At 65.1% G+C, this 55,034-nt stretch carries 56 protein-coding genes, 1 tRNA gene and 1 riboswitch (2 of these 58 running past the window's edge); of the genes, 30 read left to right on the top strand and 27 right to left on the bottom strand.

Features of this window, described 5'->3' with window-relative positions:
* Positions 1-1,119, bottom strand: partial view of a leucyl aminopeptidase family protein gene (locus ACODTW_RS01210; RefSeq protein WP_488944040.1) — the 5' portion only. 276 nt of this gene lie to the left of the window's left edge; 1,119 of the gene's 1,395 nt are visible here — the first part of the coding sequence; its start codon is at positions 1,117-1,119; its stop codon lies beyond the left edge, outside the window.
* Positions 1,120-1,242: 123 nt separating this feature from the next.
* On the opposite strand from ACODTW_RS01210, the gene ACODTW_RS01205 reads away from it, so the two are divergent.
* A complete protein-coding gene (locus ACODTW_RS01205) occupies positions 1,243-1,911 on the top strand; it encodes a glutathione S-transferase family protein (protein WP_488944039.1) in 669 nt (222 codons plus the stop codon).
* Between the two features lie 7 nt (positions 1,912-1,918).
* Here the strand turns inward: ACODTW_RS01205 and ACODTW_RS01200 are convergent, their stop codons facing one another.
* The 3 genes from ACODTW_RS01200 to rplM all read right to left on the bottom strand — a co-directional run bounded on the left by ACODTW_RS01200 (position 1,919) and on the right by rplM (position 4,385).
* Positions 1,919-3,259, bottom strand: a complete 1,341-nt coding sequence (locus ACODTW_RS01200; protein WP_488944038.1) for a tetratricopeptide repeat protein — start codon at positions 3,257-3,259, stop codon at positions 1,919-1,921.
* A 172-nt stretch (positions 3,260-3,431) separates the two neighbouring features.
* On the bottom strand, positions 3,432-3,917 hold the full coding sequence (gene rpsI / locus ACODTW_RS01195) for a 30S ribosomal protein S9 (RefSeq protein WP_488944037.1): 486 nt from the start codon (positions 3,915-3,917) through the stop codon (positions 3,432-3,434).
* 3 nt (positions 3,918-3,920) lie between these two features.
* Positions 3,921-4,385: a 50S ribosomal protein L13 gene (gene rplM, locus ACODTW_RS01190; protein ID WP_488944036.1), complete on the bottom strand. Its 465-nt coding sequence runs from the start codon at positions 4,383-4,385 to the stop codon at positions 3,921-3,923.
* Between the two features lie 306 nt (positions 4,386-4,691).
* Between rplM and ACODTW_RS01185 the strand changes: the two genes are divergently transcribed.
* The gene (locus ACODTW_RS01185; RefSeq protein WP_488944035.1) at positions 4,692-4,931 is read left to right on the top strand and encodes a YMGG-like glycine zipper-containing protein; all 240 of its coding nucleotides are present in this window, start codon (positions 4,692-4,694) and stop codon (positions 4,929-4,931) included.
* On the opposite strand, the gene ACODTW_RS01180 is transcribed toward ACODTW_RS01185, so the two are convergent.
* The gene (locus tag ACODTW_RS01180) at positions 4,928-5,371 is read right to left on the bottom strand and encodes a PaaI family thioesterase (protein WP_488944034.1); all 444 of its coding nucleotides are present in this window, start codon (positions 5,369-5,371) and stop codon (positions 4,928-4,930) included. The two genes, ACODTW_RS01185 and ACODTW_RS01180, sit on opposite strands and share 4 nt — an antisense overlap.
* Before the next feature lie 192 nt (positions 5,372-5,563).
* On the opposite strand from ACODTW_RS01180, the gene ACODTW_RS01175 reads away from it, so the two are divergent.
* Together ACODTW_RS01175 and ACODTW_RS01170 are read left to right on the top strand one after the other, a co-directional pair.
* Complete coding sequence (locus tag ACODTW_RS01175) at positions 5,564-5,989, top strand: CoA-binding protein (protein ID WP_488944033.1); 426 nt, start codon at positions 5,564-5,566, stop codon at positions 5,987-5,989.
* 31 nt (positions 5,990-6,020) lie between these two features.
* Complete coding sequence (locus ACODTW_RS01170) at positions 6,021-7,322, top strand: O-acetylhomoserine aminocarboxypropyltransferase (protein WP_488944032.1); 1,302 nt, start codon at positions 6,021-6,023, stop codon at positions 7,320-7,322.
* 71 nt (positions 7,323-7,393) lie between these two features.
* Here the strand turns inward: ACODTW_RS01170 and ACODTW_RS01165 are convergent, their stop codons facing one another.
* Positions 7,394-7,966 (bottom strand): manganese efflux pump MntP, encoded by a 573-nt coding sequence (locus ACODTW_RS01165; protein WP_488944031.1) that lies wholly within the window; start codon positions 7,964-7,966, stop codon positions 7,394-7,396.
* A gap of 88 nt (positions 7,967-8,054) precedes the next feature.
* Positions 8,055-8,172: riboswitch (yybP-ykoY riboswitch) on the bottom strand.
* Positions 8,173-8,417: 245 nt separating this feature from the next.
* On the opposite strand from ACODTW_RS01165, the gene ACODTW_RS01160 reads away from it, so the two are divergent.
* A tRNA-Pro gene (locus tag ACODTW_RS01160) sits at positions 8,418-8,494 on the top strand.
* A 373-nt stretch (positions 8,495-8,867) separates the two neighbouring features.
* Here ACODTW_RS01160 and ACODTW_RS01155 read toward each other — a convergent pair.
* From ACODTW_RS01155 to ACODTW_RS01145, 3 genes are all read right to left on the bottom strand, one after another.
* Positions 8,868-12,146 carry a Calx-beta domain-containing protein gene (locus ACODTW_RS01155; RefSeq protein ID WP_488944030.1) on the bottom strand — a complete coding sequence of 1,093 codons (3,279 nt, stop codon included), beginning with the start codon at positions 12,144-12,146 and terminating at the stop codon, positions 8,868-8,870.
* A 351-nt stretch (positions 12,147-12,497) separates the two neighbouring features.
* The gene (locus ACODTW_RS01150; RefSeq protein WP_488944029.1) at positions 12,498-13,625 is read right to left on the bottom strand and encodes an acyl-CoA dehydrogenase family protein; all 1,128 of its coding nucleotides are present in this window, start codon (positions 13,623-13,625) and stop codon (positions 12,498-12,500) included.
* Positions 13,626-13,819: 194 nt separating this feature from the next.
* On the bottom strand, positions 13,820-15,007 hold the full coding sequence (locus ACODTW_RS01145) for an acetyl-CoA C-acyltransferase (RefSeq protein ID WP_488944028.1): 1,188 nt from the start codon (positions 15,005-15,007) through the stop codon (positions 13,820-13,822).
* A gap of 131 nt (positions 15,008-15,138) precedes the next feature.
* Here ACODTW_RS01145 and ACODTW_RS01140 point away from each other — a divergent pair, with 131 nt between their 5' ends.
* Positions 15,139-16,167 carry an AraC family transcriptional regulator gene (locus tag ACODTW_RS01140; RefSeq protein WP_488944027.1) on the top strand — a complete coding sequence of 343 codons (1,029 nt, stop codon included), beginning with the start codon at positions 15,139-15,141 and terminating at the stop codon, positions 16,165-16,167.
* Here the strand turns inward: ACODTW_RS01140 and ACODTW_RS01135 are convergent.
* Positions 16,152-18,050: a potassium transporter Kup gene (locus tag ACODTW_RS01135; protein ID WP_488944026.1), complete on the bottom strand. Its 1,899-nt coding sequence runs from the start codon at positions 18,048-18,050 to the stop codon at positions 16,152-16,154. The genes ACODTW_RS01140 and ACODTW_RS01135 overlap by 16 nt on opposite strands.
* Before the next feature lie 330 nt (positions 18,051-18,380).
* Positions 18,381-18,860, bottom strand: coding sequence for a VOC family protein (locus ACODTW_RS01130; protein WP_488944025.1), 480 nt, complete (start codon positions 18,858-18,860; stop codon positions 18,381-18,383).
* Positions 18,861-19,028: 168 nt separating this feature from the next.
* On the opposite strand from ACODTW_RS01130, the gene ACODTW_RS01125 reads away from it, so the two are divergent.
* Entirely contained in the window at positions 19,029-19,352 is a 324-nt protein-coding gene (locus ACODTW_RS01125; protein WP_488944024.1) for an MmcQ/YjbR family DNA-binding protein, read from the top strand.
* A 49-nt stretch (positions 19,353-19,401) separates the two neighbouring features.
* Positions 19,402-19,962 carry a transglycosylase SLT domain-containing protein gene (locus tag ACODTW_RS01120; protein ID WP_488944023.1) on the top strand — a complete coding sequence of 187 codons (561 nt, stop codon included), beginning with the start codon at positions 19,402-19,404 and terminating at the stop codon, positions 19,960-19,962.
* A 96-nt stretch (positions 19,963-20,058) separates the two neighbouring features.
* On the opposite strand, the gene ACODTW_RS01115 is transcribed toward ACODTW_RS01120, so the two are convergent.
* A complete protein-coding gene (locus tag ACODTW_RS01115; protein WP_488944022.1) occupies positions 20,059-20,526 on the bottom strand; it encodes an outer membrane protein assembly factor BamE in 468 nt (155 codons plus the stop codon).
* Between the two features lie 224 nt (positions 20,527-20,750).
* On the opposite strand from ACODTW_RS01115, the gene ACODTW_RS01110 reads away from it, so the two are divergent.
* From ACODTW_RS01110 to ACODTW_RS01080, 7 genes are all read left to right on the top strand, one after another.
* Entirely contained in the window at positions 20,751-21,296 is a 546-nt protein-coding gene (locus tag ACODTW_RS01110) for a ubiquinol-cytochrome C chaperone family protein (RefSeq protein ID WP_488944021.1), read from the top strand.
* Between the two features lie 49 nt (positions 21,297-21,345).
* Positions 21,346-21,933: a YceD family protein gene (locus tag ACODTW_RS01105; protein WP_488944020.1), complete on the top strand. Its 588-nt coding sequence runs from the start codon at positions 21,346-21,348 to the stop codon at positions 21,931-21,933.
* A 101-nt stretch (positions 21,934-22,034) separates the two neighbouring features.
* Positions 22,035-22,223: a 50S ribosomal protein L32 gene (gene rpmF / locus ACODTW_RS01100; RefSeq protein ID WP_054166525.1), complete on the top strand. Its 189-nt coding sequence runs from the start codon at positions 22,035-22,037 to the stop codon at positions 22,221-22,223.
* A 51-nt stretch (positions 22,224-22,274) separates the two neighbouring features.
* Positions 22,275-23,354: a phosphate acyltransferase PlsX gene (gene plsX / locus ACODTW_RS01095; protein ID WP_488944019.1), complete on the top strand. Its 1,080-nt coding sequence runs from the start codon at positions 22,275-22,277 to the stop codon at positions 23,352-23,354.
* Positions 23,354-24,328 (top strand): beta-ketoacyl-ACP synthase III, encoded by a 975-nt coding sequence (locus tag ACODTW_RS01090; protein WP_488944018.1) that lies wholly within the window; start codon positions 23,354-23,356, stop codon positions 24,326-24,328. The genes plsX and ACODTW_RS01090 overlap by 1 nt, the downstream gene beginning before the upstream one ends.
* A gap of 111 nt (positions 24,329-24,439) precedes the next feature.
* On the top strand, positions 24,440-24,757 hold the full coding sequence (locus ACODTW_RS01085) for an integration host factor subunit alpha (protein ID WP_488944017.1): 318 nt from the start codon (positions 24,440-24,442) through the stop codon (positions 24,755-24,757).
* Positions 24,757-25,308, top strand: a complete 552-nt coding sequence (locus ACODTW_RS01080; protein WP_488944016.1) for a MerR family transcriptional regulator — start codon at positions 24,757-24,759, stop codon at positions 25,306-25,308. Before ACODTW_RS01085 ends, ACODTW_RS01080 begins: the two co-directional genes overlap by 1 nt.
* A 186-nt stretch (positions 25,309-25,494) precedes the next feature.
* On the opposite strand, the gene msrQ is transcribed toward ACODTW_RS01080, so the two are convergent.
* A complete protein-coding gene (msrQ, locus tag ACODTW_RS01075; RefSeq protein WP_488944015.1) occupies positions 25,495-26,085 on the bottom strand; it encodes a protein-methionine-sulfoxide reductase heme-binding subunit MsrQ in 591 nt (196 codons plus the stop codon).
* Complete coding sequence (msrP, locus tag ACODTW_RS01070; protein WP_488944014.1) at positions 26,085-27,026, bottom strand: protein-methionine-sulfoxide reductase catalytic subunit MsrP; 942 nt, start codon at positions 27,024-27,026, stop codon at positions 26,085-26,087. The genes msrQ and msrP overlap by 1 nt, the downstream gene beginning before the upstream one ends.
* 156 nt (positions 27,027-27,182) lie before the next feature.
* On the opposite strand from msrP, the gene ACODTW_RS01065 reads away from it, so the two are divergent.
* The 6 genes from ACODTW_RS01065 (at position 27,183) to ACODTW_RS01040 (ending at position 32,013) form a co-directional block, all read left to right on the top strand.
* Positions 27,183-27,965, top strand: a complete 783-nt coding sequence (locus ACODTW_RS01065) for a hypothetical protein (protein ID WP_488944013.1) — start codon at positions 27,183-27,185, stop codon at positions 27,963-27,965.
* Between the two features lie 34 nt (positions 27,966-27,999).
* Positions 28,000-29,319 (top strand): cytochrome c peroxidase, encoded by a 1,320-nt coding sequence (locus tag ACODTW_RS01060; RefSeq protein WP_488944012.1) that lies wholly within the window; start codon positions 28,000-28,002, stop codon positions 29,317-29,319.
* Positions 29,320-29,526: 207 nt separating this feature from the next.
* Positions 29,527-29,874 (top strand): ArsR/SmtB family transcription factor, encoded by a 348-nt coding sequence (locus ACODTW_RS01055; protein WP_488944011.1) that lies wholly within the window; start codon positions 29,527-29,529, stop codon positions 29,872-29,874.
* A 10-nt stretch (positions 29,875-29,884) separates the two neighbouring features.
* A complete protein-coding gene (locus tag ACODTW_RS01050; protein ID WP_488944010.1) occupies positions 29,885-30,142 on the top strand; it encodes a hypothetical protein in 258 nt (85 codons plus the stop codon).
* Positions 30,142-30,546 (top strand): hypothetical protein, encoded by a 405-nt coding sequence (locus ACODTW_RS01045; protein WP_488944009.1) that lies wholly within the window; start codon positions 30,142-30,144, stop codon positions 30,544-30,546. Before ACODTW_RS01050 ends, ACODTW_RS01045 begins: the two co-directional genes overlap by 1 nt.
* Positions 30,547-30,672: 126 nt before the next feature.
* Positions 30,673-32,013, top strand: a complete 1,341-nt coding sequence (locus ACODTW_RS01040) for a ferredoxin reductase family protein (RefSeq protein WP_488944008.1) — start codon at positions 30,673-30,675, stop codon at positions 32,011-32,013.
* A gap of 11 nt (positions 32,014-32,024) precedes the next feature.
* On the opposite strand, the gene ACODTW_RS01035 is transcribed toward ACODTW_RS01040, so the two are convergent.
* Together ACODTW_RS01035 and ACODTW_RS01030 are read right to left on the bottom strand one after the other, a co-directional pair.
* Positions 32,025-32,642, bottom strand: coding sequence for a nucleotide-binding protein (locus ACODTW_RS01035; protein ID WP_488944007.1), 618 nt, complete (start codon positions 32,640-32,642; stop codon positions 32,025-32,027).
* 45 nt (positions 32,643-32,687) lie between these two features.
* A complete protein-coding gene (locus tag ACODTW_RS01030; RefSeq protein WP_488944006.1) occupies positions 32,688-34,271 on the bottom strand; it encodes a CYTH and CHAD domain-containing protein in 1,584 nt (527 codons plus the stop codon).
* 230 nt (positions 34,272-34,501) lie between these two features.
* Here ACODTW_RS01030 and ACODTW_RS01025 point away from each other — a divergent pair, with 230 nt between their 5' ends.
* The gene (locus ACODTW_RS01025) at positions 34,502-35,698 is read left to right on the top strand and encodes a phosphoglycerate kinase (protein ID WP_488944005.1); all 1,197 of its coding nucleotides are present in this window, start codon (positions 34,502-34,504) and stop codon (positions 35,696-35,698) included.
* A gap of 70 nt (positions 35,699-35,768) precedes the next feature.
* Here ACODTW_RS01025 and ubiV read toward each other — a convergent pair whose 3' ends face one another.
* From ubiV to ubiT, 3 genes are read right to left on the bottom strand one after another with little or no spacing between them, the layout of a single operon-like run.
* Positions 35,769-36,686, bottom strand: a complete 918-nt coding sequence (gene ubiV, locus ACODTW_RS01020; RefSeq protein WP_488944004.1) for a ubiquinone anaerobic biosynthesis protein UbiV — start codon at positions 36,684-36,686, stop codon at positions 35,769-35,771.
* Between the two features lie 11 nt (positions 36,687-36,697).
* Positions 36,698-37,699 carry a ubiquinone anaerobic biosynthesis protein UbiU gene (gene ubiU / locus ACODTW_RS01015; protein ID WP_488944003.1) on the bottom strand — a complete coding sequence of 334 codons (1,002 nt, stop codon included), beginning with the start codon at positions 37,697-37,699 and terminating at the stop codon, positions 36,698-36,700.
* Positions 37,696-38,352 (bottom strand): ubiquinone anaerobic biosynthesis accessory factor UbiT, encoded by a 657-nt coding sequence (gene ubiT / locus ACODTW_RS01010; RefSeq protein WP_488944002.1) that lies wholly within the window; start codon positions 38,350-38,352, stop codon positions 37,696-37,698. The genes ubiU and ubiT overlap by 4 nt, the downstream gene beginning before the upstream one ends.
* A 237-nt stretch (positions 38,353-38,589) precedes the next feature.
* Between ubiT and ACODTW_RS01005 the strand changes: the two genes are divergently transcribed.
* Positions 38,590-38,910 (top strand): hypothetical protein, encoded by a 321-nt coding sequence (locus tag ACODTW_RS01005; protein WP_488944001.1) that lies wholly within the window; start codon positions 38,590-38,592, stop codon positions 38,908-38,910.
* A 125-nt stretch (positions 38,911-39,035) separates the two neighbouring features.
* Here the strand turns inward: ACODTW_RS01005 and ACODTW_RS01000 are convergent, their stop codons facing one another.
* Together ACODTW_RS01000 and ACODTW_RS00995 are read right to left on the bottom strand one after the other, a co-directional pair.
* Positions 39,036-41,042 (bottom strand): multicopper oxidase family protein, encoded by a 2,007-nt coding sequence (locus ACODTW_RS01000; protein ID WP_488944000.1) that lies wholly within the window; start codon positions 41,040-41,042, stop codon positions 39,036-39,038.
* A gap of 126 nt (positions 41,043-41,168) precedes the next feature.
* Entirely contained in the window at positions 41,169-41,867 is a 699-nt protein-coding gene (locus ACODTW_RS00995) for a DUF502 domain-containing protein (RefSeq protein WP_488943999.1), read from the bottom strand.
* Positions 41,868-41,970: 103 nt separating this feature from the next.
* Here ACODTW_RS00995 and ACODTW_RS00990 point away from each other — a divergent pair, with 103 nt between their 5' ends.
* Entirely contained in the window at positions 41,971-42,669 is a 699-nt protein-coding gene (locus ACODTW_RS00990) for a Crp/Fnr family transcriptional regulator (RefSeq protein WP_488943998.1), read from the top strand.
* Between the two features lie 261 nt (positions 42,670-42,930).
* Here ACODTW_RS00990 and fliN read toward each other — a convergent pair whose 3' ends face one another.
* Positions 42,931-43,251, bottom strand: coding sequence for a flagellar motor switch protein FliN (gene fliN / locus ACODTW_RS00985; protein WP_488943997.1), 321 nt, complete (start codon positions 43,249-43,251; stop codon positions 42,931-42,933).
* A gap of 39 nt (positions 43,252-43,290) precedes the next feature.
* Positions 43,291-43,800, bottom strand: a complete 510-nt coding sequence (locus ACODTW_RS00980) for a mismatch-specific DNA-glycosylase (RefSeq protein WP_488943996.1) — start codon at positions 43,798-43,800, stop codon at positions 43,291-43,293.
* Between the two features lie 146 nt (positions 43,801-43,946).
* On the opposite strand from ACODTW_RS00980, the gene flgF reads away from it, so the two are divergent.
* From flgF to ACODTW_RS00955, 5 genes are all read left to right on the top strand, one after another.
* Entirely contained in the window at positions 43,947-44,669 is a 723-nt protein-coding gene (gene flgF, locus ACODTW_RS00975; protein WP_488943995.1) for a flagellar basal-body rod protein FlgF, read from the top strand.
* Between the two features lie 25 nt (positions 44,670-44,694).
* Positions 44,695-45,480 carry a flagellar basal-body rod protein FlgG gene (gene flgG / locus ACODTW_RS00970; RefSeq protein WP_488943994.1) on the top strand — a complete coding sequence of 262 codons (786 nt, stop codon included), beginning with the start codon at positions 44,695-44,697 and terminating at the stop codon, positions 45,478-45,480.
* Positions 45,481-45,526: 46 nt separating this feature from the next.
* The gene (flgA, locus tag ACODTW_RS00965; RefSeq protein WP_488943993.1) at positions 45,527-46,510 is read left to right on the top strand and encodes a flagellar basal body P-ring formation chaperone FlgA; all 984 of its coding nucleotides are present in this window, start codon (positions 45,527-45,529) and stop codon (positions 46,508-46,510) included.
* Positions 46,511-46,521: 11 nt separating this feature from the next.
* Positions 46,522-47,286, top strand: a complete 765-nt coding sequence (gene flgH, locus ACODTW_RS00960) for a flagellar basal body L-ring protein FlgH (protein WP_488943992.1) — start codon at positions 46,522-46,524, stop codon at positions 47,284-47,286.
* Between the two features lie 82 nt (positions 47,287-47,368).
* Positions 47,369-48,157, top strand: coding sequence for a Crp/Fnr family transcriptional regulator (locus tag ACODTW_RS00955; RefSeq protein ID WP_488943991.1), 789 nt, complete (start codon positions 47,369-47,371; stop codon positions 48,155-48,157).
* Between the two features lie 6 nt (positions 48,158-48,163).
* Here the strand turns inward: ACODTW_RS00955 and ACODTW_RS00950 are convergent, their stop codons facing one another.
* Positions 48,164-49,822, bottom strand: coding sequence for a protoglobin domain-containing protein (locus tag ACODTW_RS00950; RefSeq protein WP_488943990.1), 1,659 nt, complete (start codon positions 49,820-49,822; stop codon positions 48,164-48,166).
* 313 nt (positions 49,823-50,135) lie between these two features.
* Between ACODTW_RS00950 and ACODTW_RS00945 the strand changes: the two genes are divergently transcribed.
* Positions 50,136-51,179, top strand: a complete 1,044-nt coding sequence (locus ACODTW_RS00945) for a LacI family DNA-binding transcriptional regulator (protein ID WP_488943989.1) — start codon at positions 50,136-50,138, stop codon at positions 51,177-51,179.
* 161 nt (positions 51,180-51,340) lie between these two features.
* On the opposite strand, the gene ACODTW_RS00940 is transcribed toward ACODTW_RS00945, so the two are convergent.
* The 3 genes from ACODTW_RS00940 to ACODTW_RS00930 form a co-directional block, all read right to left on the bottom strand.
* On the bottom strand, positions 51,341-52,858 hold the full coding sequence (locus ACODTW_RS00940) for a tryptophan halogenase family protein (RefSeq protein ID WP_488943988.1): 1,518 nt from the start codon (positions 52,856-52,858) through the stop codon (positions 51,341-51,343).
* Between the two features lie 16 nt (positions 52,859-52,874).
* Positions 52,875-54,416: a tryptophan halogenase family protein gene (locus ACODTW_RS00935; RefSeq protein WP_488943987.1), complete on the bottom strand. Its 1,542-nt coding sequence runs from the start codon at positions 54,414-54,416 to the stop codon at positions 52,875-52,877.
* A 250-nt stretch (positions 54,417-54,666) separates the two neighbouring features.
* A protein-coding gene (locus tag ACODTW_RS00930) for a TonB-dependent receptor (RefSeq protein WP_488943986.1) crosses the window boundary here: on the bottom strand, positions 54,667-55,034 show its 3' end. Its footprint extends 2,698 nt past the window's final position; 368 of the gene's 3,066 nt are visible here — the last part of the coding sequence; the start codon falls outside the window, past its right edge; it ends in the stop codon at positions 54,667-54,669.

The following is a 55,034-nucleotide window of genomic DNA, read 5'->3' as shown; positions in this document are numbered from 1 at the left end:
GTCGGTGGCCGTGCCGGCGGCCAGGATGTCCCCGGCCAGCGTGTCGTCATTGCTGAACAGCGCCGGCAGTTCCGGCCCCAGGGCCACGCGCGCCGCGCCCGTCAGGGTGGCGAAGTCCAGCAGCAGCACCGGCTTCTCGTCATCGGCCTCGGCCAGCGCGTCGCACAGGATCAGGCGGCCTTCGGCATCGGTATTGCCGATCTCCACCGTCAGGCCCTTGCGGGTGGTGATGATGTCCATGGGCCGGAAGGCATTGCCGGCGATGGCATTTTCCACGGCCGGGATCAGCACGCGCAGGCGCACGGGCAGTTTCGCCGCCATGATCAGCCGGGCCAAACCCAGCGCATGCGCCGCCCCGCCCATGTCCTTTTTCATCATCAGCATGCCGCTGGACGGCTTGATGTCCAGCCCGCCGCTGTCGAAGCACACGCCCTTGCCGACCAGCGTGACCAGCGGATGGGCGGCGTCGCCCCAGCGCAGGTCGATCAGGCGGGGTGCGCGCGTGGCGGCGCGGCCGACGGCATGGATGGTGGGATAATTCTGCGTCAGCAGGTCGTCACCGACGATGACACGGACCGCGCCGCCGAATTCGGCGGCCAGGGCCTTGGCGGCGTCGGCCAGCTGTTCCGGCCCCATATCCTCGGCCGGGGTATTCACCAGATCGCGCACCAGGAAGGCGGACTTGGCGAAACGTTCCACGGCGGCGGCATCGGCATTGGCCGGCAGGACCAGGCGGGCGAATTCCTTGCTCGACTTCTTGTAGCGGGTGAACTGATAGGTGGCCAGCACCCAGCCCGAGGCCACCGCCGTGGCCGTGCCGGAATCCAGCGTGCCGTCGAGTGCATAGGCGCCGGCGGGCAGGCTGCCGGGCAGGCCGGCCAGCGTCCAGATGTCGATCTTGTCCGCCACGCCGACCAGCACGCGCGCCAGACCACCCGTCGCATCAGCCACCAGCGCCGTGGCGCCGGGGGCTGCCGTAAAGCCCAGACGCTTCACCCAGGCGGCCATGGCGGCGGGGGCGGCGGCCAGCCACTTGTCCAGATCCGCCTTGCGCAGCAGCGTCACGGGCACGGCGTCGGGCACGGGGGCGTTCAGCAGATAGGCGGTCACGGGCGGCATTCCTCTATCAACGAAGCAGTGTATGGATGGCATTGTCGCCCGGACGAAAACGGGCTTTGGCTCTTCGGCCAACAGCCCTACTCTTCCCGTCCCCTCTCCGCAACGGTGAAGCAGAGCCCATCCATGTCCGGCCCTCATTCCCCTGTATTCAGCCTGGTGATCGGCAACAAGAACTATTCTTCCTGGTCGCTGCGTCCCTGGCTGGCCCTGCGCCATGCCGGCGTCGCCTTCGAGGAGGTGCTTGTGCGGCTGCGCCAGCCCGACACCAAAGCCGCATTGTTGTCGCACAATCCGGCGGGCAAGGCGCCGGCCCTGCGCCATGGCGACCTGACGGTCTGGGACAGCCTTTCCATCTGTGAATATGTGAACGAGCTGTTCCCCACGGCTCATCTCTGGCCGGCCGATGCCGCGGCCCGCGCCGTAGCGCGGTCGGTGTCGGCGGAGATGCATTCGGGTTTTCCCGATCTGCGCCGGAACCTGTTCATGGATCTGCGCAGCCGTTACGACCGGCCCGACCGGGTTGCGGCGGCCCAGGCCGATATCGACCGTGTGCTGGCCATCTTCAATGATTGCCGTGCCCGATTCGGTCAGGGCGGCCCGTTCCTGTTCGGCGCCTTCAGCATCGCTGACGCCATGTTCGCCCCCGTCTGCACGCGCCTGCGCACCTGGAACGTGGCGCTGGACCCCGTGTCGGCCGCCTATATCGATGCCATCTACGCCCTGCCCGCCTTCCGCGACTGGGCCGAAGCGGCGGAGAAGGAGCCCTGGACCCTGGAATTCGAGGGGATGTGATCGCCCGTCAGGCGCGCGCCTCCAACAGGGCACGCAACCGCGCCGCCGCCTTCTCCAGCGGCCCGGACCAGTCGCCGGGTCGTTCCTGGCGGATCAGGCGCATGGCATCATACCAGCCGGTCATTTCCCCCTCGCCCAGCCCCCAGCGCCAGTCGCAACGCCAGGGCAGCAGCGTCCAGACCGGCATTCCGATGGCACCGGCCAGATGGGCGGCGGCACTGTCGACGGCAATCACCAGATCCATTTCGGCGATCAGCGCCGCCGACCGCTCAAACCCTTCACTGTCGGCCAGCGACCGGTGAAGGTTGGGCGGCATGCCGGTGGCGGGAACCTGCGACGTCGGCGCCACGGCGTGAAAATCGACCTCAGGAAAGCGCGCCATGAATGAAGCGGCCAGATCGGATGGCAGGGACCGCAATTCATTGTCGGGATGCAGCGGCGATCCCAGCCATGAAAAGCCCACCGCCATCCGTGCCGGCTTTCGCCGGGCCCCGCCCGTGCCTGCGCCCACTGAAAGGTAGGGCGCGCCGCGCACCCCGTCCGCCGCCACCTGCAGGACGCCGGGGATGGACATGGACATCAGATGATGGCTGTGATCCCCCACCCGCATCTCCGCCGGCGTCTGGAAGTGCAGATTGCCGATGGCGGCAAAGCTGGCGGACAGCAGGGAACGCAGCCGGTCCGGCACGATGACGGTCACCGTTCGTGCCATGCGGGCCAGATCGGGCAGATAACGGGCGACCATGATCATGTCACCGCTGCCCTGCTCGGCCCCCACCAGCAGATCGGCCCCGGCATGCAGCGCCGGTTGCCACCGGGGCAGGACCGACAGGGCTTCCCGCAGGTGCTGCGACGTGGCATCGGCAAACCGCCACCGGGCCTCGTAGAACGCCCAGCCTTCCCGCCAGCGGCCCAGCGTCAGCAGGGCAATGGCCTGATTATAGCGGTTGGGTACGAAACAGGGGGCATCCGGGCTGGCCAGGGCTTCGCAGCGCTGAAGAACGCTCAGCGCCTCCTCCACCCGGCGGGCGGACAGCAGCGCCATGCCCAGCAGCGCCAGATTTTCCGGATCGTCCGGCGCCTGGGCCACGAGATCGTTCGCTCTATCCAGCGCCTGATCGGTCCGGCGTGCCATCAGCAGGCTGCGGATCAGGTTGCGCAGGATGACCGGCTGGTCGCCCGCCACCTGCCGGACGTGCGTCAGGCAGTCGATCGCCAGATCCCATTGCCCCAGATTGTGGGCGGCAACCCCGCGGGCGAACAGCGCCTCCGGGTCCTGTGGGTTCCGCAGCAGCCGGATGCCGGTGCGACGCAACTCCGCCTGCCAGTCATTCACGTCAAGGCTCATGTCACATTCGGCACCAGGTTGGCCGCCCCCCTGGTGAAGGCTGGCACGAACGGTGGACACCGGGCAAAGGAATATGGCCGTCCGCCGCCTGCCTGGAAAAGAAAAAGGGCGCTCCCACGATGGGGAACGCCCTTTCTCCGTACCAAACCCGGCGAACCGGGACCAAACGCGATTAGCGCTTGGAGAACTGGAAGCTGCGGCGGGCCTTGGCCTTACCGTACTTCTTACGCTCGACCACGCGGCTATCGCGGGTCAGCAGGCCGGCGGCCTTCAGCGGCGGACGCAGGCCCGGCTCGAAGTAGGTCAGGGCCTTGGAGATGCCGTGGCGCAGCGCACCGGCCTGGCCCGACAGACCACCACCGGACACGGTGGCGACGATGTCGAACTGCTCAAGGCGGCTGGTGACCTGGAACGGCTGGTTGATCATCATGCGCAGCACGGGGCGGGCGAAATAAACCGCCAGCTCACGACCGTTCACGGTGATCTTGCCGGTGCCGGGCTTCACCCAGACGCGGGCGACGGCGTTCTTGCGCTTGCCGGTGGCATAGGCGCGGCCGAAAGCGTCGACCTTCGGCTCAACCGGAGCGGCCGGGGCGGCGGCGACGACGGCGGCGGCAGCGCCGGCCTTCAGGTCAGCGAGGCTGTTGATCGTGGCCATTTATCAGGCGCTCCGCTTGTTCTTGGCGTTCTTGCCGGCGATATCCAGGACCATCGGCTCCTGGGCGGCATGCGGGTGCTCGGACCCGGCATAGACGCGCAGGTTGCCCATCTGGCGACGACCCAGCGGGCCGCGCTTGATCATGCGCTCGACGGCCTTGATGATGACGCGCTCGGGGAAGCGGCCATCCAGGATCTGACCGGCGGAACGGCCCTTGATGCCGCCCGGGAAGCCGGTGTGCCAGTAGAACATGGCGTCGTTCCGCTTGTTGCCGGTCAGGGCGACCTTCTCGGCATTGATGACGATGACATTGTCACCGCAATCCAGGAACGGGGTATAGGTGGGCTTGGTCTTGCCGCGCAGAATCATGGCGATCTGGCTGGCGAGACGACCCAGGACAACGCCCTCCGCGTCGATCAGAATCCACTTCTTCTCGATCTCGGACGGCTTCAGGTTAAAGGTCTTCATCGGAGCACTCGGGCTTGAACGGATGAAGGCGCCAGCCGGGGGGCTGGCACCGAAGCGGTGTGTGATGTACGGCGATCCGCCTTTCACCGCAAGCGAAAAATGCAGCATCACCAATGGCCTGCGAAACGGTATTATAATACCATACTCAGAAACCCCTTGATTCCATTGAATAAATTCTCACCTCCAAATGCGCTTTCGTCCCACCGTACCGGCGACATGCATCTGTGACATCCGGCATATGCACAGGAACGCGCGGGGCATCCCCGCCGTTCAGCGGACAGGGATCAACCCGGAGAAGAGGATCAGATGTCCACCCATCCCAGCCATCGACATATCGCCCCCGCCCTGCTGGTCATGGCGGGCCTTCTGGCCGGCTGCGGCAGCAGCATGGAGGAACGGGTCGCCAGCGGTGCCCTGATCGGGGCCACGGGCGGGGCCGTGCTGGGTGGCACCCTTGGCAAGGCCGCCCTGGGCGCCGTGGTCGGTGCCGGTGCCGGCGCCGTGGTAAACGAGGTCGACAAGGACAAGAAGAAGCGCAAACCCTAACCGTTGCGATCGGCCGGAATGGCATAGGTGCCGGTGGCATGGGCCACGGGGTCCGGGTCTCCCTCGGAATGGATCAGCACCTCGCCATAGGCCAGCCGCTTGCCCGGCTTCAGGATGCGCGCTTCCCCCAGCAGGGGGCGCAGGGGCGGCTTTTTCAGGAAATGGATGGACATGTTGCTGGTCACGGCCAGCGGCACATTGCCGATCTGGCTCAGCACGGCGCCATAGAGCGCCAGATCGGCCAACGCGAACATGGTGGGCCCGGAAATGGTGCCGCCCGCCCGGATCGTGTGCGGTGTGGGCGCCACCTCCATGACACAGCGCCCCCAGGACATTTCCCGCAGGCCAAAGCCGCCGGCCCGCACCTGCGGCATATGCTCGTCCAGCAGATCCCAGAATTCAGCGATGCTCAGGGCCGCAACCCGTGTCGCCTGTGTCATCGGTCGATACCTCCCCAGCGTTTTATTCATGCGCGCAAGTTTAGCCGCGGCCGCCATCCCAAGGCATCCGCGACTTTCGCGCAGGATATTTCACGCAGTTAACTTGTTGTTCCAAACAATCTGCTGTTCATGGCTGTTGAAATCGGCCGGGTTTTGTCGTTCCCTATGCATCCATTGCCGGGAGCAAGGCCGATGCGACATGATCATTACCCGGACGACCTGATCCGTCGGGTGCTGGACAATGCCCGCACCATCGCCGTTGTGGGCGCCACCATCGATCCGGCGAAGCCCAGCTTCTATGTCATGAAATATCTGCACGATCGCGGCCACCGCACCATCGCCGTCAATCCGGCCCTGGCGGGTCAGACCGTGCTGGGTGAACCCGCCTATGCCAGTCTGGCCGACCTGCCGGAACGGCCGGACATGGTGGACATCTTCCGCCGCCCTGATGCCGCCGGCAAGGTGGCGGAGGAAGCGGCTGCCCTGGGCATCCCCTATATCTGGATGCAGTTGGGCATCCGCAACGACGAAGCCGCCGCCAGGGCGGAAGCCTTGGGCAGCATCGTCATCATGGACCGCTGTCCCCTGATCGAAATCCCCCGCCTCTACGGCGTTTAGATCCCCAAGCCATAATATATAAGGAATCGCCATGACCGAACAGACGCCCCGTCCCCTGGGCTTTGAGACCCGCGCCATCCATGCCGGTGCCGCGCCCGACCCCGCCACCGGCGCCCGCGCCACGCCCATCTATCAGACCAGCAGCTTCGTCTTCGACGATGTGGAGGATGCGGCGGCGCTGTTCAATCTGCAGAAGGTCGGCTTCATCTATTCGCGCCTGACCAACCCGACCGTCTCGGTGCTGGAAGGCCGCATTGCCGACCTGGAAGGCGGCGTCGGCGCCACGGCCACGGCATCGGGCCATTCGGCCCAGATGCTGGCTTTGTTCCCGCTGCTGCAGCCCGGCGACAATATCGTGGCGGCCAGGAAGCTCTATGGCGGCACCCTGAACCAGTTCGCCAACAGCTTCCCGCGCGCCTTTGGCTGGAAGACCAGCTTTGTCGACAGCGACGATGTGGAGAATTTCCGCCGCGCCATTAATGAGAAGACCAAGGCCATCTTCATCGAAAGCCTGGCCAATCCCGGCGGCGTGGTCACCGATATCGAAGCCATCGCCAAGGTGGCGGACGAAGCCGGCATCCCGCTGATCGTCGACAATACGCTGGCCACCCCCTATCTGACCCGGCCCATCGAATATGGCGCCACCCTGGTCGTGCATTCCACGACCAAGTTCCTGACGGGCAACGGTACCTCCGTCGGTGGCGTCGTGGTCGACAGCGGCAAGTTCGACTGGGCCAGGAACGGCAAGTTCCCGTCCTTGAGCGAGCCGGAGCCGGGCTATCACGGCATCCGCTTCACCGAATCCTTCGGTCCGCTGGCCTTCACCATCCATGGCCATGCCATCGGCCTGCGCGATCTGGGGCCGTCCATGGCACCCATGAACGCCTTCATCGGCATCCTGGGCACGGAGACCCTGCCGCTGCGCATGGAACGGCACTGCGCCAACGCCCTGAAGGTGGCGGAATATCTCGCCACCCATCCCGCCGTGGCCTGGGTGAACTATGCCGGCCTGCCCGACAGCCTCTATCGTGCCCTGGCCGCGAAATACCTGCCCAAGGGTGCGGGCTCCGTCTTCACCTTCGGCGTGAAGGGCGGGTATGAGGCTGGCGTGCGCGTGGTAGAGGCAGTCAAGCTGTTGAGCCACCTGGCCAATATCGGCGATGTCCGTTCGCTGATCATCCACCCGGCCAGCACCACCCACCGGCAGTTGACGCCCGAAGGTCTGGCCGCTGCCGGGGCCGGCCCCGACGTGGTGCGCCTGTCCATCGGTCTGGAATCGGTGGAAGACATCATCGCCGACCTGGACCAGGCGCTCGCCAAGTCGCAGGGGTGATCGCGGCGGTCATCGCATTCAAAGGGCCGGGGGTGGCAGCACCCCCGGCCCTTTTCCTTTCCGGCGAAGGGTCACGCAGCCCCCAGATGCTGCACCAATATCTTGGTGCCCAGCAGCACCAGCCCGCCCCCGCCGATGCCCACGGCCCAGCGCCCCAGCAGCGGCCCGACGGCACGCCCCAGCAGCACGCCCGCCGTGGACAGGCCAAAGGTCACCAGCCCGATGACAAGAGCGGAGGCCAGGATGGGCTCGTCGAAAAAGGCCAGCGGCACGCCGATGGCCAGCGCATCGACCGAGGTGGCGAATCCCGCCATGAACAGGGCCGACGCCGTCAGGGTCATGGTCGGCCCCTCCCCGTCCGCATCATGCTCGCCCCTCCAGGCTTCCCAGCCCATGCGGCCGCCGATGACGGCCAGCAGGGTGAAGGCGATCCAATGGTCGACGGCGGCCACGATATCGGCAAAGGCCATGCCCAGGGCGAAACCGATCAGCGGCATCACCATCTGGAACCCGCCGAACACCGCGCCGACAGTCAGGGCATGGCCCCAGGAAGGCCGGCGCAGCGCCGCCCCCTTGCCCAATGCTGCAGCAAAAGCGTCCATGGCCAGGCTCAGCGCCAGGGCGAAGGTCGTGGTGGCGATCAAGATGAAAGTCTCCGGGGGTCGCGACGTGACGATGGACGCAAATCCACCCCACGGACCCGACCGGGGCGGCTGCGCCATCGGTCTCGTCGAACAGGCATCATGCCTGTCGTCCGCGCCATGGGGTTGCCCCCAAGTCTGTTGACGCGGACACCGCCCCGGCCTGTCGGCACCTGGGCGGCGGACTACTCCCCAATTGACGAGGGCGGTATAGGGTCCGGCACCCCGCCCGGTCAAGCGGACAAAAGCGCACGCCTGCCCGCCTTTCGGATAATCACGGGGGCGATGACTGGCAGGCGATGGCGGCCCCATTCAGACCTCAGCCCCGCGTCACAGGCAGAGCAGACAGGAAACGAAAATTTTTGTGATAGAGACGTTGCATCCCCGGAACGTCGTGGATATAGTCCGCGCCCGAACGACGGCGGGGTCACCCGGTGCCGTTCGCTCGAGAGGTCGGAGCGTGGCGCAGCCTGGTAGCGCACTAGACTGGGGGTCTAGGGGTCGCAGGTTCGAATCCTGTCGCTCCGACCATTCTCTCGTGAGGCCGATCAAAGGCTTACAGCGAAAAGCCGCCGTCCCCTGGACGGCGGCTTTCGTGTTTTCCGGACCTGGGCGCGCACCCCGCGCGCAAGAAAAACGGCACCCGGACCTTTCGATCCGGATGCCGCATTCCCGATGCCATTACGGATCGGCTCATGCCCATCTGCGGTGAGTGAAACTCATCGTAGCTTGGTTGGCGCGGTACGAGCGCCCGCGCGCCCATGCGCGCGTGAGCCAAGCCGCCGGATGGCGGCGCCCGGCGCGTGAGGGCTGCATGGATCAGGGCCGTAGGTTCTGATCCATGCAAATACGTATGAGGGCTGCATGGATCAGGGCCGCAGGTTCTGATCCATGCAGATCAGTATCAGGCCACCATCAGCAGCCCGTCGCTGATCTGGTTCAGATGGCCCAGCACGGGGGCCACATCCTCCACGCCGGCATCCGCATAAAGCGCCGCACTGTCATCATCCGCCACCGTCACCGCCGGTGCTGCCGCCGCACTGCCCCCGTCATTGTCAGCGATGGTGCCGACGGCGCGGGCCGTGCCGATGATGGCGCCATTGGCGTCGGTGATTTCCAGGATGACGCTTTCCTGGCCTTCCAGCACAGTGTCGGACAGCACCTCCACCTGCACCAGCTTCGACATCTCCCCCCATTTGAAGGTCAGCGTGCCGGACGTGCCCACATAATCGGACCCCTCCGTCGCCGTGCCGTCGATCGTGTGATAGCCGATGGTGATCGGGTGCTCCAGGTCGCTGACCTTCTGCGACAGGCTGATGGCGAAGGTCAGCATGGTCTTGCCGTCGGCGCGCGGCAGATCGATCATGCCTTCCTTGATGATGTTCATCTTGTTCCAGTTCACACTCTGCCAGTCGTCGGCCAGGATGCCGCCCGTATCGGCCGATGACGGGCTGAAATCCCAGAAGGTGAAACTGACGCCCTGCTGGCCCGGCGCCAGGTCGGAGACGCCGTCGCCATTGAAATCGCCGTTCATGTAACGGACCAGCGCCTTCATCCATTCGACCTGCGCCTCGTTGGTCAGGCGCGACCCGAACTCGCCCACCATGATCGGCGCGCGGTTCTGTTCGAACAGATAGCCCCAGTATTTCTGGAAATCCTGATACTGCGTGTTCGGCAGGTAATAGGAGGGGTCGCGGAAATAGACATGCGGGGAATAGACCAGCTTGGACGGGTCCTCCAGGCGCACGGGATACTGGTCCGCCCCCATCAGGTTGCCGCCCCAGATATACCAATTGTCGTTATAGGTGCTGTTGCCCTCGACAAAGATCAGCCAGTCCGGGTTGGCCTGCTGGATGGCATTGCCGGCGCGTTCGGCGGCCAGACGCCAGTCGGTGGGCCCGCCATTGCCCCATCCGGCCAGACCCAGGTCCGGCTGGTGCGGGGCATAGCCATAGGGCTCGTTGTAAAGATCGGCGCCGATGACGGTGGGATTGTCGGCATAGCGCTGGGCCAGCGTCACCCAATCCTGGATCCAGCGTTCCTCGGTATAGTCGCCATAATACCACAGGCCGTTGCCATTGGTGTCGGCGGCGCCGCCGGCTTCACCACGATGGCGGTCCAGGATGATGCGCATGCCGATCTCGCCGGCATAATCGACAATGTCATCCATGATCTCCAGCGGCGTCTTGCCGGCCCAGTCGGGGTTCAGCCAGGCATGCGGCTGGGCCTGCGCGCCGTCGGCCAGCGTGTCGGTGGAAAAGGGCAGGCGGATGGTGTTGAAGCCCAGTTCCTTCATCTGGTTCATGATGTCCTGCCACGGACGCGTCCAGATGCCGAACGGCGCGTTCACCGTCTCCTGCATGCCGCCCCAGTTCACACCGTTCAGGCGCACCGTGGCCCCGCTTTCATCGACGAACTGGTTGCCTTCCACATGCAGGAAGCCGCCGATGGTGGCGCCGGGGTCGCTTTCCGTGACCGTGGCATGGGCGATGGAAACGCTGATCGTGGGCAGGTCATCATTGGTCAACGTGACCTTGCCCGTGGATTTCAGGATCTCCGCCCCGCTGGCGCCGGACAGGTCGATATTGAAATCCTCCGCCCCCTCGCCCGCCGTATCGCCCAGGATCGGCACCTCGATCACCTTCGACGTCTCGCCCGCGGCGAAGGTCAGGGTGCCGGTGACGGCGGTATAGTCGCTGCCGGCCGTGGCCGAATTGTTGCTGCTGGCATAGTTGACCGTGACCGGATGGTCGGTGGCAGCCGTCAGGGTGACGGTCACCCGCGCCACGCCCGGCCCGTCGCCCTCCGCCATGGTCAGGTCGGCGATGGACAGGCCCAGCGGCTGGGCATCGTCATTGTCCAGCCGGATCACGCCCTGGCCATCCTCGATGGTGGCGTTGGTCGGCTGCGACAGGTTCAGGAAGAAATATTCCTGATCCTCGAACTGGGTGTCACCCAGGATGGTGATGGGCACCAGCTTGCTGGTTTCGCCGGGGGCGAAGGTCAGGGTGCCGCTGATCTGGGTGTAATCCTGGCCCGGCAGGGCGGTGCCGACAGAGGTGGCATAATCCACCGTCACCGGCCGGTCGGTGGCGCCCGACAGCCGCACCTCCACCAGGGCCGTGCCGGCGCCATTACCTTCCGGCAGGGTCACATCGGCCACGCTGATCCTGGGCGGGGCATCGTCGCTGAGGATGGTGCCCGTCCCCTCGCCGTCGGTGATGGTGCCATTGACGGGTTGCGACAGCAGCAGCTTGAAGGCCTCGTCCGCCTCCACCTGGCTGTCGCCATTGACCAGGACCGTGACGGTCTTGCTGGTCTCGCCCGCCGCGAAGCTCAAGGTGCCGGAGGTGGCATTGTAATCACCATCGGCTGCCGAGGCGCTGCCATCGGCCGTGGCGTATTGGACGCTGACCGGCTTGTCATAGATGTTGGACAGGCTGACGGTGAAACTGGCCAGCGTCTGGCCACCCGGCCCGCCCTCCGTCACCGTCACGTCGGAAACCTGGATGCTGGGCGCGACCATGGCATCGTCATTCTGGATGGTGACCTTGGCCACCCCGTCCATGACGCGGATGCCGCGGGCATTGCTCAGATTGACATTGAAGAACTCGTCCTGTTCCACGGCCAGGTCGCCATTGACCGGGATGCGGATCACCTTCTCCTGCTCCCCGGCGGCGAAGCTGACGGTCTGGGCCACGCCCTGGAAATCGCTGCCGGCCCAGGCGGTATAGCCAGAGGTCGCCAGATCGACCGACACGGCCTCCGTCGCCGGCTTGGACAGGCGCAGGGTGATCAGCGCGTCGGTCGTGCCGCCATTGCCCTCGACAATGGCGCTGTCCGCCACCGACAGCCAGGGCAGCGCATCGGCCCAGGTCGCGGCCTGGCCATTCACGGTCCAGGTGGGTGACGGTTCGATGGCGCCATTGGGCGTGCCGTAGAAGCCGAAACTGACGCTGCCGCCCGGCGGGATGCTGGCGTTCCACCCGGCATCCTTGATCGAATAGCCGCCATCGGCATGGGACAGGATCGTGCCGTTCCACAGGCCGTCGATGCTGTGCGGGAACTTGAAATCCAGGGTCCAGCCATTGACCGGCTCCGTCCCCTCGTTGCGGATGGTGATTGTTCCCACAAACCCGGATCCCCAGTTGGAATCCACGCTCATCTTCACAGCTGTCGTCATCTTTATCGGCTTTCCACTTATCCACCCATGCCGGCCGGGCCGGCAGCAGTGCCCTTTATAGCCGGCACACCCACTACCGAAAAGACGAACCTTGTTGGTATTGACACTATATGCCGCCTATACGGAGTATATAGGCCAGTATCCATAAATTCTGTACTTGGCACCATCCCTTATGTTTCAGTTGTTTCTTCGTTACAGACCGGCCATTATCACTAGACGAATCGATCTACCGACAATTTAGTTTCATTGTTGCAATCTTTTCAAGACAAGGCCCAGACCCTAGAAACAAAAAGGGCCAGCGGATGCGATCGGCATCCGCTGGCCCTTCCCTTTTGGCAGGGGGAGGTCGCGTCACAGATTGCGGGCGATGACCAGCCGCTGGATGTCGCTGGTGCCCTCATAGATCTGGCAGACGCGCACATCGCGATAGATGCGCTCCACCGGGAAATCATCGACATAGCCATAGCCGCCAAAGGTCTGGATGGCATCCGAACAGACGCGTTCGGCCATCTCCGATGCGAACAGCTTGGCCATGGACGCTTCCTTCAGGCAGGGCTGACCCGCCCCGCGCAAGGATGCCGCATGCAGCACCAACTGGCGGGCCGCCTCGATCCGGGTCGCCATATCGGCCAGCCGGAAGGCGACGGCCTGATGTTCGATGATAGGCACCCCCATCGACACCCGGTCGCGGGCATAATCGCGCGCCGCCTCGAACGCGGCCTGGGCCATGCCCACAGACTGCGACGCGATGCCGATGCGCCCGCCTTCCAGATTGGCCAGCGCGATGCGATACCCCTCGCCGGGCTTGCCCAGCATGGCGCTGGCCGGCACGCGCGCATCCTCCAGCAGGATCTGCGCCGTGTCGGAACAGCGCTGGCCCATCTTCTGTTCCAGCCGCGCCACCTTGTATCCCGGATTGTCGGTGGGGACCAGAAAGGCAGAGATGCCTTTCTTGCCCGCCGCCGGGTCAGTGACGGCAAAGACCAGGGCCACGCCGGCATGCTGGCCGTTGGTGATGAACTGCTTGGCACCGTTCAGCACATAATGGTCGCCATCGGCCACGGCCCGCGTGCGCAGGGCCGACGCGTCCGACCCCGCCTGCGGTTCGGTCAGGCAGAAGGCGCCCAGCACGCGGCCCGCCGCCATGGGCCGCAGATATTGTTCCTTCTGGGCGTCGGTACCGAATTTCAGGATGGGCGCGCAGCCCACCGAATTATGCACGCTCATGATGGTGGAAATGGCGCCGTCGCCGGCCGCGATCTCCTCGATCGCCAGGGCATAGGCGACGGCATCGGCCCCCGCCCCGCCCCATTCCTCGGGCACCACCATGCCCAGCAGCCCCAATTCCCCCATCTCCCGCAGCTCTTCGGCCGGAAAACGATGGGTCCGGTCACGCTCCGCCGCACCGGGCGCCAGCCGTTCACGCGCAAACTGCCGCGCCATGTCGCGGATCATCGCCTGTTCTTCGCTGAGGATCATGGGGGGTGTCCTTCGTGGGCTTCGAGAAAGATCGCAGCTTATCCCCTGGCACTCCCTGCCTCCCCCTTGATGAGCGGGGGTCCAGGGGCCACAAGATCAAACGGTCGGGCAGCTTGGATCAAAGCAGCGGAATGGTCGGGCTATTGGCCCCTGGCCCCCCGCTCATCAAGGGGGAGGCAGCGTGGTTGTGCTTCTCAAACCAGTTCCACCGCCATCGCCGTCGCCTCGCCCCCGCCAATGCAGAGCGAGCCGACGCCGCGCTTCAGCCCATACTTCTTCAGCGCGTGCAGCAGCGTGACCAGGATACGGGCACCCGAGGCACCGATCGGGTGGCCCAGCGCGCAGGCGCCGCCATGCACATTCACCTTCTCATGCGGCAGCCCCATTTCCTTCATCGCCGCCATGGCGACGACGGCAAAGGCCTCGTTGATCTCGAACAGATCGACATCCTTAGCGGTCCAGCCCGTCTTGGCGAACAGGGCCTCCATGGCACCGATGGGGGCGGTGGTGAACCAGGCCGGCGCGCGGGCGTGACCGGCATGGCCGACAATGCGGGCCAGCGGCGACAGGCCGCGCTTTTCCGCTTCCGATGCGCGCATCAGCACCAGGGCGGCGGCCCCGTCGCTGATGGAGCTGCTGTTGGCGGCCGTCACCGTGCCATCCTTGCGGAAAGCGGGCTTCAGGGTCGGGATCTTCTCCGGCCGGCCCTTGCCGGGCTGTTCATCCCGGGACACAACCACATCGCCGCCGCGGCCCTTCACCGTGACCGGCACCACTTCCGTATCGAAAGTGCCGTCATCGACCGCCTGCTTGGCGCGGCGCAGGCTTTCCAGGGCGTAGGCGTCCTGCGCCTCGCGCGTGAAACCGAAATGGCTGGCCGTATCCTCGGCATAGGTGCCCATGGCCCGGCCGCGCTCATAGGCATCTTCCAGCCCGTCCAGCGCCATATGATCGTAAATGGTGGCATGGCCATAGCGATAGCCGCCGCGCGCCCGGTCCAGCAGATAGGGCGCGTTGGACATGCTCTCCATGCCGGCGGCGACCACGATATCGGCACTGCCGGCCAGGATCAGGTCATGGGCCAGCATGGTGGTCTTCATGCCGCTGCCGCACATCTTGTTCAGGGTGGAACAGGTGACGGACAAAGGCAGCCCCGCCCCCAGCGCCGCCTGCCGGCCCGGCGCCTGACCCTGGCCCGCCTGCAGCACATTGCCCATCAGCAGTTCCTGCACGCTGTCGCCGGAAATGCCCGCCCGCTCCACGGCGGCCTTGACGGCGGCGGCGCCCAGCTGCGCAGCCGTCAGGCCTGACAGGTCGCCCATCATGCCGCCCATGGCAGTGCGGGCGGCAGACACGATGACGATGGGGTCGGCATGGCTCATGGCATTTCCTTCCTTGGGACCAGTTGTTGGGGGACCAGTTGTTGGCGGCAGCGTAGACTTACCCCTTCCGATCATCCATAACCGTTCTGATCAAATTCCATGATCGGTTTTGTCAATTTCTCAAGGCGGCGATGATCCCGGAAAAGGGTTCTGTCTCGGTGCTGTTCGTGCTGTCGGCCCTGTCGGGCCTGCGCCACCGGAACATGGATACATCACCTGTGCTGAACAAGGCAGGCATCGTCCCCGCGCTGCTGGATGATGCCGGGGCCCGGGTGTCGGTTGCCGCCTATGCGGCCCTGCTGCGTCAGGTGGCGCAGGTGCTGGATGACGAATTCTTCGGCATGGACAGCCGGTCCATGCGCGTGGGCAGCTTCGCGCTGGCCTGCCTTCTGGCCTTGGGGGCGACGGATCTGGGCGGGGCCTTGACCCGGCAATGCCGCTTCTACGGCACCCTGTTCCAGGATCTGTCGATCGGGCTGCGTCGGCAGGGACGGCGCGCGGCGCTGGAAATCCGGGCCACCGATCCCGCCCGCCCGCCACCCGTCTTCGCGGTGGAGACGCTCTATGTCTATGTGCATGGGGTGGCCTGCTGGCTGGTGCGCCGCCGCATCCCTATCCTGTCGGCCGACTTCGCCTATCCGCGCCCGCCGCAGGCTGGCGAATATGCCACCCTGTTCAGCGCGGAAACGGCGTTCGATCAGCCGGTCAGCCGGCTCTGGTTCGATGCCGACCATCTTTCCCTGCCTTTGGTGCAGAATGCCGACAGCGCACGTTCCTTCCTGAACCAGGCGCCCGAATCCTTCCTGGTGAAATATCGCAATCCCGATGGCCTGTCCCGGCGCGTCACCAGCCTGCTGCGCCGTCGTCCCCCCGCCGACTGGCCGGATTTCGACACGCTGGCGGCCAGCCTGCGCTGTTCGCCCGCCACCTTGCGCCGGGCCCTGCGGCAGGAAGGCACCTCTTTCCAGGCGATCAAGGATCGGCTGCGGCTGGAACTGGCGCGCGAGGCGCTGCATTCAGATCGGCCGCTGGCGGAGATCGCAGCCCAGCTGGGCTTTGCCGAACCCTCGGCCTTCACCCGCGCCTTCCGGGCCTGGACAGGGACGGCCCCCGCCCGCTTCCGCCAGACGCACAGGTGCGCGCCTCAAATCTCGACGTGACCGCCCAATTCCACAACGCGATTCAGTGGCAGATGGAAGAAGTCGGCCGTCGTCGTGGCGCTGCGCATCATGAAGGCGAACAGTTCTTCCCGCCAAGCGGCCATGCCGGGCTCGGCCGACGGCACGATGGTCTCCCGCGTCAGGAAATAGGAAATGCGCAGCGGTTCATAATCAAAGCCCAGATCGGCCCGCTTGGCATTGGCCAGGGTCTTGGGAATGTCCGGATCGTCCATGAAGCCACAGCGCAGCGTGATTCGGAAAACATCGTCGCGCAGCTTCTGCGACACGATGCGTTCCGCCATGGGCACGCGCGGGCGTTCCGTCACTTTCACCGTCATCACCACGACCCGGTCATGCAGGACATGGTTGTGCTTCAGATTATGCAGCATGGCCAGCGGCACGCCATCGGGGTCCGTCGTCAGAAACACCGACGTGCCGGGCACGCGCGTGACGCGCTGCGACAGGGTGCCCAGGAAGTCCCCCAGCGGCATGGCGCTGTCGCGCAGCTTGGCATGCAGCAGCTTGCGTCCCGTCTTCCAGGTCGTCATCAGGGTGAAGGCGAACAGGCCGGCCGCCAGCGGGAACCAGCCGCCATGGGTGATCTTGGTTGCCGTCGCCAGGAAATAGGCGGCATCGACCGACAGCAGCAGAACGAAGAAGCCAATGGCGAACTTGCCGTTCCAGCCCCAGCGGTTGAAGGCCAGCAGCGCCACCAGGGTGGTGGTGATGAACATCGTGCCCGTCACCGCCACGCCATAGGCAGAGGCCAGATTGGTCGATGACCCGAAGCCCAGGACCAGCGCCACCACGGCCAGCATCAGCGCCCAGTTGATGAAGGGCATGTAGATCTGGCCGATCTCCTTTTCGGAGGTATGGATGATGTTCATGCGCGGCAGATAGCCCAGCTGGATGGCCTGCCGCGTCACGGAAAAGGCACCGGAAATGACGGCCTGGCTGGCGATGATGGTGGCCAGCGTGGCCAGTACGACCAGCGGCAGGGCGGCCCAGGCGGGTCCCATGAAAAAGAATGGATTCTCCGCGGTTCCCGGATTGCTCAGCAGCAAGGCGCCCTGGCCGAAATAATTCAGCATCAGCGCTGGCCAGACCAGCATGTACCAGGCCAGCCGGATGGGGCCGCGGCCGAAATGGCCCATATCGGCATAAAGCGCTTCCGCACCCGTGACCGACAACACCACCGACCCCAGCGCCAGGAAACCCATCCAGCCGTCATGGGCCAGGAAGGCAATGGCATGATGCGGGGACAGGGCCGCCAGCACGCCGGGCGCCCGGCCGATATTGGCAACCCCCAGCACGGCCAGGACCACGAACCAGACGAGCATCAACCCGCCGAACGCCCCGCCCACGGCGGCCGTGCCCTTCGACTGCACGGCGAACAGGCCGACCAGGATGGCGATGGAGATGGGTACGGTCCAGGGGGCCAGATCGGGGGCCGCGACCTGCAACCCCTCCACCGCGCTCAGCACCGAAATGGCCGGCGTGATAGCGCTGTCGCCATAGAACAGGGCCGCGGCGAACACACCCAGGATGCCGACCAGGGATGTCAGCCCCGGTTTTTCCGCCAGCGCCTTCTGCAACAGGGCCAGCAGGGCAAACGAACTGCCCTCGCCTTCATTGTCGGCGCGCATGATGATGGCAACATATTTGACCGACACGACCAGCAGAACGGTCCAGAAGACCAGCGACAGCACACCCAGCACATGCATGCGGTCGACGGGCAGCGGGTGCGGACCGGCAAAGGCTTCCTTCAGCGCGTAAAGCGGGCTGGTGCCGATATCGCCGAAAACCACACCGATGGCGGATATGAACAGGGCGCCAAAGGACGAACGCGGCGCATCATGCGCCGGATTGGTTGTTTGCCCCACCGCCTAGCACCCCTGTTCCCCAAATGCTGCACCGCGAACGCTACCCGTTTCACGCGCAGCGCGCAAGAAAGCGGCGCATGTGGGGTTTGTAATACCAAGGGGCATGGACAATGACCCTTGCAGGCCAGCGACCGCTGGCCCGCCGCCCGTGCGGCGCAAGCCAAGCCCGCGGACGCGGGCGCCCGGCGCCTGAGGGAACATGAACAAGGCCAGCGACCGCTGGCCCGCCGCACATGCGGCGCAAGCCAAGCCCGCGGATGCGGGCGCCCGGCACTTAAGGGAACATGCAACTATCAAGAGCCGTGCTCCATGGCTCTTGATAGTTGCAGCTCAGCCGCGCCGTGCGGCCTCAATGGCGGCGACGTCGATCTTGCCCATATGCATCATGGCATCGAAGGCGCGTCTTGCCTCCTCACCACCGGCCGCCAGTGCCTCCATCAGGACGCGCGGCGTGATCTGCCAGGAAATGCCCCAGCGGTCCTTGCACCAGCCACAGGCACTTTCCTGGCCACCATTGCCGACAATGGCGTTCCAGTAGCGGTCCGTCTCCTCCTGGTCGTCCGTGGCGATCTGAAAGGAGAAGGCCTCGGTATGGCGGAAGGCCGGACCACCGTTCAGGCCCAGGCAGGGAATGCCAGCCACGGTGAATTCCACGGTCAGCACGTCGCCCGCCTTGCCGGAGGGATAGTCGCTGGGTGCCCGGTGGACAGCCCCGACCGCACTGTCGGGGAAGATCTGCGCATAGAATCGGGCGGCGGCCTCGGCCTCCTTGTCGTACCAGATGCAGATGGTGTTCTTGGCGATGACCATGATCTGTCCTCCCTTTTCATGCTAGGCCCGACCCGGCCGGACGGCTGGCCGATGCCGGCACTCTACCCGTGACCAGTCCGCCTTCACACCCTGTTTGCACGCAGCGGCTTGGCAATGTCACGGTCCTGTGTCCACAATCACCCGAACGCGCGATGATCGGGGGCGGGAATGGCGACAGGGGATGATCTGCGCCGGCTGGCGCTGGGGCTGGCGGGGACGCTGGAACAGGCGCATTTCGACCGGGCCGCGTTCAAGGTGGCGCGCATCTATGTCACCCTGTCCCCGGACGGACGGACCGCCAATCTCAAATTCACGCCGGACGAGCAGGCCCTGAAATGTACCGTGGCGCCCGACGCATTTGCGCCCGTGGATAATGCCTGGGGCCGGCAGGGCTGGACCATGGCGATCCTGGCCGCCTTGACGGAACCGGAATTGGACGCAGCCCTGCGCATGGCCTGGGCGCATGCCCAGCCGGTGGCGCGCAAACGCTGAGCCCTTCTGGACCGAAGGCAGTCGCTGCGCTATCTATCCGGCCATGGATATGCCTGCCGCCCCCGCCAACCCCACACGCCGCGCCTTCCTGGCCGCCGGCGCTGCGGGCCTTTGCGCGCTGGCGGTGCCGCCGGCTGGCGCCTTCACCCTGGCCGGCAGTGTGTGGGAGCGCACAGGCGCCCTGGCCCGGTTGGACCCCTATCTGCTGTACGCCGTGTCCTATGTGGAAAGCCGGCTGGACCGCAAGGGACGGACGGGCCCCTGGCCCTATGCCGTGCGCACGGTGACCGACTCCTATTATCCAGACGATTTTACGGCCGCCATGGACCTGATTCTCAGCCTGCCGGCGGACCAGGTGAAAGACGCCGATCTGGGCTGGATGCAGGTGAATGTACGCTGGCACGGGCACCGCGTGCCCGACATCAGCCATCTGCTGCATCCGGAGATCAATCTGCGCGTCGGCGCCGGCATCCTGCGCGAGGCGCTGGACAGCCTGCCGGGCGACCCCGAACTGGCCGTGGGCCGCTATCACACCTGGATGGACGAACCGCGCGCCCGCGACTATGGCCAGCGCGTCCTGGCCCTGCGCCGACAATTACGGGCAGGTTAGGGTAGGGCCCCTTTTCCGTCATGCCGGCTTGTCGCCCGTGGGCGTTAGGATAGGAGGTCCATTACCCCTGTTCAGCCCCCTCTTCTACGGTCAGCCTTACTTCTTCTTTTTCTTGTCGTCCTTCTTCTTGCGCGACGGCTTGGACAGGTTGCCCAGCAACTGCTCGAAGAAGCCCAGGTCGCGGCCGACCGTGGGGGTGACGCGAGCCACGGGCTCCACATAGGGCGCGTTGCTGCCGTCCAGTTCCTTGACCTCCTGCACGGTGCCCTGGTCATCGAACCGGATGCGGATGATGCGCTGGGCCGTCACTTCCGGGTCCAGGAAGGCCGTCTGCTCGGTCCGGCGACCGATATAATACCAGGTCCCCCCGTCCACCGTGCCGGTGCTGGTCGGCGTGCCCAGCACATATTGCACCTGCTCACGCGTGGTCTGGCCGGTCTGGATCTGCGCCAGCCGCGTATCCTCCGCCATATTGCCACGGGTGGCGACGATGGGGGTGCAGCCCGTGACGGCGAGGCCCAACAGGCCGATGGTCAGCAGGGCGGTTGCGTGGGTCTTGCGCATCAACAGGACGTCTCTCAAACCTAAAAGGTGACCAACGGCGGAACCGGGCGGGGGATTTGCCGCCTAGCCATGCACGGGGCAGCCCCCCGAACACAAGCGGCCTTTCGACATCAAGATCAGGGCAGAAAGCCCGCCATGGCTTGACGTCGGGGCCGCCGCCCCCTATCTGGCCGGTGACATTGGCACCGGCCCTGTTGCAATGTCAATGTCCGCAGCCTGCCCGCATGGAGAAGCCCCCCTTGTTCGCCCGCCTGTTCCAACGCCATCGGCGTGAGCGCACCATCGCCGCCCTCTATGGCGCCATTGTGGCCCAGGCCCGCCAGCCGGTGTTTTTCACCGACCTGGCCGTGCCCGACACGCTGGAGGGGCGGTTCGAAATGGTGGCCCTGCATGCCTGGCTGGTCATGCGCCGGCTGGCCATGGGCGGGCGCCGGACGGCGGATTTCAACCAGGCCCTGTTCGACTATATGTTTGTCGACATGGATTTCAGCCTGCGCGAACTGGGCGCCAGCGACATGAAGATCGGCGACAAGGTCAAGGATCTGGCCAGCCATTATTATGGCCGGGTGGAAGCCTACGACGCCGGCATCAAGGCGGCTGATGACCCGTCCGTGCTGGAATCGGCCGTGGACCGCAATCTCTACGGCTCCACCCTGCCCGACAGCGACCAGGTCCGGGCCATGGCCGCCTATATCCGCCGCCAATGGGCGCATCTGGAAAGCTTCCCCTTCGACCGGCTGCTGGCCGGCACGGTCGATTTCGCGGCATGATGGCGGACAGCCGCCATCGGTCCCGCGCCCTAATACTAAGGATGTTGTCATGAACGCCGTCGCCGCACCCGAACTGTCCCGCATCGTCATCGCCGACAAGGTGACGACGGGCGGCGGGCACGAGGTGGTGACCGCCAGCGAGGCGGAATGCGCTGCCCTGGCGGATCGATTCGACCTGATCTCGGTTGCCAATCTGAAGGCAAAGCTGCGCCTGCGCCGCGTCCGTTCCGAATTCATCAAGGTCACGGGCGAGCTGGAGGCCGATGTGGTGCAGCGCTGCGTCGTCACGCTGGAGCCCGTCCCCGCCCATGTGAAGGAGGAATTCTCCGCCCTTTACGCCCCCGACCACCTGATTCCCAAGGAGGAGGAGGACGAGGGCACCGACCAGTTGCAATATCTGGGCGGGGAGGAGGACTTTCCCGAGCCTATGCCGGGCGGACGTATCGACATCGGGGAGCTGGTCGCCCAAAATCTGTCACTGGCGCTCGATCCCTATCCGCGCAAGGATGGGGCGGAATTCACCCCGATTCTGGAAGATGTCGGGCCCGATACGCTGTCTTTGACCGAGGATGCGCCGCCCGAGCCGCCCCGTCAGAACCCTTTTGCGGCCCTGTCCCGCTTAAAGAAGCCGTCTTGACCGGGTTTGGCTCTTGCCCTGCGGGACCATATCCAGTATTCAAGCGCCTCTGTCCGGGCGGCCCCTTTGCGGCCGCCTTAAAAACTTTGTGAGTCACGATCATGGCCGTTCCTAAGAAGAAGACCTCCAAGTCGAAGCGCAACATGCGCCGCTCGCACGATGGTTTGACCGCCGCTGCCTACAACGAATGCGGCAATTGCGGCGAGCTGAAGCGCCCGCACCATGTCTGCGGTTCCTGCGGCCATTATGACAGCCGCGAAGTGACCGCGACCGCCCCGGCCGCCGCCTGATTTGCGCCGCTTGCGGCCCGAATTGACGCGGTATAAGGACCTCGTACGGAAGTGACAACGCGCCTGCGGATCGCCTTGGACGCCATGGGTGGCGACCATGCCCCTGACATGGTCGTCGCCGGCGCCGACCTGGCCCGGGAACGTTGCCCAAACGTCGATTTCCTGTTCGTGGGTGACGAAGCGCGCATCCATGCGTTGCTTGAGCGCCATCCGGCTTTGAAGCCCATCTCCACGGTCCGGCACACGCCGGACTTCGTGGCGATGGACGCAAAGCCGTCGGTGGCGCTTCGTGCTGGGCGCAATTCCAGCATGCGTCTGGCCATCGACGCCGTCGCCGCCGGAGAGGCGGCCTGCGTCGTGTCCGCCGGCAATACCGGCGCATTGATGGCCATCGCCAAATTCGTGCTGAAGACCCTGCCGGGCATCGACCGGCCGGCCATCGCCTCCATTCTCCCCACCTTGCGTGGTGAGAGCGTCATGCTGGACATGGGCGCCAACCTGGAATGCGATGCCGACAATCTGGTGCAGTTCGCGGTGATGGGCACCGTGTTCAGCCGGACTGTGCTGGGTCTGCTGAACCCGACCATCGGCCTGCTGAATGTCGGTTCGGAAGAACAAAAAGGGCATGAGTCGATCCGCGAGGCTGCTACGGCCCTGCGCGCGACCCCGCTCGCCCCTTTTTTCCACGGCTTCATCGAAGGCACCGATCTGGCGTCCGGCACGGTGGACGTGATCGTCACCGACGGTTTCACGGGCAATGTGGCGCTGAAGACGGCCGAGGGCACCGCCAAACTCTATGGCGAGTTCCTGAAGCGGACCTTCACCTCCTCCATCCTGGCCAAGCTGGGTTATCTGCTGGCCAAGGGGGCTTTCACCAAGCTGCGCACCCGCCTGGACCCGCGCCGGTATAATGGCGCCATGTTCCTGGGCCTGCGCGGCATCTGCGTGAAAAGCCATGGCGGCACCGATGCCGTGGGTTTTTCCAACGCCATCGCCGTGGCCGCCAACATGGCCAACCATGGCTTCAACGAAAAAATCCGCGACCAGCTGGCGGCATTGCAGGCAGCCCTTGCCGCTGCCGCCGGGGCCAAGGACGACAGTGCAACGGGTAGCGAAACGGCGGTGCGTTAATGGCCATCCGGTCTGTGATCCTAGGCTGCGGCTCCTATCTGCCCGCAAAGGTGATGACGAATGCCGATATGGCGCAAATCGTCGACACCTCTGATGAATGGATCACGGAACGCACGGGCATCAAGTCGCGCCACATCGCCGCCGATGGCGAGCTGACCTCCGATCTGGCCTATAACGCCGCCGTCGCCGCCATGGCCGATGCCGGCGTGACGGCGAACGAGCTGGACCTGATCGTGCTGGCGACCGCCACGCCCGATAACACCTTTCCCGCCACCGCCGTGAAGGTGCAGGCCCGCCTGGGCATGACCCGCGGGGCGGCGTTCGACCTGCAGGCCGTCTGCTCCGGCTTCATCTATGCCCTGTCGGTGGCCGATAATTTCATCAAGGCCGGTCAGGCGAAGACCGTGCTGGTCATCGGGGCGGAAACCTTCTCCCGCATCCTGGACTGGAATGACCGCACCACCTGCGTGCTGTTCGGCGACGGGGCCGGCGCCGTGGTGCTGCGCGCCACGGAAGGTGCGGGCACGGCCGAAGACCGCGGCATTCTCTCCACGCATCTGCATTCCGACGGCAACCACCACGATTTGCTCTATGTCGATGGCGGCCCGTCCAGCACGCAGACCGTGGGCCATGTCCGCATGCGCGGGCAGGAAGTGTTCAAGCATGCGGTTGTCAATCTGGCCGATGTGGTCAAGGAAGCGCTGGCCGCCAACGGCCTGACGGCCGACGCCATCGACTGGCTGGTCCCGCACCAGGCCAACCGCCGCATCATCGAAGGCACGGGCCGCAAGCTGAAATTGCCGGCGGAGCGGGTGGTGCTGACGGTCGACCATCACGGCAACACCTCGGCCGCCAGCATCCCGCTGGCGTTGGTCGAGGCGGTGACCGATGGCCGGATCAAGCGCGGCGACCTGCTGCTGCTGGAAGCCATGGGCGGCGGCTTCACCTGGGGCGGCGCACTGGTCCGGTTTTAACCATCTCTGCATTTCTGCGGGACGGGGTCAGCAATTACCGCCAACCATCTGAATTGACGGATATCTCCGGTCAAAGTACCGTCGTCTCTCGATAATTCGGGGAGGACGAAGATGACCAACACTGTCACCCGCGCGCAGTTGAGCGAAGCCGTCTATCAGGAAGTCGGGCTGTCCCGGAACGAGTCTGCCGATCTGGTGGAAAGCGTGCTGGACGAGATCGCGGATGCGCTGGCCGATGGCGACATGGTCAAGATCTCCTCCTTCGGCAGCTTCGCCGTCCGCTCCAAGGGGCAACGCATCGGCCGCAACCCCAAGACGGGCGAGGAAGTGCCGATCCTGCCGCGCAAAGTCCTGGTTTTCCGCGCCTCCCATGTGTTGAAGAGCCGCATCAATGAACGGTTCGACGCCATCGAAGCCGCGAAGGGCTGATGGCGTTGACGACCGACGAATCCACCGATGGGGTACGGGTCAAGGCGGGGGGGACCAAATCCGCTTCCGCCTTCCGCACCATCAGCGAGGTTTCGGTCGAACTGGAAGTGCCGCAGCATGTGCTGCGATTCTGGGAAACCAAGTTTCCGCAGATCAAACCGCTGAAGCGCGGGGGCGGACGGCGCTATTACCGTCCCGACGATGTGGAGCTGCTGCGCCGCATCCAGGTCCTGCTTTATCAGGACGGTTATACCATCAAGGGTGTTCAGAAACTTTTGCGCGAGTCGCGGGGTCTGGCCGGCCTGCCCCCCCCCGGCACCCGCATGCCCAGCCTGTTCGACGCCGATGAAGGCGGGGAGGATGGCGACCATCCTGACCCCGAAGACGGTGCGGACACCGGCCCGGACGCCGATGATCCGACAGATGATCCCGCCCCGGAAGCGCCGGTGACCGCTGCGCCCACGGCCCGCCCCGCCCTGTCACCGGAACTGCGTCAGCTCCTGTCCGAAACCCTGATGGACCTGCTGGCCGCGCGGCGGCTGCTGGATTAGGGGCTGCCCAGGGTGCGTTGAAGCGCCATCTCCCGTCATTCCGGCGAAGGCCGGAATCCAGCGTAAGGCGCGGTCAGCGCCGATATGGGTCTTGTCGCGGCGGACGCCGCTCTGCCCTGGCCCCCGGCCGCAGCATGGGTGACAGTGGGGCGAACCGTTCCGATTCTACTCAAAACCGGACAAACCCTACGCCCGCCGCCACACCCGCCAGCCCAGCAGCGCCAACACGATCGCCGCATAGACCAGCGGTTCCAGCGGCCAGGATTTCACCAGCAGCACATAATGCGCCGCCGCGGCCAGCGCCGCCGGATAGACCAGCCGGTGCAGCCGGTTCCAGTTGCGTCCGCCCAGCCAGCGGATGGCGGCATTGAAGGACGTGGCCGCCAATGGCAGCAGCATCAGGAACCCCGCCATGCCGATGGTGATATAGGGCCGCTTGACGATGTCGGCCCAGATGGCGCGCCAGTCCAGCCCCTGGTCGGGCCAGACATAGACGGTCAAATGCAGCAGCACATAGAAAAACGCCAGCAGCCCCAGCGCGCGCCGGTACTTCAACAGCCCGATGCCGAATTCCCGGCGCAGCGGCGTCACCGCCAGCCCGGCAATGATGAAGCGCAGCGCCCATTCCCCCAGGCCGCGCTCCAGGGTCTTCAGCGGGTCGGCCCCCAGATCGCCATAAAGCCCCTGCCAGACATAGGCCAGGATGGGCACCAGCCCCAGCAGATAGACGGGCCAGGTGGGCAGGCGCGGCTGGATACGCAGATTGGCGATGGGCATCAATAAAACTTCCGCAGATCCATGCCCGCATAAAGCCCCGCCACCTGCTCCCCATAGCCGTTGAACGGCAGGGTGGGCCGGCGTTTGGCGAACAGGCCGCCGCCATCACCGATGCGCCGTTCGGTGGCCTGGCTCCAGCGCGGATGGTCCACCGCCGGATTGACGTTGGAATAGAAGCCATATTCCTGCGGCGCCTGGATGTTCCAGCTGGTGGGCGGCTGCTTGTCGGTCAGCGTGATGCGCACGATCGACTTGATGCCCTTGAACCCATATTTCCAGGGCACGACCAGGCGCAGCGGCGCGCCATTCTGGTTGGGCAGGCTTTCGCCATAAAGGCCGGTGGCCAGGATGGTCAGCGGATGCATCGCCTCATCCAGGCGCAACCCCTCGACATAGGGCCAGTCCAGCACCTTCAGGAACGTGTCCTGGCCCACCATCTCCTTGGGCCGCACCAGCGTCTCGAACGCCACATATTTGGCCGATCCCAACGGCTCCACCTGCTTCAGCAGCGAAGCCAGGGTGAAACCCACCCAGGGGATGACCATCGACCAGCCTTCGACACAGCGCATGCGATAGATGCGCTCCTCCAGCGTCACCGTTTTCAGCAGGGCATCCAGGTCGAATTCCATGGGCTTGGCCACCATGCCATCCACCTTCACCGTCCAGGGGCGCGTGGTCAGGCGGTGGGCATTGCGGGCCGGGTCGGCCTTGTCGGTGCCGAATTCATAGAAATTATTGTAGCTGGTAATGTCCTTCAGGCTGGTCGGCGGCTCTTCCAGCGTCGACAGGGGGCTTTTCATGCCCGTCATGGGGGCTGCCTGCGCGGCGGTCCCCGCCAGCATGGCCCCGGCCATGCCGGCCAGCAGCGATCGACGGTCCAGATAAAGGGAACGCGGCGTTACGTCGCGTTCGTTCAGGTCCGGTGCATGGCGCAGCAGCATGGGGGCATCCCTTCGGCGGCAAATGGGGATTTCTGTCTATACAGCAGATAGACCGCGACCGGTATCACGCCAGTGTCGGCCATCACGCCCTACAAGAATGGCTCTTTCCGAATTGAGAGTTATTTGCAATATAGCTTGCATCCGGAGGAGAGCATCATGCAGATCAAGACGAAGCTGTGGGTTGGGGTTGGGTTGTGCGTGGCGCTGGGCGCCGGCCAGGTCGCCGCGGCACAATCGGCCCATGGGCAGCACGACCATGCGCCGCCGGCCGCCGCCGAAGGCGGAGAGGGCGGGGAACTGGGCGCCTTCAGCGACCTGTCGACCGATCAGCAGCTGCAAGGCTCCCTGGGTCTGATCCGCGGGCATCTGACCGTGGGCCGGGAACTCTACGCCGCCGGCCGTGGCAGCGATGCCGTCCCGCATTTCCTGCACCCGGCCGAGGAGATTTATGAGGAGGCGCGCCCGACCTTGGAGGCGCGCAAGGTCGGGTTCGACAAGGACCTGAACCATCTGGTCGATCTTGCCCGCAACAAGGCGCCCGCCGCGGACGTCGCCAAAGCGCTGGACGCCGTGGAAAAGGCCATCGCCAAGGCGGAAGCCACCATCCCCGCCGCCGACCGCGCCAAGGCCAGCTTCCTGACGCCCGTCGTCGCCACGCTGCTGCGCACGGCCGCGTCCGAATATGCCGCCGCCGTGGAAGACGGAAAGATCGTCAGCCCCATTGAATATCAGGATGGGCGCGGTTTCTATGCCATTGCCCGGCAATATCTGGGCCGCCTGCCGGCCGCCGCCGATCCCAAGGGGCCGGTTGCCGCCGCCATGGACAGGCTGGCGCCCGTCTGGGCCACCTTGCAGCCGCCCAAGGGCCAGGTGACCCTGCCCGGTGAAGTGTCGGCCCTGGTCTCCAACGTCGAACTGGCCGCCAGCCGCCTGCGCTGATCCCCTGCGGAACCGGGGAAGGGGAACATTGCTCATGAAGACGCTGCGCACGCTGCTGTTGCTGGCTGGCACCGCCCTGCTGTTCGGCGCCGGTCCCGCCGCGACGACCGCCGGCACGCCTGGCCCGCGCGCCGCCTGGCAACGGCCCGACAGCGTCCCCTTCCCCGCCGCCAATCCCGCCAGCCCGGCCCGCATCGACCTGGGCCGGTCCCTGTTCCATGACACCCGCCTGTCGGGCGGCAACAGCATGTCGTGTGCCTCCTGCCATGATCCGGCCAAGGGCTTCTCCGACGCCCGCCCGCGCGCCGTGGGCGAAGGCGGGCAGGCGGGGCCCATGAACACACCCACCTTGTGGAACCTGGCCTGGACCGACTTCCTGTTCTGGGATGGGCGGGCATCCAGCCTGGAACAGCAGGCCTTGGGCCCCATCGCCAATCCCATCGAAATGGCGCAGGATCTGGACAGGCTGCCGGCCGAACTGTCGGCCGACCCCGCCACGGTCGCTTCCTTCGCCCGCGCCTTCCCCGACGATCCGCGCATCAGCAAGGACAATATCGCCAAGGCCATCGCCAGCTTCGAACGCACCCTGGTTTCCCCCGTCACCCCCTTCGACCGCTGGGTCGCAGGCGATGAAGGCGCCATTTCCGATGCCGCCAAGCGCGGCTTCAACCTGTTCGACGGCAAGGCCGGCTGTTCCAACTGTCACAAGGGCTGGGCCTTCACCGACGGCGCCTTCCACGATATCGGCCTGCAGGCCGCGGGGCCGGGCCGCGGCGGCGTGGTCGCCCATGCCGAACTGTCCAACAGCTGGAAGACCCCCAGCTTGCGCGAAAATGCCCGCACCGCGCCCTATATGCATGACGGCTCCATCGCCGATCTGAAGGGCGTGCTGGCCCATTATATTGACGGCGTCGTGCAGCGCCCCACCCTCTCGGCCGACATCCCCGCGAAGCTGGACATAAATCCGGCGGAACAGGCGGACCTGCTGGCCTTCCTGGCCACCTTGAACAGCACGCAAGCCCCCGTCCCCGCCCCGCTGGTCGCCGTGACGGTCCCGATGGATGCCGGCAGCACCACCCCACCCGCCGCCGTGCCGGCGCGGGTGGAGGTGACGCAGCGCGACACCGCCTTCTCCGTCGCCTCGGTCCAGATCCGCAAGGGCGGCACCCTGGTCATCCATAATGACGACAAGCGCGTCCACAATATCCGCGTCTTCTCCGATGACATGGATTATGACAGCGGCGTGCAGGACCCCGGTCAGTCCGTGGAGGTTCTGTTCGACCATGAAGGCCGCTTCCGCGCCGTCTGCAACATCCATCCCAGGATGAAGCTGGGGGTGGAGGTCGTGCGCTGAATTGTACCAACGGGCATAAAATATGCCCGATGGTAGGGCGGCGGCCGGCGCCTGAGGGGCATGAAAGCTTGACCATCGGGCAAGATTTCATGCTTGCCAAATTGTACGGTCCATACAATTCGGATTGTCCGGGTATTTTTTGATCCATACACTCCCGTTTCACACGGTGCTTGACATACGCTTTCATATGTAAGAAATTCCTTACACATGAAAGACAACATCAACCCAACGCCCCCCACGGGGGATGCCTTGCTGCTGACCCTGGCGGCGTTGGCCAATCCGCATCGGCTGCGCATCGTGGCACTGCTGGCGGCCGGCGGACGCAACTATGTCAGCCAGTTGGCCCGTGACCTGGGGATCAGCCGCCCGCTGCTGCACCTGCATCTGGCCAAGTTGCAGGAAGCGGGTCTGGTGACCAGCCGCCTGGAGCTGTCGGACGACGGCAAAGCACTGAATTACTTCGAGATTCTGCCCTTCCACCTCGATATCTCGGCCGACAGCATCCGTCTGGCGGCCGCCACCCTTTCCGTCCCCGGCGACACGCCCAAGGAGTGACAGGACCACCATGTCAGAGCCGATCTATCTTGTGACCATCTTTGCGTTCCTGGGCACCGTCGTGGTCCTGGGCGCCCTGAGATACCTGTCGAACCTGGCCCGGTCCCGGGCGCAGGTGGCGGAAACCGACGCCTATCGCATCCTGGCCGAGCGGGCCGTGGCCGCCAACCAGCAGCAGGCCGACGCCATCACCGCCCTGCAGGCCGATCTGGCCGCCGTCCGATCCAGTCTTTCCGGTATCGAAAAGATCCTTAAGGAGGTTGGCTGATGGACATCGCCCCCTGGCGCCTGAACCTGCTGCGCGCCGTCTATCTGCTGATGGCTGTCGGGTCCGGCTGGCTGAACTGGTCTCAGATCCTGGATTCCGGCCGGGAATGGGAACTGATGCAGGGCGTAGTCACCTGCATGCTGGGCGCCATGGCGCTGCTGGCCGTGCTGGGGCTGTTCCAGCCGCTGCGCATGCTGCCGCTGCTGTTCTGGGAAATGACCTGGAAACTGATCTGGCTGGCCCGTGTCGCCCTGCCCCAGGCCCTGTCCGGAAACATGGACCCCGGTGTGGAAGCCAACCTGTTCCCTGTCGGGCTGGTGGTGATCATCCTGCTGGCCATGCCCTGGGACCATGTCTGGCGCCGCTATCTGCGTGGTGCTGCCGAACCGTGGCGCAGGGCTTGATACGCCTCAATGACTGAAACCCTGCCGGATGTCAGGATTGACTGAAACCGCCTTGTGACCAGTGCGAATAAAGGTGGAGCATCAATCCGGAACCCGATCGATCGGGATGGCAGTGGCGAGGTCATCATGCGCAGGATCACTTTGACTTTATGGGGTTTTCTGGCCCTACTGGTGCTGCTGTGGCTGGTGGCGGAGCCGACTGCGCTGACCACATCCGGCATCTTCCCCCTGCGCACCAACATGATGCAGCTGACCGGTGTCATTGCCTTTGGGGCGATGAGCATGGCCATGATCCTGGCCATGCGCCCGCGCCTGCCGGAGGGCTGGTTCGGCGGGCTGGACAAGATGTACCGGCTGCATAAATGGCTGGGCATCACGGCCCTGACCCTGTCGGTCATCCATTTCCTGTGGGCCAAGGGGCCTCGCTGGGCCGTGGGCTGGGGCCTGTTGGAACGGCCGCAGCGCGGCCCTCGCCCCGCCATCGAGAACCCCATCGAACAGACCCTGTCCGGCCTGCGCGGCCTGGCGGAGGAGGTGGGGGAATGGGCCTTCTACGCCGCCGCGGCCCTGATGGTGCTGGCCCTGGTCAAGTGGTTTCCCTATCGCTGGTTCCAGAAGACCCACCGGCTGATCGCCCTGGCCTATCTGGTACTGGCCTTCCACACCATTGTGCTGGTCAAATTCGCCTATTGGACGACGCCGCTGGGACTGGTCACGGCCCTGATGCTGGTGCCGGGCGTCGCGGCGGCCGTGATCGTGCTGTTCCGCAGTGTTGCCGCTGATCGCAAGGTGGAAGGCACGCTGACGGCGCTGGACTATTTCCCGGGCGTCAAGGTTCTGGTGGCCGAGGTCACGGTGCCGGCCGAAGGCTGGCCGGGCCACCGGGCCGGGCAATTCGCCTTTGCCATGTCCAACCCGGCCGAGGGGCCGCATCCCTACACGATCGCATCGGCCTGGAACCCGGCCCAGCCCGTCATCCGCTTCGTCATCAAGGAACTGGGCGACCATACCAGCCGCCTGCGCGATCGGCTGCGCATCGGACAGATGGTGATGCTGGAAGGGCCCTATGGCCGCTTCACCTTCGATGATGGCCGCCCGCGCCAGATCTGGATCGGGGCCGGCATCGGCGTCACCCCCTTCATCGCCCGCATGCAGCAACTGGCGGCCGAAGGCGGGGCGACGATCCCTATCGATTTCTTCCATCCGACCACCGACCTGGACGAGAACGCCATCGCCCGCCTGACAGCGGATGCGACGGCAGCAGGCGTGCGGCTGCACGTCATCCACAGCCCCAGGGATGGGCGGTTGACGGCCCCCGGTATCCGCGCCGCAGTGCCGGATTGGAAGGATGCCAGCTTCTGGTTCTGCGGCCCGTCGGCTTTTGGTGCCGCCTTATGTCGGGATTTCGGCGATCAGGGCCTGGATGTCGATGCGCATTTCCACCGGGAACTGTTCGAGATGCGATAAGGACGGCGGCCTCAGCCCACGAAGGCCAGCAGCGGTTCCCAGTCGGCCTTCAGGTCGGCCGCGCGCTTGACCTTCTGGTCGAAAAGGGTCAGCCCCTCCGCCGCCAGATCGGGGTAAAGCTGGCTGTCGCGCAGGCGGGCCACCACCTGATGCCCCACCCCTTCCAGGAAGGCGTCCAGCCGGTCCGCCGCCTTGGTGCGGGCGCGCAACCGGTTGCCGACAATGGCGACGGGCACCTTGGCCTTGGCGATGGCCTTCACCTCTTCCAGCTTTTCCAGGAAACGGGCGGTCGCCGCCTCATCAAACGCACCGGGCAGAACGGGCAGGACGACGACATCGGCCAGCCGCACCAGTTCCTCCACATCCTTGGGCCGCATGGCTGCGGGCGCGTCAATGACCAGGCGGCCCGTGCCGGACGGGGCCTTGCCAATCTCCTTCACCCAATCCAGCCCCTGGATGGGGGCCGCCACGTCCGGCCGCGATTGCAGCCAGCCCAGGGAGGAACGCTGACGGTCGACATCAGCCAGCACCGTCTTGTGCCCGCCCGTAGCAAAGGACGCGGCCAGATGCGTGGCGATGGTCGTCTTGCCGACGCCGCCCTTGATGTTGCTGACCAGTACCGTGCGCATGAATGTTTCCTTGGATCGGGTGGGACGGGATGGGTGCGCGCCTGATCAGCGCTCCCCCTCCTCCTCCGCGGTCGCTTCCTGCCAGAAGGGCTTGACGTCGGTGAAGCGGTGCCAGTCGGCGACGATATCATCTTCCAGGTCGTGCAGGCCACGGGCGTGCCAGCCCGCCACCAGCCCCGCGCCCAGGCGCCAGGCCGGCGGCAGGGTGGCGCCGGCCTGGCGCTCCAGTTCAACCACCAGCTTGTCAACCGTTGCCACATCCTGCAAATGACCCAGATGGTCCTGCAGGGATGACAGTTCCTCCAGGAAGCGGCGCAGCGCCTTGCCCTCATACAGCGACCGGAAGAAATCGGCGGCATAGCGCAGCTTCTTCAGGGCGATGCGCAGTTCGTGGCGCGGTGCCGGCGCCAGCCGGGCAAAGCCGCGCCCCCGCTTGCGCGCCGTACGGTGGCGCTTGCCCAGCAGCGTGCCCGCCATCTCCATCACGGGCGACAGCAGCAGGGTCGACTGCTCACTGACCGGCTGGTTGCGCCAGCCACGGCCATCGACCCAGGCGGCCAGATCCAGCAACAGGCCCGTATGGCCAGGATCGGACAGGGCCGTCCGCACGCCGGCATAGGCGCGGTCGCGCGCGGCACGGGCCGCCGCTTCCAGCGGGGCCAGACCGGGGTGGCCCGGCAGCGCCTGCGACACCGGCGGCAGCAATTCGCCCAGGAACACGTCCCATTCCCTGGCCGGACCCAGCGCATCGGCCAGCGCCTTCACGCGGGGGCCCAGATCATCCATCTGTTCGACCGGGATGAAGGGCCGGAATATCTGCAGGGTGGAGCGCAGGCGGCGCAGCGCCACGCGCATCTGATGCACGCCCTCCGGGTCCTGGCCCAGGCGCGTCACCGCCTCATTCGCCATCAGATGGCCCAGGCAATGACGGACGATGGCGGACAGCGCCTCCTCCACCGTCGCGTCAGGCTCCAGCATCAGCTTGGGCGCCTTGGCGCTGACGGGACCGGCGCCGGACGACAGCGCATAGCCGCGCGCCGACTTCGTCTCCATCTCCAGCCGCACCGGCACCTCGGCATGGATGGCGCGGGCCAAGTCATACAGCACGGCCGTATCCGCGCCCTCCAGCAGTTCCAGTTCCGCTTCATGCACGGGCAGGGTCACGCCGCCGGGGGCCACGATCTCCCCCTGATCCAGGGCCACTTCCACCACGATGCCGGGCTGGGGCGACAATTTGCGGATCTGGCGGCGGATGCGCGTTTCGAACACGGGCACCAGATCGTCGTTCGACAGCCCGTCCACCGCGTCCAGCGCCGTGGCATCGGGCAGCAGCGACAGGTCGGGGCGCGGATGCGCCACCTCCACCTCCCATTCCCCGCGCACCAGCGCGCCGGCGCCGGCCACAGGCGCCGATTTCAGGGTCTGCACCAGTTTGGCGCCCGTGCGCCGTACGCGCAGCGACAGGCCGGCTGCGGACAGGCGCCGGTCCTCCGTATCGAAATAGATGCTGTCGAGCGATTTGACCGACGGCTTGGCGATGGTCGCCGAAAGGCAGGACAGACCACGCAACCGATCCATATCGGATGGGGCCACCGCCAGTTTCAGCTCAATCTCCTGACCGGACATCATACACCGTAACCATGACCAAACGCAGCCGGACGGGCGATTCGCCCCGCATTCCGGCCGTTCCAGCACCAACGATGACAATTCCGTGAAGGCGTGTCTATCGCGGGCGGCGATTTTTTTGCAACTCCCCCATTGCCGCCCGGTCGGGAGGAGTTGTTGAAAGCGGGCGGGCAATGGTGTTTCTTTCGCCCCCGGTAGCCGATGCCACTTCCTTTCAGACGGGAACCTTCTCCATGCGCTTCCAGACCCTCGACACCATCGATGTTTCGGGCAAGACCGTCCTGGTCCGTGCCGACCTGAACGTGCCCGTGGCCGACGGCCAGGTCACCGACACGACGCGCATCGACCGTCTGGTGCCGACGCTGAAGGAAATTGCCGCCAAGGGCGCCAAGGTCGTCGTCATGTCGCATTTCGGCCGGCCCAAGAACGGCCCCGACACGAAGAACAGCCTGCGCCAGGTGGTGCCTTCCGTGGAAAAGGCCCTGGGCGCCCCCGTCGCCTTTGCCGAGGATTGCGTGGGCGAAAAGGCCGCATCCGCCATCGCGGCCCTGCCGGCCGGCGGCGTGCTGATCCTGGAAAATACCCGCTTCCATGCAGGTGAGGAAAAGAACGACGCCGATCTGGCCAAGGCCATGGCGGCCCTGGGCGACATCTATGTCAACGACGCCTTTTCGTCGGCCCACCGTGCGCACGCCTCCACCGAAGGCATCGCGCATCTGCTTCCCAGCGCCGCCGGCCGGTTGATGCAGGCGGAACTGGAAGCGCTGGGCAAGGCGCTGGCCGCCCCGGAACGCCCCGTGGCCGCCGTCGTCGGTGGCGCCAAGATCTCCACCAAGCTGGACCTGCTGCTGAACATGGTGTCGAAGGTCGACATCCTGATCCTGGGCGGCGGCATGGCCAACACCTTCCTGTTCGCCAAGGGTGTGCCGGTGGGTTCGTCCCTGTGCGAGCGCGACATGGCCGACCAGGCCCGCGCCATCATGGAAAAGGCGGCCGCCGGCGGGTGCGAGATCGTGCTGCCCGTCGACGGGCTGATGGCCCGTGAATTCAAGGCCAATGCCGACCACCGCACCACCGCCGTCACCGATATCCAGGATGGCGAGATGATGCTGGATGCCGGCCCGGCCACCGTCGAACTGGTGGGCCAGAAGCTGGCGGGTGCCAAGACCCTGGTCTGGAACGGCCCGTTCGGCGCCTTCGAACTGGTGCCGTTCGACAGCGCCACCAACGCCGTGGCCGCCACGGCTGCCAACCTGACCGCACAAGGCAAGCTGCTGTCGGTCGCCGGCGGTGGGGACACGGTGGCGGCCCTGGAACATGCCGGTGTGGCCGCCCGCTTCTCCTATGTTTCCACGGCAGGCGGCGCCTTCCTGGAATGGCTGGAAGGCAAGGTGCTGCCGGGCGTCGCCGCCCTGGAAAAGCACGCCTGACGATTGCGGGGCGGCCCAACCGTCCCAAAGATGAAGGCCCGCGCCGCATCCCCTGCGGCGCGGGCCTTTTTCATTCCTCCAGCGCCCCCTGCTGCCATTGCCTTCCATGCCGCCCATGCAGGAAGCCGTTGGCAAAGCGGGCGTCGGGGTGAAGGTCGGCCAGTTCACCCTGCGCGGCGGTGCTGTCCATCCGCCCGTCCAGCACATCACGGAACAGCTGCGCCGTCGCCACCATGTCCCCGCTATGCGGCGACAGGCGGAAGCTGCTCACGCCCGCCTGGGCCAGGGCCGGCAGGTCCGACAGAAGGTTGGCATGGGTGCCGCTCAGCACCTGCACCCCGTTCACGGCCAGAAAGGACTGGCCGTCGATCGTATCCACCTCCAGCCCATCGGGATCGCGGGCGCAGACGAACTGGCAGCCATCCTTCTGCAGCTGGTGCGCCCGCGCATGATAGCAGCGGGCCGATATGGCCAGCGGCAGACGCCCGAAGGCCAGCACCTCCAGCGCCAGTCCCGGCAAGGTGCGGGCGGCACGGGCCAGGGTCGCCACCGTGTCAAACGGCAGTTCCGGCCCCAGACACGCCCGCACGGCCCCGCGTTGGGCCAGCACAGCCAAAGCCGCCTCGTTATAGATGCTGACATGCGGTCCCACGGCGTGTGCCCGCCCGCCCAGCAGCGACAGGGCTGTGGCGTCATTGGCCTCCACCAGCAGATCGTCCTGGGCTGTCTGGTCACGCAGGCTCTGCCGTTCCCGCGGCTGCATGACCAGGGCCAGGGTGGCGGTCAGCACCTGCTTGCCGGCCCGCGTCAGCCGGTCCACGGCCCCGGCCAGTACCTCCACGGCCGGCGGGCGCTTGGAACAGACCACCTCGCCCAGCACGACTGTATCCACCGGCGCCTCGTCGGCGATGCGGGCATAGAAATCGCGCAGGCGGTCCGGGGACCAGTTGAACAGAACCGGCCCCAGGGTCAATCCGGTCGCATGCATCGCTTCTCTCCTCACCGCCAGCCGCGGTCATAGGCACCGGCTGTGGACCGGCGCCCTTCCGTCTGTGCCAGCAACGCCTCTCCGGCCCGGATCGGCATGCCCGCCGCCGCCGCATCCACGGCCGCACGGAATTCGGCGACGACGCGGGCGACATAGGCCTTGCCCCGCTGCCGCCCCTCGATCTTCAGCGCCGACACGCCGGCCGCCATCAGGTCCGGGATCTGCTCCAGCACATTCAGGGACACCGGGTCCTCGAACAGGTGTGACAGGCGGTTGTTCGCCTCGAACCGTCCCTTGCACAGGGTCGGGTATCCCGCCGCCTCCCCCTGCCTGAACCGGTCGATGGTCACATCCCCCAGCCGCGACAGCATGGCCCCGCCGCGCTGTTCATAGCGGACATGGGAGGCGGGGGAGCAGACGCCATGGCTGTTGGGCGATTGTCCCGTGACATAGGAGGACAGGTGGCACCGCCCCTCCGCCATCACGCACATGCCGCCAAAGGCGAAGACCTCCGTCTCCACATTGATCTCCTGATTGATGGCGGCAATCTCCTTCAGGGTCAGCACGCGCGGCAGCACCACGCGCTGCACGCCGAACGCTTCCTGATAGAAGCGGATCGCCTCCGGCGTGGAGGCGGCGGCCTGCACCGACAGATGGATGCGCTGGCCCGGCAGGCGACGCGCCGCCTCCGCCATCAGGCCCAGATCGGCCAGGATGATCGCATCCGCCCCCAACGCCGCCGCATCCTCCATGGCGCGCAGCCAGGCGCCCATGGCCCCGGCGCGGGGGAAGGTGTTGATGGCGACGTACAGTTCTCGCCCCACACCATGGGCGGCGGCGATGGCACTCTTCATCTCCGCGCGGGAGAAGTTCAGGCCCGGAAAATTGCGGGCATTGGTTTCGTCACGGAAACCGCAATAGACGGTATCGGCGCCGGCCACCAGGGCCGCCTCCAATGCTGCGGGCGTGCCGGCGGGGCAGACCAGCGTCAGGGGTTTGGGCACGGGCATCATGATTGTCTTCCTTTACGGAACCTGTCGCGCATCTGCGCGCGCAGATCGGCGATCTCACCTTCCAGCCCCGACAGCCGGTCCATATGCGGGTGCAGCAGCGATGCCTGCAGCGCCCGCAGCCGCCCCTCCATGCGGGTGGCTAGCGGCAGGGCGCGATCCAGCAGGTGGCGGACGGGACCGGCGACGGGGCCCAGCAGGGGCAGAAGATCGGCCAGCACCCGCACCTCCCCCTCCTCCAGCGCGTTGCGCAGGGTCAGCACCGCCTCCATATCGCCCTCGATGGCGATGTCGCGGCCGAAAAAGGCCGCATCACCATCCAGCCGACCTTCCAGCAGGTCGATCAGGGTCCAGAACGGTGCCCGCAGGGCCGCCGTCCAGCCGGTGTCCGGCAGCGATCCGCGATGCAGGGTCAGGCTGGGGGCCGCCCCCGCCGGCCGCAGCCGGAACCAGACGGGCAGGTCGATGGGATCGATCAGGAAATCCGCCTCGCCCAACGTCTCCAGTCGGCGGAATATCTCCGGATGGCAGCGGATCATGGCGCGCAGGGCCGCCGACAGGAAGGGCGCCATGAGGGCCGGCGGCACCAGGTCGAAGGCCGGGACCGTCAGCACAAGCGCGCCGAAGGGGGCCGGGCGGCTGGCATCCAGGCTCATGCCCACCCCCGCCTGCAGCGGGAGTGACAGATGCGTAGGCGCGGGAGACGGGTTTCCATGCGGTTCCACCGGGGCCGATGACGGAGGTCCGCAGCATAAGGGTTTCCGCGCGCCCTTCTTTGCGGCAGATCAACCGGCGCCTATCCCGATGCACCCGGCGGGTGCGACAGGACAGCGCTTGGCCTTGTCCCCGGATGATGACACTCTCATGTCATCGGCTTCGACCGGAGGATTGCCATGCCGCCCCTGATCCGTTTCATGCTGCGCCATGCCGCCATCGGCTTTGCGCTGGGCGTTACCATCGCTGCCATCGTCGTCGCCACCGACGCGTTGCATCTGCGCAGCCTTGCCATGGCCACCCCTATGGGTTGGCTGGGTCTGGCGGTCTTCTGCTTCCTGACGGGCCTGACCATCGGCAGCCTGCAGATCGGCTTCGCCGTCATGCTGCAGAAGGACGATGACGAACCCGTGGGCGGGCATCGCATCCGCGTGCAGCGGATCGCCACCCGGCAGCCCGTTCCCGTCCGGGCCGACAGCGCCAAGCACCGCCGCGGATAGATCTTATACGAATACCGGAAAGTCCCGACCTGTGGTCGGCACTTTCCGGCTGTGGTATCATACACTTGTCCTGACAGAGGCCCCACCGGCCCGGCTTTGGTCCGGGCCGGTGGGTTTCATTTGCGTCAATGATGGCCCTGCGGCATGGCCTTGCCGTCGGCATCGGGCAGCACGATCTGCACATTCTGCATCATGCCCTGGTCCTCATGATCCAGGATGTGGCAGTGCAGGACATATTGGCCGATATAGCGGTTGTACCGGGTGCGCAGGGTGATGACGACCGGGTCCTTGCTCACCCCGACCTTGTCCGCCGTCATGATCGTGTCGCGCCAAGTGCCCTTCATGCCGGCATAGATGCCGGTATCGACCTCTTCCCCCTCCGTCCCATCGGACCGCTGCTTGCGGATGCTCACCACTTCGAACGGATTGACGTGGATATGGAAGGGGTGGCTGACATTCAGCGAGCTGATCTTCCATTCCTGCGCCGTGCCCAGCACCAGGGTCTGGTTCATGACCTCCGGATCGTATTCCTTGCCGTTAATCAGAAACAGGGTCGGCGTCGTGCCGGAACCGGGGATCAGGTTGAACTGAATCTTCACGACCGGCTGCTTGTACAATGCCAGCTCAGCGTCGCTGATATCCTGGTGGGGAACATATTTGGTCAGTTTCAGATCGTTGTTCAGATCCCCCTTGACCATGGCCCGCACCGGCTCGGGCAGGCTGTCCGCCGATGCCAGCAGCTGCTGCGTCACGAAGGCCGTGGTGTCGGCCACCTTGGCCGTACCCTCGGCATGCAGGAAGCCGATGATCTTGGGATTGTCGTCGCTGACGATCTGTTCCCCGCCGCCATCGTCATAGACACAGTAATCGCCCGCCTCCGGCAGAACGAACAGCACGTCGCTGCGGTAACCAGGCTGCAGGTTGTTGACGCTCTTGGCGTAGATCGACGGGCGGGTCAGGCCGTCGGTCGCCACCTCATACTGTGTCACGTCGACGCCCGTGCAGGCAGCCTTCACTTCGGCGGCCTGTTCCTTGGCGTCGGCCACGTTGGACCGCAGCTTTGTCGGGTTGCCGACCTTGCGGATACGCAGATTGATCGTCTCCTCCACCCCCGCATGGATCAGGCGCCAGCGGTAGATGCGGCCAGGTTCCACCTTCTCCGTGCCGCGGACGATGCCGTTGAACATGGTGTAACGGCCGGATTCCTTCCAGGCGGAAAAGGCAAACTGCTCGGCGAAATTCTCGACCTTGCCGATCTGCCCGTCCTTGCAGATCCAGCGGATGACCTTGCCGTTGGAATCCGTCAATTTCTCGATATTCCCCTGATCGTCAAAGCAGGCGTAGGGGATCTGCTGGATCAGCATCACCTCCTGCTCAGCACCGCCAGGCGGTGCGAAGGGGGCCAGCAGCGTATCCAGATCACCATTGGTCACGGCCGTGGGGGGGCGCGATCCCTTGACCACCAGCGCGCCCGCCATGCCGCTGCCCACCTGCATGGATGTCGATCCATGCTTGTGCGGGTGATACCAGAAGGTGCCGGCCGGATGGTCCTCCGGCACGTTATATTCATACTGGAACTGCACGCCCGGCTTCAGGTTCAACAACACATTGTCGCTGTTGCCGGTGGGGGAGACCCACAGCCCGTGGCTATGCAGGTTGGTGTCGTTGGAGCAGTGCGGCTGATTGATGGGCAGCGGCTGTTCGGTATTCGGATAAAGCCCGCAGCCCGGCTGCGGATCCAGCTTGTTGATCAGCGAGATGCGCACCGTCTGGCCCGGATTCATGACGATGGTCGGCGCCAGGAAGGCGTTGCCATAGGACCGCAACGTGACCGGGTCATCCTTGCCCGTGGCCGGGTTGTAGATCTTGCCCGAATTGTACTGGATCGGCAGGACGTAATGCAGCTCTTTGCCTTCCTTGATCGCCGTCCCCAGCGCGCCCAGGCTCAACAGATTGTAGCCTTTCGGGCTTTTTTCGTCCCGCGCTTCCTGCCCCTGCGGCTTCAGCACCGATGGCGCCACCAGTTCCCGTACGGGCGGGCCCTTCTGCGCGGTGGCCGTGCCGCAACCTGCCACCATCATCAGACCGGCCAGGGCAGCACCCGTGCGGCGCCAGTTCCGTTCCCGTTGCATATGGTTTCCCCCAATCTCGGAAAGCAAGATTGGTACTATGACCACGCAACAGTTCAGCGCGCAATTCACAATCTTAGTTGGAACAGCATTATCATAAATACACGCTCTTGATGCATAATCCCGTAGTCACACGGCCGGCGCTGGCACGGGGTCCGGCGGCATGACCAGCCCGCCGGAAACCACCATCTTCAACCCGTCCTCCACACTCATCGTCAACGGCCGGATATCGGTACGCGGCACGAACATCAGATAGCCGGACGTAGGGTTGGGAGTGGTGGGCACAAAGACATTGACCATTTCCACCTGTCCCGCCAGCAGGCGTCCCACCTCTCCGCGCGTCGTGCCGGTGACGAAGGCGATGGACCAGCAGCCGGTACGGGGAAATTCCACCAGCACCACTTCGCGGAAGGCATCTGATTGCTGGGCCAGCACGGTTTCGAAAATCTGCTTGGTCGCCGAATAGATGCCGCGCAGGACCGGCGTCCGGGCCACCACCCCTTCGCCGAGTCGAACCAGGAGCCGTCCAGCAAAGCCCGCTGAGACCATGCCGACCGTGATCAGAAAGATCAGCAGAATGATCAGACCCAGCCCCGGCAGGGTGAAGGGCAGCAGCTGGTCGGGCCGGTATTGCACGGGCAGGACGGTGTCGACCAGCCGGTCCACCCCATCAATCACCAGCCAAGCCAGGTAAAGCGTGATGGAAATCGGCGCAGTGATCAGGATACCGGTGAAAAGATAGGCCTTCAGCCGCGCGCCCAGGGTCAGATGGAACCCCTGGAACAGACGTAGCCGGCGGCGGCCCTTCGCCTTGTCTTCCGTCATCATCACTCCCCACCGGATCAAAGCGTTCAATCGTAACGGTAGCGGTTTGCGTCCGCCCGGCCTAGATATAGCATCCAATGACGAAACCAAACTTCGGACGCCAGACGTGAGCGACGCCCATAACGCCAATCTCGACCGGATTGACCTGTTGCAGTCCTTGACGCCCGATGAAAGGGCCGCCATTGCGCGCAATTGCAGTTGGCGCCATTTCCATCCCCATGAACAGATTGTCGACCGATCGTCGGACAGCCGCGATGTCTGCCTGATCGTCGAAGGCCGCGTCCGGGTGGTGAATTACTCACTGTCCGGCCGGGAGATCACCTTTGATGACATCGATACCGGTGGCTATCTGGGGGAATTGTCGGCCATAGACGGCGGGCCGCGCTCGGCCAGCATCGTGGCGCTGACCGACACGCTGGTCGCCTTCATGTCGCCACGCCTGTTCATGGAGACGGTGACCCGCAACCCCACCGTGGCCGCCATGGTCATGCGCCGTCTGACCCAGATTGTCCGCGCCTCCACCGGCCGGATCATGGACCTGTCCACGCTTGGCGCCAATAACCGCGTTCATGCAGAGCTGCTGCGCCTGGCCAAAACCGGGCTGAAGGATGACGGCAGCGCAGAGATTACGCCTGTTCCGATCCATTCCGACATCGCCAGCCGCGTCTCCACCACGCGTGAGACTGTCGCCCGGGTGATGAGCGATCTGGCCCGCGACAATATCGTCATCCGTCAGGGCAACAGCCTGATCATGCCCGATTTCGCCCGGCTGGAGGAGATGGTCGAGGATGTGCGCGGGGACTGAGGCCGGCGCGAGCGGGGGGGGGGCAGACCTGCGCCCTGCACATTGGCTTAAAATGTGAAGTTTTTTGTGTGTGGTCATCCGGACACGCTTTTTGCGCTTCAAAAGCCCACACTGGTGGAGTATAAGGAAGTGACTTGACCGTTGCATTAGGGCAACTGTCAGGGACTTTACCTCCTTATGAGGCTCCCTTCATCTCTGCCGGCTGCTTCCCAGCAGCCGGCTTTTTTTTGCCTGAAATACCGATCGGCCGACGGCCGGGTGTCAATTATTGATGCGGGCGAATTCGCGGAAGGTGACAGCGATCTTGTCCTCGACGATCGTCACTTCGCCGCGCGCCACCATGCGGCCCGACACGACAATGTCGGACAGATCATCGATCTTGCGGTCCAGTTCCACGATGGCGCCGCGGCCCAGCTTCAGCAGGTCGCGCACGCGGATGTTGGACGTGCCCAGCACGACGCTCATCTCCACTTCCGTGTCATAGACGGCGGAAATCTCCTGCGTGTCGGACGCCGGGCGGGCCGGAGCGGCACCACCGGCCATTTCACCGAACATCGCATCGATATCGTCCTGATCGGGCATGGCCCCTGACCCCATCAAACATCTGGCTATTCGACCATCCTAACAGCTTGCCCCGCGTCTTGCAGCGACAAAGGCGGCCACTTCCCGCCAGGGCCCCAGGTCGAAGCTGGCCCGCGCCTGACCGGATGGCGATGGCAGCACGAACAGCGTAATGCCTTCCCAATCCGCCGCCTGCCGGCCCCAAGCCGGCACCGACCGCGGCCCCAGGAACAGCCGGGCACCATTCTTGCTGGTAAAGGCGATGGCGGCTGGGCGGTGAACGCGCATCTTGGTGATGAACCCAGGAATGTCGAACCCGTCCGGCGTCAGGTCGACATCATTGCCGATCTCCACCTTGTTCAGATCCGTCAGGCCCAGGCCGAATTCGGGCAGGCGGGGGAAGTCCGCCACCGCGAAATCCGGCGGGACCATGCCCGTCCGGCGCAGCGTGGGCCAGAAGGCGTTGCCGGGATTGGCATAGTAGGCCCCCTTGGCCGCGGAGATGCGGGATGGTGCGGTACCGCAGAGGACGAGCGCGAGGCCGGGGGCCAGGATGTCAGGCAGGATCATGGTTGCGGCATTATTTGCCGACCACCCTGACGGCGCAACGGAAAAGGGCGGATTTCCGCCAACCACACATAGTTGGCACGCCCATTGCTTATAGATTTCCCGAGCAACGGCCACATCGGCCACCGCATCGGAAGGTCAACCAAGCGATGGAAAACTCTCTCTACATCACGCTGTCCCGCCAGGAAGCCCTGCGCCGCCAGCTGGACGTGGTGTCGAACAACATCGCCAACATGAACACCACCGGCTTCAAGTCGCAGCGCATGCTGTTTCTGGAATATCTGGAGCGTCCGGACCGCGAAGGCGACCGCATGAGCTTCGTCCAGGATTACGGTCTGCAGCGCAATGTCGATGTCGGCCCGATCCAGGTGACCAACAATGAACTGGATGTTGCCTTGCGTTCCGATGGTTATTTTGCCATCGAAACGATTTCTGGCCCCCGCTATACCCGTGGTGGCGCCCTGCAGTTGAACGCCGACCGCGAACTGGTCGACCGTTCGGGGCTGCCGCTGCTGGATGCCAATAACCAGCGCATCATCATGCCGGCTGGCACCACCGAAATCCATATCGCCGGCGACGGCACGGTCAGCACCGAAAACGGTGAGGTTGCCAAGCTGAAGGTCGTCACCTTCGCCGACCCGCAGAAGATGATGGAACTGGGTGGCGGGCTTTACGAAACCGCCCAGGCAGAAATTGCCGTGGAGCAGCCGCAGGTGACGCAGGGCGCCATCGAAGGCTCCAACGTGCAGGGCGTGGTGGAAGTGACGCAGATGATCGACGTGCTGCGCACCTACCAAAGCGTCCAGAAACTGATCGATACCGAACATGAACGCATCCGCGGCGCCATCGGCAAGCTCGCCCGCGTTCAGTAATTAGCCAGTCAGAAGGATCGGAACCATGCGCTCTCTCTCCATCGGTGCCACCGGCATGCTGGCTCAGCAGCTCAATGTGGAAACCATCTCCAACAACATCGCCAACATGACGACGACCGGTTACAAGCGTCAGCGGGCCGAATTCCAGGACCTGCTGTACCAGAACCAGCGCCGCGTCGGTTCCACCTCCTCTGACGCCGGCACCATCGTCCCGTCGGGCATCCAGGTGGGCACGGGCGTCAAGGCCGCCGCCATCTATCGCATCAACGAGCAGGGCAACATCAACCCGACCGGCAACACGCTGGACCTAGCCATCAACGGCCATGGTTATTTCCAGGTGCAACTGCCCAACGGCGAAACGGCCTATACCCGCGCCGGCTCGCTGCAGCTGAACGCCGAAGGCACCATCGTCACGGCCGACGGTTATCAGGTGCTGCCGGGCGTCGTCATTCCGCAGAACACCATCGACATCACCGTGAACCCCAATGGTGAAGTCCTGGCCAAGATCGACGGCCAGACCGTGCCGCAGAATGTCGGGCAGCTTCAGCTGGCCACCTTCCCCAACAATGCCGGCCTGGAAGCCATCGGCGACAATCTGCTGCTGGAAACCCCGGCGTCCGGCCAGGCCATCACCGGCAATCCCGGCGCCCCCGGCTTCGGCCGCGTGATCCAGGGTTCGGTGGAAACGTCGAACGTCAACATCGTCTCGGAAATCACCCAGCTGATCACCGCCCAGCGCGCCTATGAAATGAATTCCCGCGTCATCTCCACCACCGACCAGATGATGCAGTCGGTCAGCCAGCTGCGCTGATCCCCCACCCGGCTGAATTTGCCCACCCCCATCCGGACGCCCCGCCATGACCCGCTTCGCCGCCCTGCTGCTTGCCGCCACGCTGTTCACCGGTGCCGCCGCCCAGGCCGCCACGCTGAAGCCGGCCGCCACGGTCGCCGATGGGCAAATTCTGCTGGGCGACCTGTTCGACGGGCTTTCTCCTGAACAGGCCATGCGCCCGGTGATGAATGCCCCGGCGCCGGGCCGAAAGGCAGGGCTGGACGCCCCCACCCTGACGCGCATCGCCACGGCCAACGGGCTGGACTGGCACGCGACGGGTGGGGCCGACCGCATCATGGTCGATCGCGCCTCCGTACAGGTGACCCAGGCCATCATCCAGGAAGGGCTGCGCCAGGCTGTGCGCGCCGCCGGTGCGGGCGACGGGGCCGATGTGCTGATGGATAATCGCACGCTGACGCTGTTTTTGCCGGCCGGCAATGATGCCACCGTGCGGGTGGAAAATCTTACCTATGACGCTCAGCGTGGCCGCGTCACGGCCGAAGTGGTGGCCCCGGCCGAGGGGCCCGAGCTGGTGCGCCAGACCATCGGCGCCCGCGTCCAGGACATGGTGGAACTGCCCGTCCTGTCGCGCCGCCTGGGCATGGGCGAGGTCATTGCCGATGGCGACATCACCTATCTGTCGGTGCCGCGTGACCGCGTGCAGGCCGGCGCCGTCATTCAAGCCTCTGAAATGATTGGGAAAACATTGCGGCGCGCCGTCGCGCCGAACCAGGCGGTGAACAGCCGTGACGTGCGCGACCCCATCGTGGTCGCCAAGGGTCAGCCCGTCACCATCCTGTTGAAGACAGCGACGATGCAGCTGACGGCATCCGGAAAGGCCCTGGCAGACGGGTCGGAAGGCGAGTTGGTACGGATTGTGAATACGTCCTCCAGCAGAGTGATCGAGGCGGTGGTGGCCGGTCCCAATCTGGTGATCGTGACCCCCGGTGGCCAGATCGCCCCGCCTGTCATGCAAAGCAAGGGTGGGCCCGCCCGGGCCGCCCGCTAAGGAGAACCGAGATGTCTGCCCGTCCGCTGATCGCCCGTTCCTTCCGCTCCCTGGTCCTGCTGTCGGCCACCGCCACGCTGCTGACCGGCTGCGTTACCGACAAGCTGGCGGCCATCGGCCAGACGCCGCCCTTGTCGGGCATCGACGACCCGTCGCGCGACCCCAACTACCGCCCCGTGCGTCTGCCCATGCCGGAAGCGCCGGTACAGGATCGCCAGGCCAATTCGCTGTGGCGGGCCGGCGCGCGCGCCTTTTTCAAGGATCAGCGCGCCGCCCGTGTCGGTGACATCCTGACCGTGACCATCCAGATCAACGACAAGGCCCAGATGCAGAACAACACGTCCCGCACGCGGGACGGCAGTGACAGCATGGGCATCCCCAACCTGCTCGGCCTGGAAAGCAGCACCAACAACATCCTGCCCAATACCGTGTCCCCCGCCAGCCTGATCAGCGCCACCGGCAAGACCAGCAGCGCCGGCACGGGCCAGATCCAGCGTCAGGAACAGATCAATCTTCAGGTGGCGGCGTTGATCGTGCAGGTCCTGCCCAACGGCAACATGGTCGTGCAGGGCAAGCAGGAAGTGCGCGTCAATAACGAGGTGCGGGAACTGACCCTGACCGGCATCATCCGGCCGGAAGACATCAATTCCGCCAACACCATCTCCTATGAAAAGATTGCCGAGGCCCGGGTCTCCTATGGTGGTCGCGGCAACCTGTCCGACGTGCAGGCCCCGCGCTGGGGTCAGCAGGTCCTGGAAGCCATCAGCCCGTTCTGATCCCCTTCCCCTTCCCCTTCCCCTTCCCCTCCCCCCCCCTGCCCCCGGACGGTGCCATCCGTCCGGGGGTATTTCTTTGGTCGTGGGCGAACGGGTCGCATTTGCCGCCCGTGGGCCGGCAGCGCATATTGATGACCGCGAATATTGGGGAGAGGGAACGGTGAAGGCACCGCAGATCGAAGCTGCCTGGAAGGGGGTTGCCGCCTGCCGCGACTGTGGCATCCGGCATCTAGTCCTGTTCGCGGACCTGACGGAAAGTGATTTCGACCATCTGCACACCCCGGTCGAAGAACTGCATTTCGAGGCGGGCGCGCAGATCTATGGCATGGACGAGGAAGCGACGGCCCTGTTCACGGTGCGGCGCGGCCTAGTCAAGCTGGTGCATTTCCAGCCCGACGGATCCCAGCGCATCGTGCGTCTGGTCCGGCTGGGCGGTGTGGCCGGGCTGGAAGCCCTGGTCAAGCCGAACTACGAACATCAGGCCATCGCGCTGCAACCAGTGGAGCTGTGCCGCATCCCCGTCAGCACCATCAACCAGCTGCAGTCCCGCACGCCGCGCCTGCATCTGCGCCTGATGCAGAAATGGCACGAGGCGCTGTCGGTGGCCGACGGGTTCCTGACGGCCCTGTCCACAGGCAACGCCCGTCAGCGCATGGCCCGGCTGCTGCTGCTTTTGTCGGAAGATACGCTGGACGGCCCGGTCAAACTGTTCACGCGGGAGGATATGGGATCGATCCTGGCCGTGACGCTGGAAACCGCCAGCCGCACCATCTCCGACTTCAAACGCTGCGGCGCCATCCGCGATACGGATGCCTATGGCCTGGTGATGTGCGACCGCAACCTGCTGTCCCGCATCGCCGAGGAAGGCTGAAGGGCGTCAATCCGGCGACGCCGCCGCCAGATCCCCCGCGATGGTGTGGACCATGCGCCGGATGTCGGCGGCAATCTGGGCGGGCACCTGCTCGAACGCGATATGCAGGCCGTTGGGGCTGACGTCGCAGACGCGCCCCCGCAACTCCCCGATGCCCGTAATGCGCACCCAGCCCTGGGCGCCTGCCGGCAGGGCCGGGGCGACATTCTGCAACAGGCAGCCATCGGTCGACAGGTCGATGGTCCTGCCGTTCAGCCGCCGGCCCGCGAATTCGCCCTGGAAGTCCAAGGTCACCGCTGCGCGGGTACCCCGCCGCCGGTCGCCGGCGGTGGAATGGCGCAACACTTCCGTCACCCGTCGGCGCAGCCCCAGCAGCCGTTCATTCACATCGCTGGCCAGCGACCGCACCTCCGTCGCGGTGTCGCCGGTGATTCGGGCATGGTCCAGCATGCTGCTGGCCCGCTGCGCCAGTTCCCGCGTCTGACCGGCCGCCGACGACGCCCCGCGGGAGATTTCGGCTGTCGCGTGCTGTTGCTGGTCGGTGGCATGGCGCACCTCGGCGGAGATGGCATCAACGCGGTGGATATCACGGACAACCCCATCGACGCTGTCACCCGTCGCCAGGGTTACGGTCTTGATGGCGTCGGCCTGGGCGCTGACGGTGCCGATGGCATCCTCCGTCTGGCGGGCCAGATTCTTAACTTCCGCCGCAACCACGACGAAGCCGCGTCCGGCCTCCCCCGCCCTGGCTGCCTCGATGCTGGCATTCAGGGCCAGCAGTTTGGTCTGTGACGCGATGGTCTGCACCAGCCGCACGACGTCATTGATACGGGCCGTCGCGGTGGACAATTGCGAAACGGTTTCCGCCGTCTGACCGGCACGGGTGGCGACATTGTCGGTGACGGCCGTGGAACGCTGCACCTGCTCGGCGATGGCCCGGCTGGTATCCTCAAGCTGTTCGGCGGCCGCTGCCACCGCCTGGACATGGGCCAGGGCCTGATCGGCGGCGACAGCCATGGCCGTGGCTGCTTCGCGCAGGGCCTGGGCCGTGTTGCCCAGGCGATCCGCCCCGTCGACCATGTGCGCGGCCTCCGCTGCGACCTCTGCCACCGTCTGTTCGATGTCCTTCTCGATCCGGTCGGTCAGTTGCAGCATCTCCAGCCGCAGACGGTTCGCCTCTCCGCTTTCGGCGTAGGAGGAAACGGCCAGTTCCATGTCCAGCAGGGTCGCCCTTAGGATGGCGGACAGGGCGGCATGGGTACGCTCCCGCGACCAGCGGCGCGCCAGAACCGTATCGAACAGGTCTTCCAGGAAATGCGAATAGGCGCCGATATACCAGCGCGGCGCCAGGCCGATCCGGTCATGCGCGCGCCCGACGCGGCGTGCCTGGTTGACATAGGCCGCATCGAAGCGACCGCTGAACAGGCTGCCCCAATGCCGGACCTGGGCATCGGTCAGAAGGCCGACCTTGCCCGGCGCCGCAATCATCGGCGCCAGTTCCGGCACTGTGGCCAGCCGGCGGTAGAAACCCTGGGCAATGGAAGGCAGGGCCTGGACTATGACAGGACCGATTTCGCGCAGGAGTTGGCAGGTCTCGGCATCCAAACGAAAAAAACGAAGACGGTCATCGACATCGTCGATGCCGGACACGAAATCCTTGGGCATAGCGCCAGGCTCCACACGATATGCGGCTGATTGCGTGTGAAAATAGCGCCGGCGATAGCGGTAGCATTGACCCAACTCAATCATTTTCCTTTTGGGTGCCCAAGAAATAATCTGTGATATTTGAGACGCACTTGTTGAATTAACCAAACTATTCACTGGAGCAATGCGTTGCCCCGGTTCCGCGCGCCCGCGCGGCGCGTTGATCTGACAACGTTACCCGGCACTTGCAATTGTTAGGTTTTCCGTGAAATTTGGATCAATGTCCGGCGGGCCTGCGGGTCCGTATTCTTGACAGTGGAACGGGTGTGCAATCGTGGCAGAACGCAGGCCGACGATCATAGATGTGGCGCGCGCCGCCGGCGCCTCCATCAAGACCGTTTCGCGGGTAATGAATAATGAGCGCTATGTCAGCGCCGAAACCCGCGAACGTGTCCTGAAGGTGATGGCGGATTTGCAGTTCCGCCCCAATAAATCGGCACAGAGCCTGAAGGGCGACCGTTCCTATCTGATCGCCCATATCTATGGCGATCCGGGTGGCCCTTATACGGGTCAGATCCAGATGGGCCTGCTGACCCGTTTCCGGAACCAGGGCTATCATCTGCTGATCGAAGAGATTGATTATCGCGGTGACGATGTGGAAGACCGGGTCAGCAAACTGGTCAACCAGTTGAGCCTGGACGGCGTCGTGCTGACGGCCCCGGTCACCGACAATGAAACGGTGCTGGGCGTACTGGAACAGGCCGACGTGCCCTATGTGCGCGTCACGCCGCAGTTCGAACGGCCCACGGGATCGTCGGTGCGCATTGATGAACGGGCCGGGTGCAACGACCTGACCCTGCATCTGCTGGCCTTCGGCCATCGGCGTATCGGCTTCATCAAGGGGCCGGAACATCATGCCGGCACCAAGCTGCGCTATTCCGGCTATTGCGACGCCTTGCAGGAATATGGGCTGGAACCGGATCCGGAGATCATCGAACAAGGTGGCTTCACCTATCGTTCGGCCCTGCCCTGCGCGCGTCGCCTGCTATCCCTGGCCGAACCGCCCACGGCCATCATCGCGTCGAACGATGAAATGGCCGCCGCCGTGCTGTCGGTGGCCCATGATCGCGGCCTGTCGCTGCCGGGTGACCTGTCGGTGGTCGGATTCGATGATATCGAACTGGCGGAAATGGTCTGGCCCCCCCTGACCACGGTGAAGCAGCCCATCCAGGAAATGGCGGATGCCGCAGCGGAGATTCTGCTGAACACGCTGACAGCCAAGCGGCAGCAGCCCGGCGAACCCGCGCAGGTGTTCCACCGGGTCCTGCCGCATCATGTGGTCATCCGCCGTTCCACCGCCCCGCCGGCGAAGCGGTGACTGGTACCGATCCGCTGAAGGTTTGACCTTTGACGGATCGGAGGCCGGCGACCGCCGGCCCGGCGCTCGTGCGCCGTAAGCCAAGCCGCCGGATGGCGGCGCCCGGCGCCTGAGGAAATACGAAATCACCCTGGATCGGTTACGATCAAGGGTGATTGGTATCAGAAATCCCGTTCGGCCCGGCAATGGTCGCGCAGGAACTGGGCGTGGCTGGGCAGGCCCGCGACCTGGGCCTGCAATACCGGCACTGACCGTTCCAGCGTTTCCGTGATGACGGACAGGGGCAGACCATCGACCAGCGGACGGTACCGTGCCGGGCGTACCCCCATGCCCTCATAGACGGACTGCCAGGACACGGCCCGGAACAGTTCCTCAGCCCCCACCTGCCGCAGCACGCCAGACGATTTGAACAGCTCCATGCGGGCACGCAGGCTGGCCGGGACCGGCGTGTTGCGGGCCGCGCGCCAGAAGGGCGTATCATCACGCCGCGTGGTGCAGTAATGCAGCACGATGAAGTCGCGCACTTCCTCATATTCCCCACCGACGCAACGGTTGAATTCTGCGGCCAGGGATGGATCGCAATCGGCATCAGGCAGGAAGCGCAGCAACTGGTCCACGGCGCGATAGACCAGATGGATGGCCGTCGATTCCAGCGGTTCGACAAAACCGGCGGCCAACCCCAGCGCCACGCAGTTCTTTTCCCACATGCGGGCCCGCATGCCGGTCTTGAACGGGATGATGGCGGGATCGGTCAGGGTCCTTCCCTTCACCTGGCGCAACAGGGTCGCCACCGCCTCGTCATCCGACAGGAAGCGGCTGGAATAGACATAGCCATTGCCGGCGCGGTGCTGCAGCGGGATGCGCCAGCGCCAGCCGCAATCCTGCGCCTGACTCAGGGTGTAGGGATGGACGTCGGCATCATCCTCGGTATTTTCCGTCTGCACCGCGATGGCCCGGTCGCACAACAGCTCGTCACCCCACCCGATATAACCGACACCCAGCGTCTGCCCGATCAGCAGGGCGCGGAAGCCCGTGCAGTCGATGAAGAAGTCGCCATCCACCTGTTTGCCATTGGCCAGATCCAGCCCGGCAATGGCGCCATCAGGGCGGGTGCGCACGCGCGTGATGCGGCCTTCCGTGCGGGTAACGCCGCGTTCTTCGGCATAGCGGCGCAGATATTGCGCCACCCGCCTGGCATCCACATGCAGCGCGTAGGAAGCGGACGCGATCAGGCTGCGCTGCGCCTTGAAGGGCAGCATGAACTTCATCTGATCGGCCATGCGGGCGGCCGGTGCGAAATCCATCAGTTCTGACGGATGCCCCGCCGCCTTGGCCCGCAGCCAGCACTGATAGAAATCATGCACATCGATCTGACCGCCGATGGCACCGAACGGGTGATAGTACTGATGCCCCTTCGTCAGCCAATCCTCGAACCGGATGGCCAGCTTGAAGGTGGCGCTGGTGGATTTGATGAAATCCTGCTCGTCGATACCCAGGCTGCGCAGCAGCACGATGAAGGGCGGGATCGTGCTTTCGCCGACGCCGATGGTGCCGATCTCCTCGGACTCCACCAGTTCCACTTCCGTCCCCGTCCCCTTCAGCATGAAGGACAGCATGGCCGCCGTGACCCAGCCGGCCGTACCGCCGCCGGCGATGACGATCTTCTGCAACGGCTTCATTCAGGCACCCTCCCCTTCACATTTTCTTGGCGTCGGCGGGTGCATCCACCCGCGCAAACCGATTGATGAATTCCTGATGCGTCGGGCAATCGCCCACGGCCTGGGCGATCCCCTGGCGCATGCCGGCCAGCGCCCGGTCCAGCCCCGCCACGTCGAACCCGTCCAGTGCCGGATCATAGCTGTCGGGCAGGAAGCCGAAACCCGCATAGATGGCCAGCCAGCTGGCCGGCTGGAACATTTCCCAGCGATAGCGGATGAAATGGCCGCGCCGACGCCACATGTCCACCTTGTGCCGCAGGCTGTCGGGCAGGTCGATGGCCCGGCAGTCGCGCCAGAAGGCCGTGTCGTCGCGCCGGTTCAGCCAGTAATGCAGGATGATGAAGTCGCGCACCCGCTCCATTTCCCGCCGGCTCCAGTCATTATATTCATCGACCAGCACGGGATCGATGCCGCGGCCGGGGAAAAGCTGTTTCAGCTTGTCGATGCCCGTTTCGATCAGGGCGATGGAGGTGCTTTCCAGCGGCTCCAGGAAGCCCGATGACAGGCCGATGGAAACGCAATTGCCCTTCCAGGCCTGGCGGCGGCGGCCCGGCGTGAAGGCGATGCGCCGCGGCGCCATCTTCAGGTCCGTCCCCACGGCGGCCAGCAATTCGGTCTCCGCCTCCGCGTCGCTGATATGGCGGCTGGAATAGACATAGCCATGGCCCGTGCGGTGCTGCAGCGGAATGGTCCAGCGCCAGCCGGCCGTATGCGCCGTCACCCGCGTAAAGGATGGCGGTGGGGTCAGCGCATGGCCCTGCGCCGCCAACGCCCGGTCGGCCAACAGCCATTGGTTCCAATCCTCATACCCCGCCTGCATCGCGCCTTCGATCAGCAGGCCCTGGAAGCCGGAGCAATCGACGAACAGCTCCCCGTCCAGGACCGTGCCATTATCCAGCAACAGGCCGGTGATGTGCCCGTCCCCCGCCCGCTGCTGCACCTTTTCGATGCGGGCATCGATGCGGGTGACACCGCGCGCTTCCGCCACCTTGCGCATCAACTGCGCGAACAAGCCGGCGTCGAAATGCAGGGCCCAGTCGAAGACCGACAGGGTAGAGGGCGGGTTGGGCGATGGCAGGGTAAATCGCCCGGCCTCGGCCAGTTGCACCGCCAGCGAGTAAGCACCCAGGTCCGTCGGTTTGCCCGCCGCATTCAGCCGCAGCCAATATTGATGAAAGGGGATGTTGCGCAGATCCTGCCCATAGACGCCGAACGGGTGCAGGAAACTGGTCCCCGGCCCGGCCCAGCCATCGAAGCGGATGCCCAGCTTGGCCGTGCCATGGGTGGCCTTCAGCACATCGATATCGCTGAGGCCCAGGGATTGGTAGAAGCGGCGGATGGTGGGGATCGTCGCCTCTCCTACGCCGATCGTCCCGATGGTGGAGCTTTCGACCAGGGTGATGGACAGCCCCGATCCCCGGAAATGGTCGGCCAGCGACGCCGCTGTCATCCATCCGGCCGTACCGCCGCCAACAATGACCAGCCTGTTGATGCGGTTGCCCTGTGTCTCTGCCGACATGTCCATCCTCCGCATTTTATCATTGCCCGTGTTGATGATGACCGCTTGGCAGACCAGTCCGAGGGCGACAAATTTAACCACCGTCATCCATGCTGCGGCCCATGGGCGCTAACTTAAACCCATCGCACCAGACCGGCCCTGAACAGGCCAGCACTGCGAACTGCCAAACCCTCAATCAACACGAAAAAGGCGCCCGCCCGGACAGATGTGCTGTCCGAAACGGGCGCCCCCTCATACCGTCAGGACGGGCTTACCACTTGAAGCGGACGCCCACCGTGTAACGGGTCTCGAACTCGTTCTGATACGCGTACTGCTTCGCGTTCGGATCGAACTGGATGTAGTAATTCTCGATCTCTCCCAGAACGTTGGAGCCGTTGGCATAGATCGAGATGTTTTCGTTGACGTTATAGGACAGGTTCACGTCCACATATTCCGAGTTGTCCTGGAAGATGGGGAACTGGTTCTTGAACACGTCCTGCAAGCGCTTGCTGCGGAAGTTATAGGCAACACGGGCCTGGAAATTGTCGTCCTGATACCAGGCGACCAGATTATACTGGTGCTTGGAATTATCAAAGAACGGCACCTTCACCGGCTCGCCCGTTGCCGTGCCCGGCAGCG

This window comes from Niveispirillum sp. FG148 (assembly GCF_057809655.1).
This window is presented reverse-complemented; position numbering and strand designations above follow the sequence as displayed.

Excerpts from the sequence above, each read along its gene's own strand:
- ACODTW_RS01205 (WP_488944039.1), top strand. The coding sequence starts at position 1,243 with ATGTCCGGCCCTCATTCCCCTGTATTCAGCCTGGTGATCGGCAACAAG.
- ACODTW_RS01200 (WP_488944038.1), bottom strand. The coding sequence starts at position 3,259 with ATGAGCCTTGACGTGAATGACTGGCAGGCGGAGTTGCGTCGCACCGGC.
- rpsI (WP_488944037.1), bottom strand. The coding sequence starts at position 3,917 with ATGGCCACGATCAACAGCCTCGCTGACCTGAAGGCCGGCGCTGCCGCC.
- rplM (WP_488944036.1), bottom strand. The coding sequence starts at position 4,385 with ATGAAGACCTTTAACCTGAAGCCGTCCGAGATCGAGAAGAAGTGGATT.
- ACODTW_RS01185 (WP_488944035.1), top strand. The coding sequence starts at position 4,692 with ATGTCCACCCATCCCAGCCATCGACATATCGCCCCCGCCCTGCTGGTC.
- ACODTW_RS01180 (WP_488944034.1), bottom strand. The coding sequence starts at position 5,371 with ATGACACAGGCGACACGGGTTGCGGCCCTGAGCATCGCTGAATTCTGG.
- ACODTW_RS01175 (WP_488944033.1), top strand. The coding sequence starts at position 5,564 with ATGCGACATGATCATTACCCGGACGACCTGATCCGTCGGGTGCTGGAC.
- ACODTW_RS01170 (WP_488944032.1), top strand. The coding sequence starts at position 6,021 with ATGACCGAACAGACGCCCCGTCCCCTGGGCTTTGAGACCCGCGCCATC.
- ACODTW_RS01155 (WP_488944030.1), bottom strand. The coding sequence starts at position 12,146 with ATGACGACAGCTGTGAAGATGAGCGTGGATTCCAACTGGGGATCCGGG.
- ACODTW_RS01150 (WP_488944029.1), bottom strand. The coding sequence starts at position 13,625 with ATGATCCTCAGCGAAGAACAGGCGATGATCCGCGACATGGCGCGGCAG.
- ACODTW_RS01145 (WP_488944028.1), bottom strand. The coding sequence starts at position 15,007 with ATGAGCCATGCCGACCCCATCGTCATCGTGTCTGCCGCCCGCACTGCC.
- ACODTW_RS01140 (WP_488944027.1), top strand. The coding sequence starts at position 15,139 with ATGATCCCGGAAAAGGGTTCTGTCTCGGTGCTGTTCGTGCTGTCGGCC.
- ACODTW_RS01130 (WP_488944025.1), bottom strand. The coding sequence starts at position 18,860 with ATGGTCATCGCCAAGAACACCATCTGCATCTGGTACGACAAGGAGGCC.
- ACODTW_RS01125 (WP_488944024.1), top strand. The coding sequence starts at position 19,029 with ATGGCGACAGGGGATGATCTGCGCCGGCTGGCGCTGGGGCTGGCGGGG.
- ACODTW_RS01120 (WP_488944023.1), top strand. The coding sequence starts at position 19,402 with ATGCCTGCCGCCCCCGCCAACCCCACACGCCGCGCCTTCCTGGCCGCC.
- ACODTW_RS01115 (WP_488944022.1), bottom strand. The coding sequence starts at position 20,526 with ATGCGCAAGACCCACGCAACCGCCCTGCTGACCATCGGCCTGTTGGGC.
- ACODTW_RS01110 (WP_488944021.1), top strand. The coding sequence starts at position 20,751 with ATGGAGAAGCCCCCCTTGTTCGCCCGCCTGTTCCAACGCCATCGGCGT.
- ACODTW_RS01105 (WP_488944020.1), top strand. The coding sequence starts at position 21,346 with ATGAACGCCGTCGCCGCACCCGAACTGTCCCGCATCGTCATCGCCGAC.
- rpmF (WP_054166525.1), top strand. The coding sequence starts at position 22,035 with ATGGCCGTTCCTAAGAAGAAGACCTCCAAGTCGAAGCGCAACATGCGC.
- ACODTW_RS01090 (WP_488944018.1), top strand. The coding sequence starts at position 23,354 with ATGGCCATCCGGTCTGTGATCCTAGGCTGCGGCTCCTATCTGCCCGCA.
- ACODTW_RS01085 (WP_488944017.1), top strand. The coding sequence starts at position 24,440 with ATGACCAACACTGTCACCCGCGCGCAGTTGAGCGAAGCCGTCTATCAG.
- ACODTW_RS01080 (WP_488944016.1), top strand. The coding sequence starts at position 24,757 with ATGGCGTTGACGACCGACGAATCCACCGATGGGGTACGGGTCAAGGCG.
- msrQ (WP_488944015.1), bottom strand. The coding sequence starts at position 26,085 with ATGCCCATCGCCAATCTGCGTATCCAGCCGCGCCTGCCCACCTGGCCC.
- msrP (WP_488944014.1), bottom strand. The coding sequence starts at position 27,026 with ATGCTGCTGCGCCATGCACCGGACCTGAACGAACGCGACGTAACGCCG.
- ACODTW_RS01065 (WP_488944013.1), top strand. The coding sequence starts at position 27,183 with ATGCAGATCAAGACGAAGCTGTGGGTTGGGGTTGGGTTGTGCGTGGCG.
- ACODTW_RS01060 (WP_488944012.1), top strand. The coding sequence starts at position 28,000 with ATGAAGACGCTGCGCACGCTGCTGTTGCTGGCTGGCACCGCCCTGCTG.
- ACODTW_RS01055 (WP_488944011.1), top strand. The coding sequence starts at position 29,527 with ATGAAAGACAACATCAACCCAACGCCCCCCACGGGGGATGCCTTGCTG.
- ACODTW_RS01050 (WP_488944010.1), top strand. The coding sequence starts at position 29,885 with ATGTCAGAGCCGATCTATCTTGTGACCATCTTTGCGTTCCTGGGCACC.
- ACODTW_RS01045 (WP_488944009.1), top strand. The coding sequence starts at position 30,142 with ATGGACATCGCCCCCTGGCGCCTGAACCTGCTGCGCGCCGTCTATCTG.
- ACODTW_RS01040 (WP_488944008.1), top strand. The coding sequence starts at position 30,673 with ATGCGCAGGATCACTTTGACTTTATGGGGTTTTCTGGCCCTACTGGTG.
- ACODTW_RS01035 (WP_488944007.1), bottom strand. The coding sequence starts at position 32,642 with ATGCGCACGGTACTGGTCAGCAACATCAAGGGCGGCGTCGGCAAGACG.
- ACODTW_RS01030 (WP_488944006.1), bottom strand. The coding sequence starts at position 34,271 with ATGATGTCCGGTCAGGAGATTGAGCTGAAACTGGCGGTGGCCCCATCC.
- ACODTW_RS01025 (WP_488944005.1), top strand. The coding sequence starts at position 34,502 with ATGCGCTTCCAGACCCTCGACACCATCGATGTTTCGGGCAAGACCGTC.
- ubiV (WP_488944004.1), bottom strand. The coding sequence starts at position 36,686 with ATGCATGCGACCGGATTGACCCTGGGGCCGGTTCTGTTCAACTGGTCC.
- ubiU (WP_488944003.1), bottom strand. The coding sequence starts at position 37,699 with ATGATGCCCGTGCCCAAACCCCTGACGCTGGTCTGCCCCGCCGGCACG.
- ubiT (WP_488944002.1), bottom strand. The coding sequence starts at position 38,352 with ATGAGCCTGGATGCCAGCCGCCCGGCCCCCTTCGGCGCGCTTGTGCTG.
- ACODTW_RS01005 (WP_488944001.1), top strand. The coding sequence starts at position 38,590 with ATGCCGCCCCTGATCCGTTTCATGCTGCGCCATGCCGCCATCGGCTTT.
- ACODTW_RS01000 (WP_488944000.1), bottom strand. The coding sequence starts at position 41,042 with ATGCAACGGGAACGGAACTGGCGCCGCACGGGTGCTGCCCTGGCCGGT.
- ACODTW_RS00995 (WP_488943999.1), bottom strand. The coding sequence starts at position 41,867 with ATGATGACGGAAGACAAGGCGAAGGGCCGCCGCCGGCTACGTCTGTTC.
- fliN (WP_488943997.1), bottom strand. The coding sequence starts at position 43,251 with ATGCCCGATCAGGACGATATCGATGCGATGTTCGGTGAAATGGCCGGT.
- ACODTW_RS00980 (WP_488943996.1), bottom strand. The coding sequence starts at position 43,800 with ATGATCCTGCCTGACATCCTGGCCCCCGGCCTCGCGCTCGTCCTCTGC.
- flgF (WP_488943995.1), top strand. The coding sequence starts at position 43,947 with ATGGAAAACTCTCTCTACATCACGCTGTCCCGCCAGGAAGCCCTGCGC.
- flgG (WP_488943994.1), top strand. The coding sequence starts at position 44,695 with ATGCGCTCTCTCTCCATCGGTGCCACCGGCATGCTGGCTCAGCAGCTC.
- flgA (WP_488943993.1), top strand. The coding sequence starts at position 45,527 with ATGACCCGCTTCGCCGCCCTGCTGCTTGCCGCCACGCTGTTCACCGGT.
- flgH (WP_488943992.1), top strand. The coding sequence starts at position 46,522 with ATGTCTGCCCGTCCGCTGATCGCCCGTTCCTTCCGCTCCCTGGTCCTG.
- ACODTW_RS00950 (WP_488943990.1), bottom strand. The coding sequence starts at position 49,822 with ATGCCCAAGGATTTCGTGTCCGGCATCGACGATGTCGATGACCGTCTT.
- ACODTW_RS00940 (WP_488943988.1), bottom strand. The coding sequence starts at position 52,858 with ATGAAGCCGTTGCAGAAGATCGTCATCGCCGGCGGCGGTACGGCCGGC.
- ACODTW_RS00935 (WP_488943987.1), bottom strand. The coding sequence starts at position 54,416 with ATGTCGGCAGAGACACAGGGCAACCGCATCAACAGGCTGGTCATTGTT.